General features: G+C 71.8%; 55 protein-coding genes (2 of these 55 cut by a window edge). 26 read left to right on the top strand and 29 right to left on the bottom strand.

The genetic code is table 11. The features are described from left to right. Both IE239_RS21115 and IE239_RS21110 read right to left on the bottom strand, forming a co-directional pair. On the bottom strand, window positions 1–691 hold the 5' portion of the coding sequence (locus IE239_RS21115; RefSeq protein ID WP_190150902.1) for an isoprenyl transferase. 83 nt of this gene lie to the left of the window's left edge; only the first 691 of its 774 coding nucleotides appear in the window; the start codon lies at window positions 689–691; its stop codon lies beyond the left edge, outside the window. A gap of 565 nt (window positions 692–1,256) precedes the next feature. Next, window positions 1,257–2,087: a methyltransferase domain-containing protein gene (locus IE239_RS21110; protein ID WP_229878218.1), complete on the bottom strand. Its 831-nt coding sequence runs from the start codon at window positions 2,085–2,087 to the stop codon at window positions 1,257–1,259. 144 nt (window positions 2,088–2,231) lie between these two features. On the opposite strand from IE239_RS21110, the gene IE239_RS21105 reads away from it, so the two are divergent. Continuing rightward, window positions 2,232–2,579 carry a DUF192 domain-containing protein gene (locus IE239_RS21105; RefSeq protein WP_190150901.1) on the top strand — a complete coding sequence of 116 codons (348 nt, stop codon included), beginning with the start codon at window positions 2,232–2,234 and terminating at the stop codon, window positions 2,577–2,579. Window positions 2,580–2,582: 3 nt separating this feature from the next. Here IE239_RS21105 and IE239_RS21100 read toward each other — a convergent pair whose 3' ends face one another. The 14 genes from IE239_RS21100 to IE239_RS21035 all read right to left on the bottom strand — a co-directional run bounded on the left by IE239_RS21100 (window position 2,583) and on the right by IE239_RS21035 (window position 13,906). Then, window positions 2,583–3,197, bottom strand: coding sequence for an OmpA family protein (locus IE239_RS21100; RefSeq protein ID WP_190150900.1), 615 nt, complete (start codon window positions 3,195–3,197; stop codon window positions 2,583–2,585). A gap of 8 nt (window positions 3,198–3,205) precedes the next feature. Next, entirely contained in the window at window positions 3,206–3,790 is a 585-nt protein-coding gene (locus IE239_RS21095) for a hypothetical protein (RefSeq protein ID WP_190150899.1), read from the bottom strand. Window positions 3,791–3,821: 31 nt separating this feature from the next. Continuing rightward, window positions 3,822–4,424, bottom strand: a complete 603-nt coding sequence (locus IE239_RS21090) for a pilus assembly protein TadG-related protein (protein ID WP_190150948.1) — start codon at window positions 4,422–4,424, stop codon at window positions 3,822–3,824. Next, window positions 4,421–4,624, bottom strand: coding sequence for a Flp family type IVb pilin (locus IE239_RS21085; RefSeq protein ID WP_190150898.1), 204 nt, complete (start codon window positions 4,622–4,624; stop codon window positions 4,421–4,423). The genes IE239_RS21090 and IE239_RS21085 overlap by 4 nt, the downstream gene beginning before the upstream one ends. Window positions 4,625–4,765: 141 nt before the next feature. Continuing rightward, entirely contained in the window at window positions 4,766–5,572 is an 807-nt protein-coding gene (locus tag IE239_RS21080; protein WP_190150897.1) for a response regulator, read from the bottom strand. A 32-nt stretch (window positions 5,573–5,604) separates the two neighbouring features. After that, window positions 5,605–6,885, bottom strand: a complete 1,281-nt coding sequence (locus IE239_RS21075; protein ID WP_373308126.1) for a sensor histidine kinase — start codon at window positions 6,883–6,885, stop codon at window positions 5,605–5,607. A gap of 8 nt (window positions 6,886–6,893) precedes the next feature. After that, complete coding sequence (locus tag IE239_RS21070; RefSeq protein WP_190150896.1) at window positions 6,894–7,781, bottom strand: DUF5936 domain-containing protein; 888 nt, start codon at window positions 7,779–7,781, stop codon at window positions 6,894–6,896. Window positions 7,782–7,805: 24 nt separating this feature from the next. After that, complete coding sequence (locus IE239_RS21065; protein ID WP_190150946.1) at window positions 7,806–8,750, bottom strand: type II secretion system F family protein; 945 nt, start codon at window positions 8,748–8,750, stop codon at window positions 7,806–7,808. Window positions 8,751–8,755: 5 nt separating this feature from the next. After that, window positions 8,756–10,090, bottom strand: a complete 1,335-nt coding sequence (locus IE239_RS21060) for a TadA family conjugal transfer-associated ATPase (RefSeq protein WP_190150895.1) — start codon at window positions 10,088–10,090, stop codon at window positions 8,756–8,758. Window positions 10,091–10,106: 16 nt separating this feature from the next. After that, complete coding sequence (locus IE239_RS21055) at window positions 10,107–10,535, bottom strand: TadE/TadG family type IV pilus assembly protein (RefSeq protein WP_190150894.1); 429 nt, start codon at window positions 10,533–10,535, stop codon at window positions 10,107–10,109. Between the two features lies 1 nt (window position 10,536). Beyond that, complete coding sequence (locus tag IE239_RS21050; protein ID WP_229878222.1) at window positions 10,537–10,866, bottom strand: pilus assembly protein; 330 nt, start codon at window positions 10,864–10,866, stop codon at window positions 10,537–10,539. A gap of 118 nt (window positions 10,867–10,984) precedes the next feature. Then, entirely contained in the window at window positions 10,985–12,241 is a 1,257-nt protein-coding gene (locus tag IE239_RS21045) for a CpaE/TadZ family protein (RefSeq protein ID WP_190150892.1), read from the bottom strand. Between the two features lie 13 nt (window positions 12,242–12,254). Continuing rightward, window positions 12,255–12,962 (bottom strand): Flp pilus assembly protein CpaB, encoded by a 708-nt coding sequence (gene cpaB, locus IE239_RS21040; protein ID WP_190150891.1) that lies wholly within the window; start codon window positions 12,960–12,962, stop codon window positions 12,255–12,257. A gap of 65 nt (window positions 12,963–13,027) precedes the next feature. After that, the gene (locus IE239_RS21035) at window positions 13,028–13,906 is read right to left on the bottom strand and encodes a hypothetical protein (RefSeq protein WP_373308125.1); all 879 of its coding nucleotides are present in this window, start codon (window positions 13,904–13,906) and stop codon (window positions 13,028–13,030) included. A gap of 251 nt (window positions 13,907–14,157) precedes the next feature. On the opposite strand from IE239_RS21035, the gene IE239_RS21030 reads away from it, so the two are divergent. Continuing rightward, window positions 14,158–15,855: a chitinase gene (locus IE239_RS21030; RefSeq protein WP_190150890.1), complete on the top strand. Its 1,698-nt coding sequence runs from the start codon at window positions 14,158–14,160 to the stop codon at window positions 15,853–15,855. Window positions 15,856–15,951: 96 nt separating this feature from the next. On the opposite strand, the gene IE239_RS21025 is transcribed toward IE239_RS21030, so the two are convergent. After that, the gene (locus IE239_RS21025; protein ID WP_190150889.1) at window positions 15,952–16,470 is read right to left on the bottom strand and encodes an ATP-binding protein; all 519 of its coding nucleotides are present in this window, start codon (window positions 16,468–16,470) and stop codon (window positions 15,952–15,954) included. A 266-nt stretch (window positions 16,471–16,736) separates the two neighbouring features. Between IE239_RS21025 and IE239_RS21020 the strand changes: the two genes are divergently transcribed. The 4 genes from IE239_RS21020 (at window position 16,737) to IE239_RS21005 (ending at window position 19,757) form a co-directional block, all read left to right on the top strand. Further along, entirely contained in the window at window positions 16,737–17,588 is an 852-nt protein-coding gene (locus tag IE239_RS21020) for a helix-turn-helix domain-containing protein (protein WP_190150888.1), read from the top strand. Between the two features lie 11 nt (window positions 17,589–17,599). Continuing rightward, window positions 17,600–17,791, top strand: coding sequence for a hypothetical protein (locus IE239_RS21015; protein ID WP_190150887.1), 192 nt, complete (start codon window positions 17,600–17,602; stop codon window positions 17,789–17,791). 131 nt (window positions 17,792–17,922) lie between these two features. Continuing rightward, complete coding sequence (locus IE239_RS21010) at window positions 17,923–18,435, top strand: SigE family RNA polymerase sigma factor (protein ID WP_190150886.1); 513 nt, start codon at window positions 17,923–17,925, stop codon at window positions 18,433–18,435. 71 nt (window positions 18,436–18,506) lie between these two features. After that, window positions 18,507–19,757: a hypothetical protein gene (locus IE239_RS21005; RefSeq protein ID WP_190150885.1), complete on the top strand. Its 1,251-nt coding sequence runs from the start codon at window positions 18,507–18,509 to the stop codon at window positions 19,755–19,757. A gap of 92 nt (window positions 19,758–19,849) precedes the next feature. On the opposite strand, the gene IE239_RS21000 is transcribed toward IE239_RS21005, so the two are convergent. Then, the gene (locus tag IE239_RS21000) at window positions 19,850–21,190 is read right to left on the bottom strand and encodes an Nramp family divalent metal transporter (protein WP_190150884.1); all 1,341 of its coding nucleotides are present in this window, start codon (window positions 21,188–21,190) and stop codon (window positions 19,850–19,852) included. Between the two features lie 277 nt (window positions 21,191–21,467). On the opposite strand from IE239_RS21000, the gene IE239_RS20995 reads away from it, so the two are divergent. Then, the gene (locus IE239_RS20995; RefSeq protein ID WP_190150883.1) at window positions 21,468–22,841 is read left to right on the top strand and encodes a M14 family metallopeptidase; all 1,374 of its coding nucleotides are present in this window, start codon (window positions 21,468–21,470) and stop codon (window positions 22,839–22,841) included. On the opposite strand, the gene IE239_RS20990 is transcribed toward IE239_RS20995, so the two are convergent. Continuing rightward, window positions 22,842–23,459 carry a hypothetical protein gene (locus IE239_RS20990; protein WP_190150882.1) on the bottom strand — a complete coding sequence of 206 codons (618 nt, stop codon included), beginning with the start codon at window positions 23,457–23,459 and terminating at the stop codon, window positions 22,842–22,844. Between the two features lie 334 nt (window positions 23,460–23,793). Between IE239_RS20990 and IE239_RS20985 the strand changes: the two genes are divergently transcribed. Continuing rightward, window positions 23,794–25,068, top strand: a complete 1,275-nt coding sequence (locus tag IE239_RS20985) for an amino acid deaminase (protein WP_190150944.1) — start codon at window positions 23,794–23,796, stop codon at window positions 25,066–25,068. Between the two features lie 23 nt (window positions 25,069–25,091). Further along, window positions 25,092–26,717 (top strand): N-acyl-D-amino-acid deacylase family protein, encoded by a 1,626-nt coding sequence (locus IE239_RS20980; RefSeq protein WP_190150881.1) that lies wholly within the window; start codon window positions 25,092–25,094, stop codon window positions 26,715–26,717. Window positions 26,718–26,739: 22 nt separating this feature from the next. Here IE239_RS20980 and IE239_RS20975 read toward each other — a convergent pair whose 3' ends face one another. Beyond that, window positions 26,740–27,642, bottom strand: a complete 903-nt coding sequence (locus tag IE239_RS20975) for a S1 family peptidase (protein WP_190150880.1) — start codon at window positions 27,640–27,642, stop codon at window positions 26,740–26,742. Between the two features lie 173 nt (window positions 27,643–27,815). Continuing rightward, window positions 27,816–28,388: a hypothetical protein gene (locus IE239_RS20970; protein WP_190150879.1), complete on the bottom strand. Its 573-nt coding sequence runs from the start codon at window positions 28,386–28,388 to the stop codon at window positions 27,816–27,818. A 182-nt stretch (window positions 28,389–28,570) separates the two neighbouring features. Between IE239_RS20970 and IE239_RS20965 the strand changes: the two genes are divergently transcribed. The 7 genes from IE239_RS20965 to IE239_RS20935 all read left to right on the top strand — a co-directional run bounded on the left by IE239_RS20965 (window position 28,571) and on the right by IE239_RS20935 (window position 35,499). Beyond that, the gene (locus tag IE239_RS20965) at window positions 28,571–29,782 is read left to right on the top strand and encodes a pyridoxal phosphate-dependent aminotransferase (RefSeq protein WP_190150878.1); all 1,212 of its coding nucleotides are present in this window, start codon (window positions 28,571–28,573) and stop codon (window positions 29,780–29,782) included. A 90-nt stretch (window positions 29,783–29,872) separates the two neighbouring features. Next, window positions 29,873–30,316 (top strand): SCO4983 family protein, encoded by a 444-nt coding sequence (locus IE239_RS20960; RefSeq protein ID WP_190150877.1) that lies wholly within the window; start codon window positions 29,873–29,875, stop codon window positions 30,314–30,316. Between the two features lie 97 nt (window positions 30,317–30,413). Next, window positions 30,414–30,998 carry a Uma2 family endonuclease gene (locus IE239_RS20955; protein ID WP_190150943.1) on the top strand — a complete coding sequence of 195 codons (585 nt, stop codon included), beginning with the start codon at window positions 30,414–30,416 and terminating at the stop codon, window positions 30,996–30,998. 117 nt (window positions 30,999–31,115) lie between these two features. Continuing rightward, window positions 31,116–32,204, top strand: coding sequence for an SAM-dependent methyltransferase (locus tag IE239_RS20950; RefSeq protein WP_190150876.1), 1,089 nt, complete (start codon window positions 31,116–31,118; stop codon window positions 32,202–32,204). Next, window positions 32,194–33,369, top strand: a complete 1,176-nt coding sequence (locus tag IE239_RS20945; protein WP_190150875.1) for a toxic anion resistance protein — start codon at window positions 32,194–32,196, stop codon at window positions 33,367–33,369. The genes IE239_RS20950 and IE239_RS20945 overlap by 11 nt, the downstream gene beginning before the upstream one ends. Continuing rightward, on the top strand, window positions 33,366–34,910 hold the full coding sequence (locus tag IE239_RS20940; protein WP_190150874.1) for a vWA domain-containing protein: 1,545 nt from the start codon (window positions 33,366–33,368) through the stop codon (window positions 34,908–34,910). The genes IE239_RS20945 and IE239_RS20940 overlap by 4 nt, the downstream gene beginning before the upstream one ends. After that, complete coding sequence (locus IE239_RS20935; protein WP_190150873.1) at window positions 34,897–35,499, top strand: hypothetical protein; 603 nt, start codon at window positions 34,897–34,899, stop codon at window positions 35,497–35,499. Before IE239_RS20940 ends, IE239_RS20935 begins: the two co-directional genes overlap by 14 nt. 251 nt (window positions 35,500–35,750) lie before the next feature. On the opposite strand, the gene IE239_RS20930 is transcribed toward IE239_RS20935, so the two are convergent. After that, complete coding sequence (locus tag IE239_RS20930) at window positions 35,751–37,574, bottom strand: phosphoenolpyruvate carboxykinase (GTP) (RefSeq protein ID WP_190150872.1); 1,824 nt, start codon at window positions 37,572–37,574, stop codon at window positions 35,751–35,753. Window positions 37,575–37,891: 317 nt separating this feature from the next. Between IE239_RS20930 and trhA the strand changes: the two genes are divergently transcribed. The 4 genes from trhA (at window position 37,892) to IE239_RS20910 (ending at window position 41,700) form a co-directional block, all read left to right on the top strand. Then, window positions 37,892–38,605 (top strand): PAQR family membrane homeostasis protein TrhA, encoded by a 714-nt coding sequence (gene trhA / locus IE239_RS20925; RefSeq protein ID WP_190150871.1) that lies wholly within the window; start codon window positions 37,892–37,894, stop codon window positions 38,603–38,605. A 117-nt stretch (window positions 38,606–38,722) separates the two neighbouring features. Continuing rightward, a complete protein-coding gene (locus tag IE239_RS20920; RefSeq protein WP_190150870.1) occupies window positions 38,723–40,300 on the top strand; it encodes an MFS transporter in 1,578 nt (525 codons plus the stop codon). 5 nt (window positions 40,301–40,305) lie between these two features. Further along, entirely contained in the window at window positions 40,306–40,935 is a 630-nt protein-coding gene (locus IE239_RS20915; protein WP_444545009.1) for a TetR/AcrR family transcriptional regulator, read from the top strand. A 33-nt stretch (window positions 40,936–40,968) separates the two neighbouring features. Beyond that, window positions 40,969–41,700, top strand: coding sequence for a Mut7-C RNAse domain-containing protein (locus IE239_RS20910; RefSeq protein ID WP_190150868.1), 732 nt, complete (start codon window positions 40,969–40,971; stop codon window positions 41,698–41,700). Between the two features lie 10 nt (window positions 41,701–41,710). Here the strand turns inward: IE239_RS20910 and IE239_RS20905 are convergent, their stop codons facing one another. Next, a complete protein-coding gene (locus IE239_RS20905; protein ID WP_190150867.1) occupies window positions 41,711–43,744 on the bottom strand; it encodes a thioredoxin domain-containing protein in 2,034 nt (677 codons plus the stop codon). 249 nt (window positions 43,745–43,993) lie between these two features. Between IE239_RS20905 and IE239_RS20900 the strand changes: the two genes are divergently transcribed. After that, a complete protein-coding gene (locus IE239_RS20900; RefSeq protein ID WP_229878221.1) occupies window positions 43,994–47,260 on the top strand; it encodes a tetratricopeptide repeat protein in 3,267 nt (1,088 codons plus the stop codon). 488 nt (window positions 47,261–47,748) lie between these two features. Here the strand turns inward: IE239_RS20900 and IE239_RS20895 are convergent, their stop codons facing one another. Both IE239_RS20895 and mca read right to left on the bottom strand, forming a co-directional pair. Beyond that, complete coding sequence (locus tag IE239_RS20895; protein ID WP_190150866.1) at window positions 47,749–48,057, bottom strand: hypothetical protein; 309 nt, start codon at window positions 48,055–48,057, stop codon at window positions 47,749–47,751. After that, window positions 48,050–48,910: a mycothiol conjugate amidase Mca gene (gene mca, locus IE239_RS20890; RefSeq protein ID WP_190150942.1), complete on the bottom strand. Its 861-nt coding sequence runs from the start codon at window positions 48,908–48,910 to the stop codon at window positions 48,050–48,052. Before mca ends, IE239_RS20895 begins: the two co-directional genes overlap by 8 nt. A 125-nt stretch (window positions 48,911–49,035) precedes the next feature. Between mca and IE239_RS20885 the strand changes: the two genes are divergently transcribed. Then, window positions 49,036–49,437, top strand: coding sequence for a DUF4307 domain-containing protein (locus IE239_RS20885; protein WP_190150865.1), 402 nt, complete (start codon window positions 49,036–49,038; stop codon window positions 49,435–49,437). Window positions 49,438–49,626: 189 nt separating this feature from the next. Further along, a complete protein-coding gene (gene greA / locus IE239_RS20880; RefSeq protein WP_190150864.1) occupies window positions 49,627–50,127 on the top strand; it encodes a transcription elongation factor GreA in 501 nt (166 codons plus the stop codon). A gap of 197 nt (window positions 50,128–50,324) precedes the next feature. On the opposite strand, the gene IE239_RS20875 is transcribed toward greA, so the two are convergent. From IE239_RS20875 to ilvA, 3 genes are all read right to left on the bottom strand, one after another. Continuing rightward, entirely contained in the window at window positions 50,325–51,179 is an 855-nt protein-coding gene (locus tag IE239_RS20875) for an ABC transporter permease (RefSeq protein WP_190150863.1), read from the bottom strand. Continuing rightward, window positions 51,176–52,207 (bottom strand): ATP-binding cassette domain-containing protein, encoded by a 1,032-nt coding sequence (locus IE239_RS20870; protein ID WP_190150862.1) that lies wholly within the window; start codon window positions 52,205–52,207, stop codon window positions 51,176–51,178. Before IE239_RS20870 ends, IE239_RS20875 begins: the two co-directional genes overlap by 4 nt. A gap of 237 nt (window positions 52,208–52,444) precedes the next feature. Continuing rightward, window positions 52,445–53,674 carry a threonine ammonia-lyase gene (gene ilvA, locus IE239_RS20865; RefSeq protein WP_190150861.1) on the bottom strand — a complete coding sequence of 410 codons (1,230 nt, stop codon included), beginning with the start codon at window positions 53,672–53,674 and terminating at the stop codon, window positions 52,445–52,447. 163 nt (window positions 53,675–53,837) lie between these two features. On the opposite strand from ilvA, the gene IE239_RS20860 reads away from it, so the two are divergent. The 3 genes from IE239_RS20860 to IE239_RS20850 all read left to right on the top strand — a co-directional run bounded on the left by IE239_RS20860 (window position 53,838) and on the right by IE239_RS20850 (window position 55,293). After that, on the top strand, window positions 53,838–54,347 hold the full coding sequence (locus tag IE239_RS20860) for a MarR family winged helix-turn-helix transcriptional regulator (RefSeq protein WP_190150941.1): 510 nt from the start codon (window positions 53,838–53,840) through the stop codon (window positions 54,345–54,347). 134 nt (window positions 54,348–54,481) lie between these two features. Continuing rightward, window positions 54,482–55,048 (top strand): sigma factor-like helix-turn-helix DNA-binding protein, encoded by a 567-nt coding sequence (locus tag IE239_RS20855; RefSeq protein ID WP_190150860.1) that lies wholly within the window; start codon window positions 54,482–54,484, stop codon window positions 55,046–55,048. After that, window positions 55,045–55,293, top strand: coding sequence for a hypothetical protein (locus tag IE239_RS20850; protein WP_190150859.1), 249 nt, complete (start codon window positions 55,045–55,047; stop codon window positions 55,291–55,293). Before IE239_RS20855 ends, IE239_RS20850 begins: the two co-directional genes overlap by 4 nt. A gap of 133 nt (window positions 55,294–55,426) precedes the next feature. Here the strand turns inward: IE239_RS20850 and IE239_RS20845 are convergent, their stop codons facing one another. Beyond that, window positions 55,427–55,999 carry the 3' end of a cystathionine gamma-synthase gene (locus tag IE239_RS20845; protein ID WP_190150858.1) on the bottom strand. It continues 582 nt past the right edge of the window, so only the last 573 of its 1,155 coding nucleotides appear in the window; its start codon lies off the right edge, out of view — the gene reads right to left on this strand; its stop codon occupies window positions 55,427–55,429.

Genomic DNA, 55,999 nt, shown 5'->3' with positions numbered 1-55,999 from the left:
CCTCACAGAAGTAGTACTCCGCGTGGGCCGTCTGCCACAGCATGAATCCGGACAGCCGCTGCTCGCCGCTGGTGCGGATCACCAGGTCGGGGTCGGGCTGGGCGCCGGTGTAGAGGTGACGGCCGATGAGGTCGACGCTGACGGAGTCGGCGAGGTCCTCCATCGAGGTCCCCTTCTCCGCCGCGTCCACGATCATCGAGCGCACCGCGTCGGCGATCTCCTGGCGACCGCCGTATCCGATGGCGACGTTGACCAGTATTCCGTCGACGTGGGCGGTGGAGTCCTCGGCCTCCTTCAGCGCGGTCTGCACATGGGAGGGGAGGATGTCGGGGGTGCCGACGTGGTGGACGCGCCAGCGGCCGTCGGCGGCGAGGGTGCGCACGACGTCCTCGATGATGCCGAGGAGGGGGACGAGTTCTTCCTGGGGGCGGTCGAGGTTGTCCGTCGACAGGAGCCAGAGGGTGACCACCTCGACATCCGTCTCGGTGCACCAGCCGAGGAACTCCTCGATCTTGTCCGCGCCGGCCCGGTGACCGTGCTCGGTGGTGGAACCCGCGGCCTTCGCCCAGCGCCGGTTGCCGTCCATGATGACGCCGATGTGCTTGGGCACCTGAGCGTGGTCCAGGTGACCTTCCACCCGGCGTGCGTACAGCCTGACCAGAAGGCCGCGCAGCTTGTCGCGCAGGTTCACGTGATTGTCAGCCCCTCCGTACGGTGCGGTCCCCGCGGGGCGCAGCCTACCCCTGTGCGGACTTGGGCAAAAAAACGGGCCGGTCCGTGGGGGGGAGACGGACCGGCCCGAGGGGGGGTTTCCACCATAACCCTTCGTAAGTGATGCTGCGCGCATCGGCGCGCGACAACTACTCTCCGGAGTCGCACGGCGACGCGCCGCTTGCTCGCTCAGGCATGGTTCCTGTGTGCTTCATGGGCGGAACGCAGCCGATTCACAGGGAGGCGAGCCCTGACGCCGAGGAAAGTTCAGGTTTCGCGTCGGCCCGGGCCTGTCGGCCGTGCACCCGCCCGTCCCCCTGACGGGCTAACCCGGCCGCGAACGCCGGCTTGACGCGGGCGTCACCGCGCAGCCCCCTCCACTGCGCGGTGACGTCCACGCAGCTTTGCTCACGCGAATTGCCTCGGCCCGAACGTACGTGAGGCGGGACACGGACGCGAACCACTTGCGATAACGATGTGGAAACTCCGTGAGGACGGAGGTCTGCGGCCCCACACGGCCTGGCACACGGCCTGGGCACACGGCCTCACCTGCGGCGGGCCTCGACGAGATGGCGGGCGCTGTGGGCGACGAAGGCGCCGTCGGCCTCGATCCGCTCGTGCAGGGCGCGCAGCCGGGGCCGGTAGGCCTCCACCGTGAAGCCGGGGACCATCCACACCACCTTGCGCAGGAAGTGGACGACGGCGGCGATGTCGTGGAACTCGACGCGCAGCCGTTCCGCCCGCAGGTCGACGATCTCCAGCCCCGCCGCCTCCGCTTCGGCGCGCTCGTGGTCGGGGTGGCGACCGCCGCTCACCGTCTCCGGCTGCGGTCCGAGGAAGTACTCCACGAGCTCGAACACACTGCGGGGCCCGACGTGTTGGGCGAAGTAGGTCCCGCCGGGCCGCAGGACGCGGGCGATCTCGTGCCAGAGGGGCCGCACGGGGTGCCGGCTGCTCACCAGGTCGAAGGTGGCGTCCGCGAAGGGCAGCGGGGCGTCCTGCGGAGTCGCGACGACCGCGATGCCGCGCGGCCGCAGCAGCGCGGTCGCCTTGGCGACGTTCGCCGGCCAGCCCTCGGTCGCGACGGTGAGGACGGGGGCCTTGGGGGCGGCCCGGCCGAGAGCGAAGTCGAGGACCTCTCCTCCCCCGGTCTGCACGTCGAGCGCGGCGCTCGCGCCCGCCAGTCGCGCCGCCAGCGACATCGCGTACCCCCAGGAGGGCCGCGCCTCGGTGGCGCGCCCTTCGAACCAGGAGAAGTCCCACCCTTCGGTGGGCACGGCGGCCCCTTCGGCGAGCAGGTCCTCGAACGAGCCCTGCACTCCGCCGCCCGTGCCGTCCCCTGCGCGGTCCTTGTCGTCCCCGTCCGTGTCGTCCATACGACGATCGTGGCAGAGAGGGCCGCGGGGCCGCCGTCAAATTATGGGGACGCTGTACGGGACGATCTTCCGCATGTGACGGCCCTTCCGCGTGCCCGGCTCGTACCGTGCAGAGGGTGACGAGGCTGCCGAGGGGAGACTGGTATGGCGCGCTGGCGGGACGGGCGGGGGGAACTCCTGGTGGCGGAGGTCCGGGTGCCGTTGGAGATCGCCGCCTCGTACCGGGCCCGGACCAGAGGGCTGCTCGGACGGGACGCCGTGGACGGGGCGATGCTGCTGACGCCGGCCGGCGGGGTGCACACCTTCGGGATGCGCATGCCGATCGACGTGGCGTATCTCGACCGCAGGCTCACCGTCATCGCGGTGCGCACGATGCCGCCGGGGCGGCTGGGGCTGCCCCGGCTGCGGTCCCGGCACGTCCTGGAGGCGGCGGCCGGCGCGATGGCCGGGTGGGGGCTGACGGCCGGCGTGCGGGTGCGGGTGTGTGCGTGACGCTCAGCTCGCCGTGCGCGGGAACGTGACCTCCACCCGGCGGTTCTTCCTGCGGCCGGCCTCGGTCGAGTTGTCGGCGATGGGGTACTGCTCGCCGTAGCCGCGCACTTCGAAGGTGATGTCCGGTTCGTTCAACTGGCCCGCGAGCTGCGCCTGGACGGCGTCCGCCCGCTGCTTCGACAGAACGTCGCCGTGGGCGGCGGAGCCCAGGTCGTCCGTGAAGCCGAAGACGCGGACGACGGTGGTGTGCTGCTTCCTGATCTCCTCGGCGATCGTGGCGATGCGGGACTTCGCCTGCGCGCCGAGCCTGGCGCTGTCCTTGGCGAAGAGGACCTCGGCCTGAAGGGCGAACGTCACGTCCGCGTTGGTGTCCTCGCGGCGCTCGTCCCCCGACTCGTCCTCGACGACCTGCTTGATGTCGAGCACCTTGGGCTCGGCGAGGGTGCCGCCCTCGGGAAGCTTGAGGTCGGGATCGTTGGGGTCCACCTGCACGGGCGCGGTGGCGGTGGGCTCGGTGCCGGGGGGCACGCTGGGCGAGGTGTCGGCCCGCACGACGGGAGAGGGGGCGGCGAGCACGAAGGCGAGAGTGAGGAGGGCCAGGGTGGGGCGTGGGCTCATGACCGGCCTCACCCGGAGATCGCGATGTCGGCGGGCGCGAACATCGGCATCTGGAACGACACCTGGGACGTGCCGGCGGGCGGTGCCGGGAACTGCATGAACACCGGCACGGAATCACCGGACTTGATGCTGGAGACGCCCGTGGTGGTGAGGGGCCTGCCGTCCGTGTCGCGGAGGACGTAGTAGCGCTTCTTGCCCTTGGAGTCCACCAGGGTCGCTCCGCCGAACGAGCGGCCGTTCCTGATGATCTCGGTCTCGTTGCCGCTCAGCTGGGCGGGAATCGTCAGGAGCTTCGCGCTGTCGTTCTTCAGGTCCGCGGTCACGGTGACGAAGCCGCCGGAGTCACGCAGAGCGGAAGTGATCTGCAACAGCAGTCCGCTGGGCCCCTTCAGCTCGGCCAGAGGCTCGTCCGACTGACCCTCCTGGGCCGTGGGCGCGGAGCCGTCTCCCTTCGACGCCGAGGACGCCGGCGAGGTCCGGGGCTTGTCGTCGTCGCCGTTTCCGCCGCAACCGGCCACGCCGAAGGCCAGCCCGACCACAGCAGTCAGTGCGGCCGTCCTCCTGACGGCCGTAGCGGTGAACCGCATGCTCATCACGCTGTTTCCTTCGCTCGTCGTTCGCATCTCAGTCGGCCAGGTGGACGTCGAAGAGGTCTTCGGGGCCCGGCAGTTCGGTCGGGTGCTCGGGGTCGGGACGCCATTCGACGCCGTCGCAGGTGAGGGCCGGCAACGGTGCGTCGGCGGGGCCCCGGCCAGGCAGCACGAACGTGCAGGCCGGTTCGATCACCGCGGTGGCGGTCGCCTTCGCGTGCAGGTTCTCGGTGCCGGGGACGATGGAATCGCCGACCGCCTTGGCGGTCTGGACGCGCACCGTGTATCCGGGAAGCAGCCCGGCCGCCCGCCCGCACTCCAGGCGGGAGGCATCGTTCTGCGCGGCCAGCTGGTCAGCGCGCCCGCAGCCGTCGAACACCGCGTCTGCGCCATGGAATATGGCCTGCCACTCGGCCGGGTCGCGCACGCTCAGCACCCACTCGTCGGCAAGCTGGTCCCTGGTGTCCAGGGCGGCCGCGAGCGCCGCGGCGTCCGCCGCCGTCTGGGCTCCGTTGCGGTTCGCCCCGGCCTGGCCCACGGCCAGGTAGGCCAACGCCAGAAAGAGCAGACCCGCCACCACCATGATGTAGATGGGGAAGGCCTGCCCTGCGTCGGCGGAGCGCGAGGACCTCGTCAGCCCGAGATGACCTCGTTGATCTTGTCGGTGATCGCGTTGTAGATCGTCTGTCCGATGTCCGTTCCCGTGATCGCCAGGACGATGGCCACGACCACCGCGATGATGCCCAGGTACTCCACCGCCGTCTGGCCCTTGTCGCTGCGGGCGGCCCGGGTCTGGAGGCGTGCGACGGTGGTGTGGATCCAGTTCCAGTTGGTCATGCTGTTCCCCTCCGGGTGTCGCGTGACCGGCTCGCTCGGCGCCGGTGCCGCTGTCGGCATCCTGAGCGTAGGCCTCGACGCCCGTTCCGGCTAAGGGCCTCCGGGCCCAATCCCGGGCCCAATCCCGACTCGGCATCGCCCTCACCCCACCCCTCGGCGGGACGCCCCCGCCGCCGTCCCCAGCCACTTGGCCGCGGCCTCGGAGCGGCTGCTGCTGTGCAGCTTGGCGAAGATGCGGTTGATGTGGTTCTTGACCGTCTTCTCACTGATGAAGCAAGTGGCGGCGATCTGCCGGTTGTTCATGCCCGACGCGATCAGATCCATGATCTCCGCCTCCCTCCCGCTGAGCGCGTACCTCGCTCCACCCTCCGCCCCCGATACTCTCACGGGCGATTGCAACTGCGAAAGCGATTCCCGTGAAGTCACGGAAAACAGGGGAACAGGATCCGCTTCGTCGTGTGCAGTCGCACTTTTCTGGAGATGCTCCAGGACCGCCGTCGCCGCCGTCGGGGTGAAGTGCGCCCGGCCCAGCGTGACGTCCCGCACCGTCGACACCAGTTCCTCCGCGGTGAACTCCCCGTGCACCAGATAGCCCCCCGCCCCGCCGAGCAGGGCTTCCCGGACGACGGCGGCCTCGTGGCTGTACGTCAGCATCACCACATGGGCGATCCGCACCAGGTGGGGCAGGGCGGAGAGGCCGTCGACGCCGGGCATGCGGACGTCCAGCAGGACGACGTCGGGCCGGTGCCGGACGGCGGCCTCGCAGGCCTCGCGGCCGTCCGCCGCCTCCGCGACGACGGCGATGTCGTCGCGGTCGCGGAGCAGTGCCGTCAGGCCCGCGCGGACGACCGGGTTGTCGTCGGCCACCATCACCCGCACGGGGGCGGGCCGGGGCTGCGGGGGGAACAGGGGGTGTACGGCGCCCGGGTGCGGCGGTCGGTCCGGCATGACGTGGCTTCCGTTCGGGTGGGGGGTGTCGTTCACGGGCGGGACCCGGTGAGGGGGAGCTCCAGGCGGACCTCGGTGCCCCCGGGGTGCGCGCCGCGGCCGATGTGGATGCGGGCGCCGATGGCGGCGGCCCGTTCCACCATGCCGACCAGGCCGAAGTGGCCGTCGCGGCGCAGCTGTTCGAGCGTGGTGCCGGCGGGCAGGCCGCGCCCGTCGTCGTACACGCTGATGCACAGGTGGTCGTCGTGGACGCCCGCGCGGACGTCGACGCGCGTGGGATCCGCGTGGCGTTGGACGTTGTCCATGGCCTCCGAGGTGATGGTCAGCAGATGGCGGGCCACCGCGGGCGGGACCGGCAGCGTCGCGCGGTCGCCCGTGGCGTGGTAGCTCGCCGCCAGCCCCGTGCGGTCGGCGAACGCCCGTGTGCGGGAAGCCAGTTCGGGCAGGACGTCGACGTCCTGGGCGGGGTCCGGTTCGTCCCGGCGCAGTTCGGTGAGGAGCTCGCGGGACTCGGCGGCGGCACGGCGCGCGGCGCGGGCCACCAGGTCGGCGTGGAGCCGCACCCGGTCCGGGTCCATGTCCGGCGAGCCCGCCGACCGGGCCAGGGCGTCCGCCGCGAGGGCCACCCCTTGCAGCGTCTTGGCCACGGAGTCGTGCATCTCACGGGCCAGCCGGGCACGTTCCGCGGCCACCGCCTCGGTGACGGCGAGGCGCGCCCGGACGGTGGTCAGCGCCTGGGTCGCGGAGCCGAAGCGGAGCATGAGCCGGCGCAGGGTGGAGCCCATCGCGCCGGTGATGACGCAGAGTCCGGGCAGCAGCAGCCGCTCCGCGACACCGGTGTCCTGGCCCGCCCGCAGGGCCGCGCAGACCAGCAGCAGGATCAGCGACTGCAGGGAGGCGAAGCAGGCGGCGCCCCGCCAGCCGTACACGATGCCGGCGAGCAGCGGGGTGCAGACGCTGACGTAGGCGAGGGTCGTGTCCGGGCCCGCCGAGATCAGCAGCAGCGCGCCGAACAGGGTGTCGACGGCGAGGAGCGAGGGGTGGCGCAGGAGCAGGGGGCCGAAGCGCTCCCAGTCGCGGAAGAGGACGTACGAGCCCATGAAGGTGACGACGACGGCCGCGCCCACCAGCCGGACGCCCATGCCGGGCGCGGCGTTGAGGAGTGCCGGGGGCGCGGCGACGGCGATCATCGCCAGCCGGAACCCGAAGACCTGCCGGCACATCGCCTGGAGGGCGTTGACCTGGAGGGAGACGTCCTCCAGCGCCTTCGTCCCGGAATCCCCCGGCCGTGTGATCGCCACCATCGCCGCCACCCGCCCGCCTAGTCGCCCGTGAGGGGGCTGAAGTCGGTGCCGGAGCCGAGCAGGAGGCCCGCGCCGAGCAGGAGCATGGTGGCCGGGACCATGAAGGTGGTGATCATCAGGGTGGCCCGGGGCACCGCGCGGGCGGCCTTGCGACGGGCGTTCTGGGCGTCCGTGCGGCGCATGTCCTTGGCGATCGAGACCAGGGTGTCCACGATCGGCGCGCCGAGCTCCTCGCCCTGCTGAAGCGCCGTGACGAACATGGCGACCTGTTCGGAGTCGTTGCGGCGGCGCAGTTCGGCGAAGGCCTCGCGGCGGCTCACGCCGAGGTCCATCTGGTGCAGGGTGATGCGGATCTCGTCCGCCCAGGGCCCCTCGTACTTCGACGCGACCCGGCCGAGCGCCTGCCGGAAGCCGAGCCCCGCGCTCACCACGACGGCGAGGACGTCGAGGAAGTCGGGCAGCGTCCGTTCGATGACGTCCTTGCGGATCCGGATCGCCGCCCAGATGCCGACCTCGGTCCAGAACGCGGCGAACGCGAACAGCACGAGAGCCAGGACGATCCTGCCCTGGAGCAGGAAGACCAGTCCGCCGAATCCGCCCAGGGCGCCGTACACCGCGCGCCGGGCCGCGTACCGGTCGATGGTCAGGCCGCCGGGGTTGCCCGCCAGGTCGATCTTCCGGCGGTACCTGGCCACCTGCTTGGGGCCCATGAGGCGCAGCACGGCGGGGGCGTACCGCATGCCCGCCCGGTCGACGAGGGAGTCGACCGCGCCGGTGCGGGTGGAGCCTACCTCGAGGGCCAGCGCGAGGTCCGGGGGGAGCTTGGCGTCCGCCCGGTACATGCGCACGCCGGCGAAGACGCCCCACACGCTCAGGCCCATGACGGTCGCGAGCAGCAGTTCCATGGTTCGTGCTCCCTTCCCTGCGGTTCAGACGTCGATCCGGGACATGCGGCGGATGAGGACGAAGCCGACCGCGTACAGCGCGAAGGCGATGATGACGGCGCCCTGGCCGACCGGCGAGCCGGTCATGCGTTCCAGGGCGCCGTCCTTGACCCCGTTCATCAGGAAGAGGGAGCCCACGCCGAGCACCGGCACGGCGTAGGCGGTCGTGTTGACCTGCGACAGCTGTGTGCGCACCTCGCGCCGGGTCTCCTTGCGTTCCTCCAGCGTCTCCGTCAGGTTGCGCAGGGCGCCCACGACCTGGCCGCCCGCGCGGTTGGAGAGGACCAGGGTGGTGACGAGGACGACGAGTTCACGGGAGGGGAGGCGGTCGGCGAGTTCGCCCAGGGCGTCGTCCATGGAGTGGCCGACCGCCAACTGGTCGGCGACCTTGGCCAGTTCCTCGCCGGCCGGTGCCTCCAGCTCCTCCGCCGCCATGCCGACGGCGGTGCGCAGCGCGAGTCCGGCGTGGGTGGCGTTGGCCAGGATGCGGGCGAGTTCGGGGAGCTGGTTGATGAACTTCTCGATGCGTTTCTGGCGCTGCCAGCTGAGGAACTGCCAGGCGGCCCAGACGCCGAGGAGGCCGGCCAGCGGTCCGAAGAAGGGGGCCAGGGTGGCCTGTCCGATCAGCCACAGGCCGGCCACCGTCGCCAGCATGCAGGCGGTGAACTCGCCCGGTGTCACGTCGAGGCCCGTCGCCGCGAGCCTCAGTTCCAGCTTGCGGCCCGCCTTGGTGCGGCGCAGCCGCCGGTCCAGGCCGCGGAACCGGCGCCGCCGGCCGGCGCCGGAGACCTGGCCCGTGGCGGAGAGACGTTCGACCAGTTCGGCCCGCTGCGCGCGGCCGCGGCCGTAGACGTGCAGGCCGGCGACGGCCAGGACGCAGGTCAGGAGGGCCACGCCGGTGGTGACGGCGGTCAGGGTGTCGAGGTCCATCGGCGTCACCGGGCTTCCCTTGTCGTCAGTTCGTGTGCCGCGCGGGCCACTCCGAACGCCTGCGGGATGGGCTGACTCGCCATGTACAGGCGGTCCGCGGCACGGCGCGGGAGCGGGAAGTAGGCGAAGGCTCCGTGGACGCGGCCGTCGGCGGCCATCGGCCGGGCGTCGAAGCGCGCGACCGTGGCCAGCCGGTACGGTTCCCCGCCGTGGCTGTCGAGCAGGGCGATCTCGGTGACACGGCGCGCGCCGTCGGCGAACCGGGTGAGCTGGACGACGACGTCCACGGCGCTGTTGATCTGGTCGTGGAGGGCGACGAAGGGGATCTCGACCTCCGACATCGAGGCGAGGGTCTGCAGCCGCATCAGGGCGTCCTCCGCGCTGTTGGCGTGGACGGTGGCCAGGGAGCCGTCGTGGCCCGTCGACATCGCCTGGAGCATGTCGAGCGACTCGCCGCCGCGGACCTCGCCGACCACGATCCGGTCCGGGCGCATCCGCAGGGAGTTGCGGACCAGGTCGCGGATGGTGATGCGGCCGTTGCCCTCCACGTTCGGCGGGCGCGACTCCAGGCGGACCACGTGGGACTGCTGGAGCTGGAGCTCCGCCGAGTCCTCGATGGTGATGATGCGTTCGCCGTCCGGGATCAGGCCGGAGAGCGCGTTGAGCAGGGTCGTCTTGCCGGTGCCCGTCGCGCCCGAGACGATCACGTTGAACTTCGCCTGCACCAGCCCGGCGAGCAGGTACAGCATCTGCTCGTCCAGCGAGCCGAAGCCGACCAGCTCGTGCAGGGTGAAGGAGCGGGGGAAGCGGCGGATGGTGAGGGTGGGGCCGGTGAGCGACAGCGGCGGGATGATCACGTTGACGCGCTCGCCGGAGGGGAGGCGGGCGTCCACCATCGGGTTCGTCTCGTCCACCCGCCGGTTGACCGTCGAGACGATGCGTTCGATCGTCTGCATCAGCTGGTCGTTCGACGCGAAGCGCAGCGGGAGCTGTTCCACCCGGCCGCCGCGCTCGACGAAGATCGCGTCGGGTCCGTTCACCATGATCTCGGTGATCGACGCGTCCTCCAGCAGCGGTTCCAGGATGCCGAGGCCGAGCGCCTCGTCGACGACCCGGCGGATCAGCTGGGCCCGTTCCGCCGTCGACAGCACCGGGCCCTCGCGGCTGATGATGTGCCCCAGCACCCGTTCCAGGCGCGCCCGGCGCTCGGCCGCCGCCAGCGAACTCATCTCGGCGAGGTCGATCTCCTCCAGGAGCTTGGTCCGGTAGGAGGCGACCAGATGACCGTCCTCGCCCCGCCCCTTCTCCTCGGGGGAGGTGATGCGCGCCCGCAGGCTCATGTCGGATGCCCTTCCCTCAGTGGTCGACCGGCATCGTGGCCGTCTTGTGGGCCTCGAAGTCCCCGACTCCGGGGATGACGGACGGGACGGTGACGGTGGAGGTGACCCGGACCTCGTCGCCGGAGTACGCGGGCGCGCAACTGGCGTGCAGCCAGCTGCTGACCGCCCGCGCGCAGTCCCCCGCGTAGTCCTGGTCCAGCGAGGCGCTGCGCGCGCCCGTGCGCGCCGCCGTCCCGGCCTGCTGGGCCGCGTAGGCGACCAGGCCGAGCTGCACGGCGGCCAGCGCGACGGCCAGGAGCACGGGCAGGAACCCCAGGTACTCGATGGCCGCCTGCCCCCGGTCGCGCCCGGCGCCTCTCCCCTGCCCGTGCCGGGCCGCCTGCCCCCGGTCGCGCCCGCGTCGGAGCCCGGGCCCTCGACCGCTCCTGCGCCTTCGGTCCGCCATCTCAGTGGCCGTCCTCTTCCTCGACCGCGCCCGCGTGACCGTGCACGGTGAAGGGCAGGTCGAAGGCTCCGGGGAAGAGGACGGGGACGTGCAGGGTGACGTCGGCCGTCACGAAGCCGCTGCCGCCGCAGGTCACGTCCGCGTCCGCCTGCCACGCGTCGGACAGCTTGTCGGTGCCCGCCTGTTCGCACACTGCGTCCCGCTCCCCCGGCTCGGCCGCCGTCCCCGCCCGCACCGCCTCGTCGGCAGCATTCCCCGCGAGCGTGTACGTGTATCCCAGGAGGACGAACTGCCACACCACCACCAAGGTCACGATGATCAGCGGGGTCATGCCGAGGAACTCGACGGTGACCTGGCCCCGGTCCCGCGTGCGGGAAACGTTCGGGCAAGCCTTCGGACAAGCTCTCGTGAGGGCCCTCGTGAGCGTCCTCGCGCGACGTGCGGTCATGTCACTCCTTCCGCCGCCGGAACCCCGCCGGGCCCCGGTCCGGGCCGCGTCCCCGGCCGCCGCCCCTGCGCACGAGAGCGGTCTCCGGCGCCCTGACCAGCTCCAGTTCGCCTGCGAGCGCCCACAGCGCCTGGCGGACGGCGCCCTTGCCGTCGAGGGCGTGGACGCGGCCGGCGTCGACCGCGGCCTGGAGCTCCTTGAAGTTGGCGGGGACCACGGTCGCGGCGACGGCCGTGCCGGTGATCTTCTGGATGAGCGAGGGCTGGATCTCGGTGCCGCGGCTGTGTCGGTTGACGACCACGGTCGTCTCCTCGGCCTTGCGGATCTGCAGCCGGTCCCACATGCGGACGGTGCGTTTGGCGCCGCGGACGGCGACCACGTCGGGGGTGGTCACCAGCACGGCGCGGTCGGCGAGTTCGACGGCGACCGCGCCCGCGCCGCTGAGCTGGGCGCCGCAGTCGACGATCACCACCTCGTAGCGCGAGCGCAGGGCGGCGAGGATCTGGCGGGTCGCGCGGTCGGTGACCTCCTCGCCGCGCTCGCCCTCGCCGGGGGCCAGCAGCAGGGCGACGCCGGTGTCGTGGCGGAAGACGGCCTCGGCGAGGATGCGGGGCGAGATGTCGGCGATGGCGGCGAGGTCGACGACCGAGCGGCGGAACTGGACGTCCAGGTAGGAGGCGATGTCACCGGTCTGCAGGTCGAGGTCGACCAGGGCGGTGGGGCGGCCGGAGGCCTGTGCGGCGAGGGCGAGCTGGACGGCCGTGAGGGTCGCGCCGACGCCCCCCTTGGCGCCGCTGACGGTGACGACGGTGCCGCCCGCGCCGGTGAACACGTCGCCGCCGTGGCCGAGGTGGCGTCGTACGCCGACCGACCACTGGGCGACGGCCTGGACGCGGCCGGCGAGGTCCTCGTAGTTCAGCGGCAGGGCGACCAGGCCGCGGGCGCCGGAGTCCATGGCGGCGGCGAACAGGCCCGGGCCCGCGTCGCTGGTGACGAGGATGACGCCGACCGCCGGGAAGCGCAGCGCCACCTCGCGGACCAGTTCCAGCGCCGGTACCGGGCCGATGCGTTCGTGGACGACGACGACCTCGGGCAGTTCGTCGACGGACTCGGCGGCGAGGCGGGCGAGGGTGTCCACGAGCTGGGTGGAGTCGCCGACCGGGGTGACCGGTTCGGCGTCCGGGAGCTGGCTGAGCAGGGTCGTGAGGGAACGGACCGCGTCCGCGTCGCCGACGGCCGGGAGGATCCTCGTGGGCATGAGCGGCGGCCTCTCACTTGTCCGTGGCGAGTTCGTACGTACGGTCCTTGTCGGGGACCGTGGCGCTGCCGCCGGGTGCGACGAGGGCGAGGCGGACGCGCTTGGCGAACGACTCCGCGTACGTGATGCGCTGGGCGTCGAGGGTGGACAGCGCGAAGGTGATGGGGACCGCGTCGGTGGCCGACCTGTTCCGGTCGTTCTGGTCCGGCTCCAGGGCCTTGATCTCCCCGATCTCGAGGACCCGGGCTCCGGTGACGATGATCTTCGACTGGTCGGGGGCGCCCTCCTTGGCGCCCTCGAAGGTGGCGTAGACGTTGACCGACGACCCCGGGGTGATCTTGCCGGCCACGCCGGTGGCCGCGTCGACCATGATGGCGACCTCCTGCTGCCCCGGCCGCAGGACGGGCTGGTCGACGATCATGTCGCTCTGCAGCAGCGAGCCCTTCCGGAGCGTCGTCACGGCGATCTTGCCGCGGAGGGCGGCGAGGTCGGTGACGGCGTTCTCGGACAGCCAGCGCCTGGGCATCTCTATCTTCTTGAACTGGTCTTCGCTCAGAGTGGTGTACGGGGCCACGTCGGCGCGCAGCTCGTACGCGGTGACCTCGGGGCCGACCTTGGACTTCACGTCGTCCATGACGGAGAGGACGCCGGCGAACGCGCCGAGGGCGCACACCACCGACAGGATCAGGAGAATCACGCCGCGGCGCTGACGGGAGTTCATAGGCCGTACAACCTCGTCGGGGGTCGGGTCGGGCGGGCGGGAACAGGCGGGCGGGTCATGCCGGATCAGTCGCCCGTGGTGAGCGCGCGGGCGGTGTGCGCGGTGCGGGCGGTGAGTTCGGCGGCGGGCGGCGGGGTCGCGGAGCAGAAGACGCAGCGGTCGCCGATGACGTCGATGCCGCACCAGTGACAGACGCCCTGCCGGACCGAGGCGACCAGTTGGTAGAGGACCGACAGGTCGGGCAGGTACGCGCAGAACTCGATCGCCTTGCCGGTGCCCCACCAGTCGGCGGACTCGGCGGGCAGCGTCGTCTCCCGCAGTCCCTGGGCCTTCCAGGCGGGGGCGAGGGCGTCGGTGACCCAGTCGGACTGGAGCTGGCCGCGCGCGACCAGCAGCCAGGTGCCGAACTCGGGTCCGGGGAGCACGGTTTCGGGGGTCGCCCGCACCAACTGCGGCTGCGGGTGGGCGAGCACGCCGAACTGGCTGCCCGGGACCCAGGAGCGGGCGTGCGACTTGACGCTCACGCCGGGGACCCGGTCGAGGCGGGCGACGGAGCCGAGGAGCGCACCGGCGTGCAGGTAGTGGGTGAGCAGGCGGCCGGCGGAGGCGACGACGCCGGGGCCGAGGTCGCAGGAGGCGAGCTGGCGTAACTGGCGGGCCAGGACGGCCACCGCGAGCGGCGGGAGGTCGGGGCGGAAGAGCGCGATGCGGTCGCTCTCCAGCAGGGAGCGGACGGTGTGCAGTCGCTGCTCCACGGCGGCCGGCACGGCCGACGAGTACAGGACGATCACGTGCCCGTGCTGTTCCACGAGCGTCTGCACGGCGGTGAGGGCCTGTTCCAGCGGCTGGCGGTCCAGGTCGGCGAGGACGACGGCGGGCAGGGTGCGTTCGTCCTGGGGCGGCAGCGCCAGGTCAGCTCCGGTCACGGCAATGGCTGTTGGCACGCGCAGCTCCCCGATTCCCGCGGTCCGGTCCACCGACGCTGCTCCGGTGCACCGGGGTGACTTCATTGCGTGACTACCTCAGCACTGTATCGAGCCCTCTGCGGGCCGGAGAACAGCTTTCCGCAGCTGCCTGGCACGTCTTCTTTGCGCAACCCGCAGCAAACCGGGGCAGGTTACGCGGCACGACCTCCACCGGCCCTCCACGGCGGACCTCTTGACATCAGAATTGGTCTGGACCAACTCTTATTGTCATGTCCCCACTTAAACGAACGACACGGCTCCGGCCGGGAGCCGCGGGCGTCGTCGTCGCCGCTCTCGCCCTGTCCCTGACGGGCGCGGCTCAGGCGCCCGCCGCGGACCTGAACAACGCGAAGAACGCCGGCTTCGAGTCCGGCCTGACCGACTGGACCTGTTCGGCGGGCAGCGGTACGACCGTCCCGTCACCGGCGCACGGCGGCGCGGCCGCGCTGAAGGCGGCGCCGGCCGGACAGGACAACGCCCGCTGCACCCAGACGGTGGCCGTGCAGCCCGGCTCGACGTACACGCTGAGCGCGTGGGTCCAGGGCGGCTACACCTACCTGGGCGTCACCGGCACCGGCACCACGGACGTCTCGACCTGGACCCCGGACTCGTCGGCCTGGAAGCAGCTGTCGACGACGTTCACCACCGGAGCCGCCACGACCTCGGTGAACGTGTACACGCACGGCTGGTACGGCCAGGCCGCCTACTACGCCGACGACGTGTCGGTGTACGGCCCCGACGGCGGCGGAGGCGGCGACCCGGCCCCCACCGTGCCGGCCGCGCCGGGCGGACTCGCCGTCTCCGGCACGACGTCGTCGTCCGTGTCCCTCTCCTGGAACGCGGTGTCCGGCGCGACGGGTTACTCCGTCTACCGCGGCGGCGCCAAGGTCACGGCGGTGACCGGGACGTCGGCGACGGTGACCGGCCTGGCCCCCTCGACGTCGTACGGCTTCCAGGTCACCGCGACCAACGCGGCGGGCGAGTCGGCGAAGTCGACGGCGGTCACCGCGACGACGAACACCGGCGGCACCGGGGGCGGGGCCGTGCCCCGGCACGCGGTGACCGGCTACTGGCAGAACTTCGACAACGGCGCGACCGTCCAGCGGATCTCCGACGTCTCCGCCCAGTACGACATCATCGCCGTGGCCTTCGCCGACGCGACGACGACCCCGGGCGCGGTGACCTTCAACCTGGACTCGGCGGGACTGGGCGGCTACACGGTCGACCAGTTCAAGGCGGACATCAGGGCGAAGCAGGCGGCCGGCAAGAAGGTCGTCGTCTCGGTGGGCGGCCAGAACGGCACGGTCTCGGTCAACGACCCGACCTCCGCGGCGAACTTCGCGAACTCGGTGTACGCCCTGATGCAGAGCTATGGCTTCGACGGCGTCGACATCGACCTCGAGAACGGCCTGGACGCGACGTACATGTCGCAGGCGCTGCGGTCGCTGTCGTCGAAGGCGGGGCCGGGTCTGGTCCTGACCATGGCTCCGCAGACGATCGACATGCAGTCGACGTCGAACGGCTACTTCCGGACGGCGCTGAACGTGAAGGACATCCTCACGGTCGTCAACATGCAGTACTACAACAGCGGTTCGATGCTGGGCTGCGACGGCAAGGTCTACAGCCAGGGCTCGGTGGACTTCCTGACGGCGCTGGCCTGCATCCAGCTGGAGGGCGGCCTGGACCCGTCCCAGGTGGGCCTGGGCCTGCCGGCCTCGACGAGGGGCGCGGGCAGCGGGTACGTGTCGCCGACGGTGGTCGGCAACGCCCTGGACTGCCTCACCAGGGGCACCGGCTGCGGCTCCTTCAAGCCGTCGAAGACCTATCCCGGCCTGCGCGGCGCGATGACCTGGTCGACGAACTGGGACGCGACGGCGGGCAACGCGTGGTCGTCGGCGGTGGGCCCGCACGTGCACGGGCTGCCGTAAGGACCGCGGGGGCGGGCGGCGACGCGACGTCACGTCGCCGCCCGCCCCCGTCGTTCCCGGCGCGAGCCGGAAGCCGGGAGCCGCCCCGGCCCGGCGTCAGGCAGTGGCGGCCGCGGGGGCGTGCGGACCGCCCGTGCCGTACCTCGCCGCGCCCTCCCTCGGCAGCCGCGCCCACATCCGCGTCCCGCCGCCGGGTTCGTGGGCCTCGCCGAAGCCCCAGGTGCCGCCACAGGCGCGGCAGAGACAGTCCAGAACGCGCAGGGCCGCACGGCGGCGGGCGTCGCAGGCCGTGGCGAGGCGGGGCTGGGCGTGGCGGGGGTGGCTGTCGTAGACGATCACCCGGAGGGTGTCGGCGCGGTAGCGCAGGGAGAGGTAGAAGTTCGGGGACTCGGTGTACTGGGCCGCCACGGCCGTCAGTTCACCCACCGCCTGGACGGCCGGGTCCAGCATGTCCGGCAGACCGTGGGCCCGCAGAAACTCACGCGTGGTCGCCCGCGCGAGCGCGGGACTCGCCAGGGCCGCGGGCAGCGTGAGGCTGTAGGCGAGGGTTTCGGGCACGGGGGCGGTGAAGTCCGCGGGGAAGGCGGGGGCGAGGGGGCAGCGGGAGAGGGGCATGGGGGCTCCGTGTCCTGGTCTTCGGTCATGTGCGGTCGCGGTCGCAGCCGGTGGCTCGTCTCCCTGGCGCGGACCCGCCCCTCCCAGGGAAGGAGTGTGCGGGCAGGCTCGCGCGGTGCACTGCTGACTGCGTTGTGTAGCTTGTGCGCTACTGAATGTAGGGCGACTGATGGTTCAATTGCCACTCCGATGGCGAAACTGACCCGATCGTGGTCCATCGGCCCCGATTGACGGCAGACTGCTGGAACCGCGCGGGAAGGAACGGCATGCCTCCGAGGACGACGACCACCGAGCGTCAGCGGCGTCTTGGCAGTGAGCTGCGCAAGATGCGGACGGCGGCGGGGATGACGGTCGACCAGGCCGCCGGGCTGCTCGGCCTCGACCGGGCGAAAATCTCCAACATCGAGACGGGTATCCGCACCATCAGCCCGGAACGGCTGCGTACTCTCGCGTGCAACTGTGCCTGCCCCGACCCGATGTACGTCGAAGCTCTCGTCAGCATGGCGCGGCCGGGCGGGCGCGGCTGGTGGGAGCGCTACCGGGGTTCCCTGTCCGCCGGACTGCTGGACATCGCCGAGTTCGAGGCGTACGCGACACGGATGCGGACCGTCCACATCGCTCACATCCCAGGGCTGTTGCAGACCAGTGACCACGCCCTCGAACTCTTCCGAGCCGTACTGCCGCCGCTTCCGGAACATGAGATCGCCCTGCGGCTGGCGTACCGCGTGGAGCGGCAACAGGTGCTGGACGGGGAGAACCCGCCCGAGTATGTCGCCGTCGTACACGAGGCCGCGGTGCGCATGCAGTTCGGCGGGCGCAAGGTGGCTCGCGCTCAGCTGGAGAAACTGCTGAGCATGTCCGAGCGTCCAGCCGTAAGACTGCTGATCGTTCCGTTCGCCGCCGGTACGTTTCCGGGCTCGGGCCAGACGTTCAACTTCCTGGAGGGCCCGGTACCCCCATTGGACTCCGTTCAGGTCGACAGCACCCATGGTCCGGAATTCCTGGGAGAGGAGGCGCAGTTGGCCAAATACCGTACGCACCTGGACTGGACGGAGCGCATCGCCCTCTCTCCCGAGGCATCGCGCGACTTCGTCCGGGACATCGCCAACAGTCTTTGAGGAGAATCCAGATGGACGACATCACCTGGGAAGAGCCCTTCTGCGGGGAGGGAGCCAGCTGCTTCCGGCTGGGCACCGACCCCGACGGCAACGGCTACATCGCCATAGCCGGCGCCGAGGACGCCTACCTCACCGACTCCCGCGAAGCGCTCCGCACGATGATCCTCGACATCAAGGGGGGCAAGGCCGACCACCTGTTGTGAGCCGACGCCGGCCGTCACCCGTACCCCCGCGGTCCTGTGCCGCCGCTTTCGGTCGCCCCTGAAACATTTCCCGTGCCCCACCGCATTAGTGAGGTGAGGACAGCACGGCAGGCGACGCAGGGGGATCACTCATGAGACAGGCCGCCCGCGCGGACGAGTACGCCGAGTTCGCGGCGGCGCGCACCGGGCATCTGTACCGCTCGGCGTGTCTGCTCACGGCCGGGGACACGCACCTCGCCGAGGATCTGGTGCAGGAGACCCTCGGCAGGCTGTACCTGCGCTGGGGTCGCGTGTCCCGGGTCGACAACCCCGCCGGATACGCGCAGACCGTCCTCACCCGCACCTTCCTCGCCCACCAGCGGCGGCGCAGCAGCCGCGAGCGGGCCGTGGAGACGTTCCCGGACGTGGCGGACGGCGGCGGTACCGACACCCCGCTCCGGCTCACCCTGATACAGGCCCTCGGGCGGCTGCCCGCCAAGGACCGGGCCGTGGTCGTCCTGCGGTACTGGGAGGACCGCTCGATCGAGGAGACGGCGGGCGCGATGAACAGCAGCTCGGCGGCCGTACGGACGCGCTGCTCGCGGGCGCTGGGCCGGCTGCGGGAGCTGCTGGGCGAGGACATCGGCACGTACGCGCGCCCCTGAGCCCGGCCCCGACGCCCCGTCCCCTCAATCCGACTTCACTCCGACCTCGCTCGTAGAAACGGTGGTTCACCATGCCCGCAGACCAGCACGGCGATCCCTTCGAGAACCGTCTCTCCGCCGCCCTGCGCCAGGCGGGCGGGACCTTCGACTCCCCCCGCACCGGGCTCTCCACCGCCGGTGCGGCACGTGGCAGGCGCATGCAGTTGCAGCGCCGCGCCACGATCGCGGGAAGCACGGCGGCCCTCGCTCTCGCGGGGGTGGGCGGGGCGCTGATCGTGCCGTGGGACGGTTCGCCCGCCCCGCGGCCCTCCGCCGTCGCCGCGACCGGCGGCAGCGCGAAGCCCGCCTACTCCGCCGACGACATGGTCCGCACGCTCCAAAAGCTGCTGCCCGAGGGGAAGTTCAGCAGGACGGCGGCGCGCGGCACGGGTGAGGAACTGCCGCCGCTGGTGGCGGGCGTGTTCGACGACGGCAAGGGCGAGGGGTCCGTCTCGGTGGGGCTGGGCCGCATCCCGGCGGACGGGGGCGGGATCAATCCGTCCGCCGCCGTGATGCCGTGTCCGGACGGTGATCAGACGGGCCTGGACAGCTGCCGCACCGAGCTGCTGTCCGACGGGTCCGCGATCACCGTCTACCAGGGCTACGAGTATCCCGACCGCCGCGAGGACACCAAGGCGTGGGGCGCGGACCTGGTCACTCCGGCCGGGCACCATGTGAGCGTCCTGGAGTGGAACGCCGCCGCGGAGAAGGGGAAGCCGGTCAGCCGTCCGGAACCACCGCTGACCACCGCGCAGTTGAAGAAACTGGCCACGGCCGCCCAGTGGCGGCGGATCATCGACGCCGTCCCAGAGAAGAAGCGGACGCCGGCTCCGGCGACTCCCCAGGGCGAAGCGGACGTCCAGTTCCAGCGGATGCTCTCCGTCCTGCGGATCACGCTCCCCAAGAAGCTGAAGATCGTCTCGAGCGGCGGCCAGGGAGGCTTCGTCCACGTCGTCGTGGACGACGGCAAGGGCAGGAGCTACCTCCAGGTCAACCTCCAGCTGAACATGTCCGACGCCGCCGGGCAGCTCTACGGCTCCGACGCCGAGACCCTCCCCGACGGCACCCGCGTCGCCACGAGCCAGGGGCCCGGCGAGAAGGGCGGCGAGGGGGTCGTGATGTGGACCGCCGACACGATGCGCGGCGACGGCAGGCGCGTGGTGATCAGCGCGTTCAACGCCGACAGCCAGTCGACGGCCGCCACCCGTCCGGAGCCCCCGCTCACCATCGCCCAGTTGCGGGAGATCGCCCTCAGCCCGCACTGGGACGTCCTCGGCGGCTGAGGGCGGGGGAACACGGATGGACTGGCCCTCGGGGTCGGGCTCGCCCGCCCGGCCTCCTCCCCGGGAGCAGCGCCCCGTGCGAGGTCTCCGGGTCAGAAGAAGTCCCCCCACGGCTGGTCCAGGATCTGCTTCACGCACAGCACCAGGAACAGCAGCCCCGCCAGCGCCAGCATCCCGTTGCTCAGCAGCCCGTTGCGCCACGGCCGGGGCGTGCGGGAGGTGTTCAGCAGCCACAGCAGCGTTCCCGCCAGGAAGGGCAGGAAGGCCGCCCCCAGCACGCCGTACAGAATGATCAGGCGGAACGGCTGTCCCTGGAAGAGCAGCACGATCGGCGGGAAGGTCAGCCACAGCAGGTAGGCCCGGAAGGGCCAGGACCGCTCCCGTTCACCGGAGGCGACCTCCGTGCCGGTGGTGTCGCCCCGGCCGCGGTAGCGGGCCACGAAGTCGGCGAACATCAGGCTCACGCCGTGCCAGACGCCGATGAGCGAGGTGAAGGAGGTGGCGAAGAAGCCGATGAGGAAGAACGTGGCCGTCGCCGTGCCGTACTCCGCCTCCAGGATGTCGCTCAGCTGGACGAGCCCCTTGTCGCCGCTCGCGATCGCCACGTTCGCGGAGTGCAGCAGCTCCGCGCCGACGAACAGCATGGCGACGACGAACACGCCGGTGGTGAGGTAGGCGACCCGGTTGTCGAGCCGCATGACCTTCATCCACCCCGCGTCGGTCCAGCCCTTGGCGTTGACCCAGTACCCGTAGGCGGCGAGGGTGATGGTGCCGCCGACGCCGCCGATCAGGCCGAGGGTGTTGAGGACGGAGTCCTTCTCGTCCGGCAGGACCGGCAGCAGGCCCGCGAAGGCCTCGCCGAGGTGCGGGGTGACACGGACCGCCAGATACACCGTCACCACGAACATGACGCCCACCAGGACCGTCATGACCTTCTCGAAGACGGCGTACTTGTTGAACCAGACGAACACCAGGCCCACCAGCCCGCAGGCGACGGCCCACCACTGAAGGTCCATCACGTGCGGGAACAGCGCCTGGAGCGGCAGCGCGCTCGACGACATCGCCGCCGCGCCGTAGACGAAGCCCCAGACGACCACGTAGGCGACGAAGAACCACGTCGTCCAGCGGCCCAGGCTCGCCCAGCCGTCGAAGAGGGTGCGGCCGGTGGCGAGATGCCACCGGCCGGCCGCCTCGGCGAGGGAGATCTTGACCAGGCAGCCGACGACCGCCGCCCAGAGCAGGGTGTAGCCGAAGTTGCTGCCGGCGATGAGCGTGGCCACCAGGTCGCCGGCGCCGACCCCGGTCGCCGCGACCACGACGCCGGGGCCGATGTACTTCCAACTGGACTTGCGGAGTGGGGGGTTGTCGTCCCTTCCGGACGGAGTCCCGGTGGTCGTGGAGTTTCCCGTGGGGGGTCCCGTGGTGTCCGCCATGAAGGTCAAGAAAGCCCAAAGAAGCCGAAGCGGCAAGAGGGCATGCACGAACTCCACCCGATGGGATCACCTGTCCCGCGCGCGTGCTCGTTCTCGGTGGATGTGGGCGCGATTACACTGCGCGACCTGCCGTGCGCCGTTTTCCGCATGATTCCGGCCATAGGCGCCTTGTCATCCCTTGACCTGTTCATGCCATGGAATGACGATGGGCGGCACCGCACCGCCGCACACGGCAAGCGCACAGCCCCCACGATCCGACTCCCCACGAGGAGAGTTCATGCGACTTCGCATTCGCGGTTCAGGCACCGGCGTCGCAAGCGTCCGCGGCGGCAGGCGGACCGCCGCTCTCGCCGCGCTGCTGGCCCTCGCCCTCGCGGCGCCCCTCTCGGCGACGGTCACCGACGCGGTGGCGGGCGGCGCCCCGAGAACGGCGCCGTCCGCCGACGACGACGTCCGGCAGTACGAGATCCACGTGCGGCACAGCACCGCCCGGACGCGCACCGCGATCGCCGCGTCCGGCGTGAGCGTCGACGAAGCCGACGAGGAGAGCGTGGTCGTCTCCGGCCGGGAGGAGCAGATCCGCAGGCTGCGCTCGCAGGGGTACGAGGTCTCCGCGCTGGGCTCGGCGCCGGACCGGTCCGGCGAGGGCGGACGGCGGCTGTTCGACTTCCCGTCCGCCGACTCGAAATACCACAACTACGCCGAGACGACGGCGGAGATCGACCAGCGCATCGCCGCCCACCCGAGCATCATGAGCAAGCGCGTCATCGGCAGATCGTACGAGGGCCGGGACATCGTCGCCGTCAAGATCAGCGACAATGTGGGCGTCGACGAGGCCGAGCCGGAGGTGCTGTTCACCCACCACCAGCACGCCCGTGAGCACCTCACCGTGGAGATGGCGCTGTACCTGATCCGTGAACTGGGCTCCGGCTACGGCTCCGACCCTCGCATCACGAACATGGTCGACGGGCGCGAGATCTGGATCGTCCCCGACCTCAACCCGGACGGCGGCGAGTACGACGTCGCCACCGGCTCCTACCGCTCCTGGCGCAAGAACCGCCAGCCCAACTCCGGTTCCTCGTACGTCGGCACCGACCTCAACCGGAACTGGGACTTCAAGTGGGGCTGCTGCGGCGGCTCTTCGGGGTCCAGGTCGTCCGAGACCTACCGCGGCGCGGCCGCCGAGTCCGCGCCCGAGGTGAAGGTCGTCGCCGACTTCGTGCGCAGCCGGGTGGTGGGCGGGAAACAGCAGATCACCGCCGGGATCGACTTCCACACCTACAGCGAGCTGGTGCTGTGGCCGTTCGGGTACACCTACTCGGACACGGCGACGGGGATGACCGCGGACGACAACGCCGCGTTCAAGGCCGTCGGGCAGAAGATGGCCGCGAGCAACGGGTACACGGCCGAGCAGTCGAGCGACCTTTACATCACGGACGGGTCGATCGACGACTATCTCTGGGGCACGCAGAAGATCTTCTCGTACACCTTCGAGATGTATCCGACGTCCGGTGCGGGAGGCGGGTTCTACCCGCCCGACGAGGTCATCGAGCGGGAGACCTCCCGCAACCGGGACGCCGTGCTGCAGCTTCTCGAGAACGCGGACTGTATGTACCGGTCCATCGGGAAGCAGAGCCAGTACTGCGGCTGACTAGTCGGCGTCCTTGACGTCGGCGTCCTTGACGTCGGCGTCCTTCGCGTCCGCGTCGTTGGCGTCCGGGGTCTCGGCTTCGCCCTCTTCGAAGTAAGCGTCGAGGACCGCGTCCAGTTGGTCCTCCCACTCCTGGAAGCGCGCCCTGGCCGTCGCCTCGATCTCGATCGGGTACCAGCGGCGGTCAGGGGTGTGCACCGTGATGGTGAACCGCTTGCCGAACCGCGGCGACTCCGTCTCGATCGCGCCGATCTCGTCCCAGCGGAACTCGCATGCCTCCTCGTCGAGACGGAGGCGGACGCCCCGCGCGTCGGCGGTGAACCGGGCACGGCGGTCGGCGGCCTCGAAGACGGGCCCGTCGGCGGGCTCCTCCTCGGCGGCGGACTCCGCGGCCTCCGGCTCACCGGCGGCGGGCTCCGCGCCCTTCGCGCCACCGTCCTTCGCGTCCTCGGGATTCGCGTCCCCGGCCTTCACCTCCCCGCTCTCGACGGCCTCGTCCTCCGCCGGCGACCCGTCCGCCGGTTTCGCGGTCGCGGGCGACGTGAGCCCGGGGATGAATGCCGGGTCGAATCCGGCGCCCTCCAGGGGCTGGCTGCTCGAACCTATGCGCTGCTCCACAGCGGGCAGTATGGTCGAAGATCCTGTGCCGGACACAGTCAGCCCCTACTTCGTTACGGGAGTTGCGCACCCGGATCCCGCCGAGACCCAGACGAAGAGGCTCAATACGGCCGCCGTGGCGAACCCGGCCGTCGTCGCCCCGGACCGGCGCGGCGACGCAGTCGACGGACTCCTCCTGTACACGGCCCGCTCGACGCCCGACGCCACCACGTTCCTGCGGGAGCTGGAGAAGGTGCGCGAACAGGGCTGGGCCACCGACCTCGGCGGCCACGAGACAAGCGACATACGCAATAGGCGTTGCCTATACTGCAACGCTCCTGATCGGGGAGGTTCCATGAGTACCGAGGCACTGGCGGCGCTCGCCCGGCTGGCCGAGGAACGCGTCGACCACCGCTTCAAGGGCCTCCCGCCGGACGCCGACGGCCTCACCGTCGGCGAGCTGGCCGCCCAGCGCCGCAACCTGTTCACCGGCGGTTTCACCACCCCCGTCCTGGCCCTGTCCGCGGAGCGGCTGGAGCACAACCTCGCGCTCATGGAGACGTACGCGACCCGGCACGGCCTCGCCTTCGCCCCACACGGCAAGACGTCCATGGCCCCGCAGCTCTTCCGGCGCCAGACCGACCGCGGCGCCTGGGGCATCACCCTGGCGGTCCCGCACCAGGTGTGGGTGGCCCGGGCCTACGGCGTCCAGCGGGTCTTCCTCGCCAACGAGCTGGTGGACCCGGCCGCCCTGCGCCGGATCTCCGCCGGACTCGACGCCGACGACGACTTCCGCCTCGTCTGCTACGTCGACTCGGTGCGCGGCGTCGAGCTGATGGACGCGGCCCTGCGCGGCGCGCGCCGCCCCCTCGACGTCGTGGTCGAACTGGCCGCCGGCGACGGCGCCCGCACGGGCGTGCGCACGGAGCGCGAGGGCGCGGCGGTCGCCGACGCGGTGGCCGCCGTGCCGACCCTGCGGCTGGTCGGGGTCGCGGGGTACGAGGGCGAGGTCCCGGGGGCCGACCCGGAGCGGGTGCACGCCTGGCTGCGCCGGCTGACCGGCCTCGCCGCCGCGTTCGACCGCGCGGGCCGGTTCGCGGGCGCCGAGGAGATCGTCGTCAGCGCCGGCGGGAGCGCCTGGTTCGACGCGGTCGCCGACGTCTTCGCCGGGATCCCCGAACTCTCCCTTCCCGTGCTGAAGTTGCTGCGCTCGGGCGCGTACGTCTCGCACGACGACGGCCACTACGGCAGGCTGACGCCGTTCAACCGGGTGCCGGAGGAGGGCGCGCTGGAGCCCGCGTTCCGGCTGTGGACGCAGGTCGTCTCCCGCCCCTCCCCCGACCAGGCGTTCGTCAACGCGGGCAAGCGCGACGCGGCCTACGACCTCGACCTGCCCCTCGCCCAGGTGATCCGCCGCGACGGCACGGAACGCCCCGCCACCGGCGTCTCGGTGACCGCGCTCTCCGACCAGCACGCCTGGCTGCGCACCGACGCCGGAGCGGACGTCGAGGTCGGCGACTGGATCGGCCTGGGACTGTCGCACCCCTGCACGTCCTTCGACAAGTGGCCGCTGATCCCGCTCGCCGAGGCCGACGGCACGGTCGTCGACTACATCCGCACGTTCTTCTGACCCGCCCGAGCCGGAGGCCGATCATGGAAGACCTCGTCATCCGGGACGCCGACGTCGTCGACGGCAGCGGCGCGGACTCCTACCGTGCGGACGTGGTGGTCGACGACGGCAGGATCGTCGCGATCGTCAAGGAGGCCGCGGCCGCGGGCTGCCAGCGCCCGAGGGCCGTGCGGGAGCTGGACGCGGAGGGGCTCGTCCTGTCCCCCGGCTTCATCGACATGCACGCCCACAGCGACCTCGCCCTGCTGCGCGACCCCGACCACAGCGCCAAGGCCGCCCAGGGCGTGACCCTCGAGGTCCTCGGCCAGGACGGGCTGTCGTACGCGCCGGTGGACGACTCCACCCTCGCCGGCGTGCGCCGGGCCGTCGCCGGGTGGAACGGCCCCGGCGACGACGTCGACTTCGACTGGCGGTCGGTGGGCGAGTACCTGGACCGGCTGGACCACGGTTTCGACGGCCGCGGCATCGCCGTCAACGCGGCCTACCTCGTCCCCCAGGGCACGGTCCGCGCCCTCGTCGTCGGCTGGGAGGGCCGCCCCGCGACGCCGGCGGAGCTGGACCGGATGCGGCGGCTGGTGGCGGAGGGCCTGGAGCAGGGCGCGGTCGGCCTGTCGTCCGGGCTGACCTACCCGCCCGGCATGTACGCCGGGAACGCCGAACTGGGCGAACTGTGCCGGGTGGTGGCGCGGTACGGCGGCTACTACTGCCCCCACCACCGCAGTTACGGCGCCGGCGCGCTGGAGGCGTACGCGGAGATGGTGGAGCTGACCGCGAACGCGGGGTGCGCCCTCCATCTGGCCCACGCCACCGTGAACTTCGGCGTGAACGAGGGCCTGGCCCCGGAACTGCTGGCCCTGCTGGACGAGGCGCTCGACTCGGGCGCGGACATCAGCTTCGACACCTACCCCTACACCGCCGGCTGCACCACGCTGGCGGCCCTGCTGCCCGGCTGGGCGAGCGAGGGCGGTCCGGCGGAGGTCCTGCGCCGCCTGGCGGACGACGCGACGGCCGAACGCATCCGCCACGACCTGGAGGTGACCGGCTCCGACGGCTGCCACGGAGTGCCGGTGGACTGGGAGACGATCGAGATCTCGGGCGTGACCGACCCGGCGCTGGGCGACTTCGTCGGCCGCACGGTCCACGCGTCGGCCGCCCTGCTGGGCGAGACGCCGTGGGCGACGGCGCGCCGCCTGCTGACCGACGACGGGCTCGGCCCGACGATCCTGCAGCACGTCGGCCACGAGGAGAACGTGCGCGCGATCATGCGCCACCGCGCCCACACGGGCGGCTCCGACGGCATCCTGACGGGTGCGAAGCCGCACCCGCGCGCGTACGGCGCCTTCCCGCGCTACCTCGGCCACTACGTGCGGGAGTCGGGGCTGATGTCGCTGGAGGAGTGCGTGGCGCACCTGACCGGCCGCCCGGCGGCCCGGCTGCGGCTGCCGGACCGGGGCCTGGTCCGCGAGGGGTACCGGGCCGACCTGGTGCTGTTCGACCCGGGGACGGTGGCGGCGGGCTCGACGTACGAGTCCCCGCGCACCCTGCCCACGGGCATCCCGCACGTCCTGGTCGACGGCCGCTTCGTGATCGAGGACGGCCGCCGTACGGACGTGCTGGCCGGACGGGCGGTCCGTCGCAGTCCCGTGTGACGGAACGCCCGGCCGCCTCGCCCTACGGCTTGGGCAGGGTGCACCCGGCCTTGTTCAGGCTGAGCTGGTTGCCGGTGGTGAAGCAGGCCGGGATCAGGTAGGTCTCCTGGGCGTAGTTGATGCCCTGGCGAACGGTGACGTTGCCGTTCGCGTCGACCTCGCACGGGTTGTTCTCCGTGCAGCGCTGGCCGTCCTCGTTGCCGGTGTTGTTGACGGCGACGACCTTGCCGGTGGACTGGTCGATCACCGGCGAGCCGGAGGTGCCGCCGATGGTCTGGCAGGCGGAGGTGTAACGGACCGAGTCCTTCCAGGTCCAGTCGCCCTCCTTGAGGCGGTAGACGAACCCGTCGACGTTGCAGCTGTAGAGCCGCTTCCAGTAGCCGGACGCCACCGTGATCGCGGTCCCGGCAACCGGGTGGGTGTCCTGCACGGTCAGCGCGGAGATCCCGTACGCGCTCTTGATCGACGCGTAGGTGCTGGTCAGCTGGTAGATCGAGACGTCCGTGTCGGTCATCGTCCCGTAGGCCAGCTTGCTCGCGCGCAGGGTGGCGACCTTGGTGCCGGCGGAGTTGAGCAGGCCGAACGTGCGGCTGGAGGCCTGGTTGACGAGCACCTCGCCCGGCCCGGGGAAGCCGGTCGACAGGCAGTGCCCGTTGGAGAGCACCAGCGCCGGGTCGGTGTCGAGGGAGCTCGGGAAGCGGATGACCGACCCGGAGCAGTTGCTGAGCGCGACGGTGCCGGCGAGGTTGACGGCCCGCAGCGCGGGGGCGGCCGCCCGGGTCGCGGCCGTCGTGGCCGTGAGGGCGGACGCCGGGGCCGCGGCCGGGGTCGCGGGCGTCGCGCCGGCCGGCGCGGCGACGGCGGGCGCCGCGCCCGCTCCGGCGATGGCCAGGGCGAAGAGCGCGGCGACGAGAGGCTTTCTCATGTGGGGGTCCCCTCTTATGACAGGACGACCGGAGATCTTCCGGCCGTCCGTTGCTTTTGTCATGCGCATTGTTGGTGCGCCGAGAGGGGAGAACAAGGGTGGGTTTCCAGCCACCGGACGGGAGCATTCCGCTTACTGTCCGCGCGCACGCCCCCACGGGCGCCGCCACCCGCCTACCTGCCCCCCTTGCCCCGCCCCCGGCCCCCCTTGCCCTTCCCGACGGAGGACCCGGGACCGGCGGGCGCGGCGCTCGCGGACGTGGACGCCGCAGGGCCGGAGGACGTGACGGCCGGGGGCGCCTCGGCCGTGGCGACCGCCGGGGACGACAGCCCCCGGGCGGAGGGGGACGCGGACGCCCCCGCGGACCCGGCCGTCCCGTCGGAAGCGGTCGGCGAGGGGGACGGCGCGCCGGATCCGCCCACGACGCCGTCCGGCGCGGACCGCGTGCCGCCCCGCTCGCCCGGCCCACCCCCGTCGGACGATCCGGACCAGCTCGGCGCCACGATCAGCACGGCCAGCGAGACCACCCCGGCCGCCCCCGCGGCGACCCCCGCCCGGCGCGCGCGCCGCCCGGCCGGCGGGCGCGCGGCGCGCCGGCGGTCCGCGCGTCCGCCCACCGCCGCGGGCGGCGGGACCGGGGGAAGCCGCTGGGTCTCGTCGTAGGCGTTCTCCCACCCGTGGGCCGCCGCCGGGTCGACGTACCGCTCGTACGGGGCCGGGTCGGTCACGGCGTACGGGTGATACACGTTAGGCCCCACCTGGGACGCGTCATCTTCACCTGGCCTGGACATGACCCGGAATTGTAGGGACAGACGTGACAGCTGGGACAACCGCCCGCGACACCGTCGGCGATAACCCACCAAATCACCCGTCTCGCGTGGCGGAAAACACGCCCCGTGGAGCGTTACCGGGCCGTAAGCTCCCAGACATGCAGGTGATCCAGTCGACCAAGCTCGCCAACGTCTGTTACGAGATCCGGGGCCCGGTTCTCGAGGAGGCGATGCGCCTGGAAGCGGCCGGCCACCGCATCCTCAAGCTGAACACCGGCAACCCGGCCGCCTTCGGGTTCGACTGCCCGGCGGAGATCCTGGAGGACATCCTCCGCAACGTCTCGACGGCGCACGGCTACGGCGACGCCAAGGGGCTGCTGGCCGCGCGCAGGGCCGTCGTGATGCACAACCAGACGCTCGGCATCGAGACGGACGTCGAGCACGTCTTCATCGGCAACGGAGTCTCCGAGCTGATCGTCATGGCGATGCAGGGTCTGCTGGACGACGGCGACGAAGTCCTGGTCCCGGCCCCGGACTACCCGCTGTGGACCGCGGCCGTGTCGCTCTCCGGCGGCACCGCCGTGCACTACCGGTGCGACGAGCAGTCGGACTGGATGCCGGACCTCGCGGACGTCGAGCGCAAGGTCACCGACCGCACCAAGGCGATCGTCATCATCAACCCGAACAACCCGACGGGAGCGGTTTACGACGAGGCGATGGTGCGGGGCCTGACCGACATCGCCCGCCGCCACAACCTGCTGGTCTGCTCGGACGAGATCTACGACAAGATCCTCTACGACGGCGCCACCCACACCCCGACCGCCAAGGTCGCCCCGGATCTGCTCACCCTCACCTTCAACGGCATGTCGAAGGCGTACCGGGTGGCCGGCTACCGGGTCGGCTGGATGGCGATCTCCGGCCCGCGCGCGCACGCCGACTCCTACATCGAGGGTCTGACGATCCTGGCGAACATGCGCCTGTGCGCGAACATGCCGGGCCAGCACGGGGTGGTGGCCGCGCTCAGCGGACGCCAGACGATCGACGACCTGGTGCTGCCGGGCGGACGGCTCAAGGAGCAGCTGGACACGGCGTACGAGCTGCTGACGCAGATCCCGGGCGTGACGTGCGTCCGGCCGAAGGGGGCGCTGTACCTCTTCCCGCGCCTGGACCCGGCCGTCTACAAGATCAAGGACGACCGCCGGATGGTCCTCGACCTGCTGCGCCGGGAGAAGATCATGGTCGTCCAGGGCACCGGCTTCAACTGGCCGGAGCCCGACCACTTCCGGGTCGTCACCCTCCCCTCGGCGACGGACCTGCGGGACGCGGTCGGCCGGATCGCCCGCTTCCTGGACGGCTACAGCCAGCCTTAAACCTCGTTCCGCCAGCGAGTTTACGAACGACGCAACTTTAGACGAATTCCAAGCTAGGATGGTTTCCTGACAGCACAGGAGGCCATCCTCATGTACGAACCGGTCCGCACCCCTTCCTCCCGTGGGTCCGTCGACACCACGATGGCCGACACGCCCCCGGACTTCCCCCACCGTTCCCGCGGGGAGGAGCTGGACATCCAGCTGGCAGGTCATCTCGCGGCACTGCTCGCCGTCACCGACGAACTGCGTGCAGTGGCGCCCTCCGCCGACCTGGACACCGCGGCCGCACGGCTCGCGCAGCAGGTCACCCGGCTGCGGGGCGGCCGGACACCGGCCCGCGCACCCCTGCCCGCCGGCCCGGATCCGAGGCCTCGCCCGACGGCCGCGCACGAGCGGGCCCACGCCCTGGCCGGCCGGGCCCTGCTGGTCGCCGCCTCCCGCGCGGACACCTCGGCGGCGATCCTGGCGGCCCAGCGCATGGACGCGCACGCCGCCGCGCTGGTCGGCGCCGGCGAACTGAGCGCCACCGGCTGATCCCCTCCCCGGGGTCACTGAACGGCCCCGGTCCGCGTGCACCCGCAGCGACGCGCGGACCGGGCGCCATTTTCCTCCGTACCATGTCGATATGGGCATGGACTACGCGAAGATGCGCGCGATCGCCGAACAACTCGGGGCCTACGCCGAGGGACTTGAGGGGGCCTGGAGCGTCGAGATCGGTCCCGCCGGGCCGATACTGGCGATGATGTGCCCCTCGAAGCGGCATGAGGGCACGATCCGCCGTATCCGCAACCAGTTGAACGCCCAGATTCCTCTCACTCACCCGGGCTACGTCTGCGAGAACGGTCCCGAGATCGAGCATCCCGCGATCGCCCGCATGCGTCTTCCCGATGCCGTGGTCATCCCCGAGGACACGCTGGACGAGCCCGGTCTGGCCGTGGACGTCACCCAGGTGCTCGCCGTCGTCGAGATCGTCTCGCCGTCGAACCCGAACAACGACCTGATCGAGAAGCTCGCCGACTACCCCGCCATGGGCATCCCCCACTACATGATCGTCGACCCGCGCAAGGGCACGGTCGAGGTGCACTGCGAGCCGTGCGCGGGGCGTTACACCCGCCTGGAGTCGTACATCTACGGAGACAAGGTCCCCTTCGGCCCCTGGACCGTGGAGACCGCCGACTTCCGGCGCTACGGGAAGGCCGGCGACCGCGTGGAGTGACGCGCCGCCGGGGCGCAAGGGGAACCTTCCGCTCCCGTTGAGTTCCGGGGCACCCCCTTCACCCCCCGTTCACCCGGTCCACCCGGGAACGTGGGGTTCCGGGAGCACGCTCCTCCCGTGAGACGAATCGCAGGAATCGTCCTCGCGGTGCTGCTGATGACGGGCGTGGTGGTCGCCGTCGTCGCGAGCCGCAGCGAAGGGGACAAGAGCACGGCAACGAAGACCGTGCGGATGGTGATCGGGTCGGAGAAGGCGGAGTTCTTCGCCGACCCGGACGTGGTGAAGGCCCTCGCCGCCAAGGGCTACACCGTCAAGGCCGAGACCTCCGGATCCTGGGCCATGGAGGGGCTGGACCTGAGGGGCTACGACCTCGCCCTCCCCTCCAGTCAGGCCCCCGCCGCCGAACTGGCCGCGAAGTACAAGGTGCGCGGGGCCCTTCCCCGCCCCTTCTACTCGCCGCTCGTGGTCGTGGCGCACCGGAACGCCGCCGGGGTGCTCGCGGCAGGCGGTCTGGCCACGCTGGACGCCGCGCACCGCGGCACGCTGAAGATGGCCGCCTACCTCGACGCGGCCCGTGACGACCGGACCTGGCAGCAGCTCGAGGGCGCGTCGAAGTACGGGGAGCTGACCGGCACCCTCTACCTCTCCAGCACCGACCCCGGGACGTCCAGCTCGGGCGCGCTGTACCTCGCCGCCGCGTCCTGCGTCGCCAACGGCGGCAAGGTGGTCGCGAGTGACGCCGAGGTCGAGCGGACGGCGCCGCTGCTGCACAAGCTGGTCAGTGTCCAGGGGGCCCAGCAGTCCAGCACGGACGCCGCCTTCCGGGACTTCGTCAGCGGCGCCGGCAATCCGCTCGTCCTGGTCTACGAGTCGCAGGTCGCCTCGCTGCTGGCCGACGGGCGGCAACCTGACGACCTGGTGGTGCTCTACCCGGACACCACCGTCAACAGCGACCACACGGCCGTGCCGCTCACCGAGAACGGCAGCGCCGTCGCCCGGCTCCTTTCGGCCGACCCGGCGTTGCGCAAGCTGGAGATCCGGCACGGGTTCCGCCCGCAGGGCGTCGCCGCCGGGTTCGCCTCGGCCACCACCTACCTGAAGCAGCAACTGACCGGCGTCCGCCAGGCGCCCGTGCCCACCTCCGCGGTGCTGCACGAGCTGGCGCGACGGGCGCGCGGACAGAGGGGAACAGCACATGTCCGATGACACCTCCACGTTCACTCTCACCCCGCCCGAGGCCGTCGCGGCCGTGCCGCGCGAGAAGGCCGGCGGACTCGTCCCGGTCGAGGAGTCCGTCCGTGCGGACATGACGGCCAGGGCCGCCGCGTACGTCGAAGGGCTCGCCGCGCTCGACGCCCGCTCACCCGAGTTCGCGGGCAAGGTCGGCGAGATCACCGCGCTGGGCGCCGGCGAGATGCGCACGGCCGCCGCGCAGTCCAACCGCATGCTGGAGCGGACCGTCAGAAGCCTGCCGGACAAGGGCGGGGACGCCCAATCGAAGGTCGCGGGCTCGCTCGTGGCACTGCGGCGGGTGGTCGAGGACCTGGACCCGCGTGATCTTCCGGCCGCCAGGGGGCGCAGGTTCCTGTCCCGGCTGCCCGGCGGCAACAGGCTGCGCGACCACGTCGCCAAGTACGCGTCCGCGCAGGGCACGCTGAACCGGATCGTGGGCTCGCTGCGCGGCGGGCAGGACGAACTGCGGCGCGACAACGCCGCGCTGCAGACCGAACGCGTGCGGCTCTGGGAGACCATGGGCAAGCTCCAGGAGTACGTGGTGCTGACCGACGCCCTGGACGCGGCCGTCGAGCGGCAGATCGCCGTGGCCGAGGCCGCCGACCCGGAGCGGGCCGACGGTCTGCGGGCCGACGTCCTCTTCCCGGTCCGGCAGAAGCACCAGGACCTGCTCACCCAGCTCGCGGTGTGCGCTCAGGGCTACCTCGCGATGGACGTCGTACGCCGCAACAACGAGGAGCTGGTCAAGGGCGTCGAGCGGGCCGCCACGACCACGGTCTCGGCGCTGCGCGTCTCGGTCATGCTGGCCTCCGCGCTCGACCACCAGAAGAAGGTGATCGAGCAGGTCGACGCCCTGCGCGGGACCACCGAGGACCTCGTCCGGGGAAACGCGGAGATGCTCGCGACGCAGAGCGGGGAGATCCAGCGCATCGCCGCCGACCCGGCCGTCGGCGCGGAGGCCCTGCGGTCCGCCTTCCAGCAGATCTACCGCACCCTCGACGCCATCGACACCTACAAGGCGCAGGCGACCGAGGCGATGGCGGTCACCGTGGAGAACCTCACGGCCGAACTCCGGCAGGCCGGCTCCTACCTGGACCGCAGCCGCTCACGGAGCACGCTGGAAGGGGGCCCCGCATGAGCCGCCCCCGCCGGAGTCTTCTCGCGCTGACGGCCCTCGCTCTCCTGCTGACCGCCTGCTCTGCGCAGGAAGACCGGGCCGAGGACCCCGCCGCCCCTGAACCCGGCACGCTCCGGGTCCTCGCCTCCAGTGAGCTCAGCGACATGACGCCCGTGCTGGAGCAGGTCCGCAAGGAGACCGGCGTCAGGGTCCGGCCCACCTACACGGGCACCCTGGACGCCGTGAACCTGCTGGCGAAGGGCGGCGCCGACGGGAAGTACGACGCCGTGTGGCTGTCCTCCGGCGCCTATCTGCGGCTGCGCCCCGACGCGGCCGGGAAGGTCGTCTCGGAGACGCCGGTCATGTCGAGCCCGGTGGCCCTGGGCGTGAAGACCTCCGAACTCGGCGCCCTCGGCTGGACGGCCGGCCAGGTCACCTGGTCGCAGATCGAGCAGGCGGTCCGGGACGGGAGGCTCACCTACGGCATGACCGACCCGGCCCGCTCGAACTCCGGCTTCGCCACGCTGATCTCGGTCGCCTCGGCGCTCTCGGGAGCCCAGTCGGCGCTCACCGACGCCGACGTCGCGAAGGCGGCCCCGAGGCTGCGGGAGTTCTTCGAGGGGCAGCGGCTGACGTCGGGTTCGTCAGGCTGGCTGGCGAGCGCGTACGCCCGGCACGCGGACGTCGACGCGCTGCTCAACTACGAGTCGGTGCTGAAGGGAATCCCGGGGCTGACGGTGATCCGCCCGACGGACGGCGTCGTCACCGCCGACTACCCGCTGTCGTCCCTCGCCTCGACCGACGCGACGACCCGCACGAACGTCAAGCGGGTGACCGACGCCCTGCGCACGGAGGCCGTCCAGCGGCTGATCACCGCCCGGACGCACCGCCGTCCCGTCGTCCCCTCCGTGCCTCCGGCGGCGGGCCTGGACACCGCGCGCCGCCGTGAACTGCCCTTCCCCGGCAGCCGTTCCGTCGCCGACGGGCTGCTCGACGCCTACGAGAACGAGCTGCGCCGGCCTTCGCGGACCGTGTACGTCCTCGACACCTCCGGCTCGATGGAGGGCGAGCGGCTGAACCGCCTGAAGGACGCCCTCGCCGACCTCACCGGCGACTTCCGCGACCGCGAGGAGGTGACGCTGATGCCGTTCGGCTCGGACGTGAAGAGCGTCGCCACGCATGTCGTCAGCCCCGCCGCCCCGGAGGCCGGGCTCGCCGCGATCCGGGCGGACGCCGCGAAGCTCAGGGCCGAGGGCGAGACCGCGATCTACACCTCGCTGGAGAAGGCCTACGACCATCTGGGCACGGACCGGGACGTCTTCACCTCGATCGTGCTGATGACGGACGGCGAGAACACCAGAGGCGACGACGCCGACGACTTCGACGCCTTCTACCAGGGGCTCGCCGGGGCGCGGCGGGACATCCCCGTCTTCACCGTCCTCTTCGGCGACTCCGACCGCGCGGAGCTTCAGCACATCGCCGAGCTGACCGGCGGCCGGCTGTTCGACGCCCGGCAGGGCTCGCTGGACGGCGCCTTCGAGGAGATCCGTGGCTACCAGTAGGTTCGTCGGATACCTGGAGTCCCGGAAGAACATCGCCGGCAGCGCCTGCGGGCTGGTGGGCCTGGCGCTGACGTTCGCGGGGGTGGCAGGGCCCTTGTGGCCGGTGGTCGTCGCCGGTCTGTACGGCGCGGGTGCGCTGATCGCCCCGCCGGAGCGGCCGCCGCTGCCCGGCTTCCCTGATCCGTCGGCCCGACTGGACGAGGTGCGCGGCGACTTCGAACGGCTCGGCGGCTATCTCGCCGAGGTCGACCTGCCCCCGGCCGCCGCCGGACGCCTCACCGAGCTCACCGGCCTGCTGGCCGCGCTGCTGGAGCCCGGCTGGGTCGGCGAACTCCTCGCCCAGGACCCGGACGGCGTCCACGCCCTGTCCCGGACCGTCCGCCAGGATCTTCCCGAGGCCGTCGACAGCTTCGTACGGGCGCGCTGGTGGACGCGGATGACACCCGGGCAGGAGCCTCCGGAGCGCCATCTGGAACGGCAGTTGACGCTCCTCCAGGAGGAGGCCGAGCGGCTGACGGCCGGCTTGCGGGATATCGAGGCACGGCGGCAGGAGACGCACACCCGCTACCTGGAGGACAGGAACCGGTAGAGACGGGAACCGGTGGAGACGACAGGCAGCGACAACCGGCGGAGACGGACCGCCGCAGGCCGGCGGGGACAGGCCGGCGAGGACAGGCGAGGGCCCGTCGTCGTCTTCCCGTCGGGGCTGACGGGAAGACGGCGACGGGCCCATGACCGCGTACGCCGTTGTACGCGGCTCGCCGGTTCGCACCGCGGCCGGCCGTGACGATCACTGGTCAGGGCAATCCCGTGCCGGCCGCGGAGTCTTCGGGGCGGGACTCAGCCCAGGCGCTCCACCAGCGCGCGGTACTCGTCCCACAGTTCCTTCGGGGTGTGGTCGCCGAAGGTGTCGAGGTGCCCGGGGACCAGGGCGGCCTCCTCGCGCCAGATCTCCTTGTCGACGGTGAGGAGGAAGTCGAGGTCCTCGTCGGCGAGGTCGAGGCCCTTGGTGTCGAGGGCCTCCTTGGTCGGCAGGACGCCGATCGGGGTCTCGACGCCCTCGGCGCGGCCGTCCAGGCGCTCCACGATCCACTTCAGGACGCGGCTGTTCTCGCCGAAGCCGGGCCAGACGAACTTGCCCTCGTCGTTCTTGCGGAACCAGTTGACGTAGTAGATCTTCGGCAGTTTCGCCTGGTCCCTGCCCTTGGCGACGTCGACCCAGTGGCCCATGTAGTCGCCCATGTTGTAGCCGCAGAACGGCAGCATGGCGAAGGGGTCGCGGCGCAGCTCGCCGACCTTGCCCTCGGCCGCGGCGGTCTTCTCGCTGGCCACGTTGGCGCCGAGGAAGACGCCGTGGTTCCAGTCGAAGGACTCGGTCACCAGCGGGACCGCACTCGCGCGCCGGCCGCCGAAGAGGATCGCGGAGATCGGCACGCCCCGGGGGCTCTCCCACTCGGGCGCGATGATCGGGCACTGGGCGGCGGGGGTGGTGAAGCGGGCGTTGGGGTGCGCGGCCGGGACGCCGGACTGCGGCGTCCAGTCGTTGCCCTTCCAGTCGGTGAGGTGGGCGGGGGTCTCCTCCGTCATGCCCTCCCACCAGACGTCGTTGTCGTCGGTGAGAGCGACGTTGGTGAACACCGAGTTGCCCCACAGCGTCTTCATCGCGTTGGCGTTGGTGTGCTCACCGGTGCCGGGCGCGACGCCGAAGAAGCCGGCCTCGGGGTTGATGGCGTACAGCCGGCCGTCCTCGCCGAAGCGCATCCAGGCGATGTCGTCGCCGATGGTCTCCACGGTCCAGCCGGAGACCGTCGGCTCCAGCATGGCGAGGTTGGTCTTGCCGCAGGCGCTCGGGAAGGCCGCGGCCACGTACTTGGACTCACCGGTGGGCGGGGTGAGCTTGAGGATCAGCATGTGCTCGGCGAGCCAGCCCTCGTCGCGGGCCATGACCGAGGCGATGCGCAGGGCGTAGCACTTCTTGCCGAGCAGGGCGTTGCCGCCGTAGCCCGAGCCGTAGGACCAGATCTCGCGGCTCTCGGGGAAGTGCGAGATGTACTTGGTGGAGTTGCACGGCCACGGAACGTCCGCCTCACCCTCGGCCAGCGGCGCTCCGAGCGTGTGCACGGCACGCACGAAGAAACCGTCGGAGCCGAGTTCGTCCAGCACCGGCTGTCCCATGCGGGTCATGGTGCGCATGGACACGGCGACGTAGGCGGAGTCGGTGATCTCGACGCCGATCGCGGAGAGGTCCGAGCCGAGCGGGCCCATGCAGAAGGGGACGACGTACATCGTGCGGCCGCGCATCGAGCCGCGGAACAGGCCCTTTTCGCCGGCGAAGATCTCCCGCATCTCGGCGGGGGCCTTCCAGTGGTTGGTCGGGCCCGCGTCCTCCTCCTTCTCGGAGCAGATGAAGGTCCGGTCCTCGACGCGCGCGACGTCGGTGGGATCGGAGGCGGCGTAGTAGGAGTTGGGGCGCTTGACCGGGTCGAGGCGCTTGAAGGTGCCCTTCTCGACGAGCTCCCCGCACAGGCGCTCGTACTCGGCCTCGGATCCGTCACACCAGACGACGTCGTCCGGCTGCGTCAGTTCGGCAATCTCGTTCACCCAGGAGACGAGTTCCTGGTGGTCGGTGGGGATGACGGGGGGAGCCGCTATGTCGCGCGCCACGTTTGCTCCTATAAAGAGGGATTTTTTGTTGGAGGCCCCGTGGGGGCTGCGACCCGGATGCGTCTCGGTGTTGACCTTGGGCGCTCATCCGGTGTCGACCGCACTCATTTGATCATCCGATGATACCGCCCATATGTCCAGAGGGCCTCACAGGTGAGCGGAGTGAGGATGGCCACGTGTAGAGCCGTCACTTTGCGTCCACTTGACGTTCGGCCGGTCGCCCGTTGACCGAACTCCCCTGAGACGTCGGCCACTCCCGGCGCACGGTCCGACCGCGGAGAGCCGCGACCTACGGGCACGTAGGTACGATTGCGCGCATGACTGCGTCCGCTCCCGACGCGCCCACGGACACGCCGGCCGACGGCCACGGCCCCGTGGCGCTCTCCCTGCCGCACCCGGTCAAGCCCAGGCTCCGCGGCTGGCTGCATCTCGGAATGTTTCCGGCCGCCCTCGTCGCAGGCCTCGTGCTCACCGCACTCGCCGACTCCCCCCGCGGGCGCATCGCCTGCGGCGTCTACGCCCTCACCGCCTGCCTCCTGTTCGGCGTCAGCGCCCTGTACCACCGGGGGGACTGGAGTCCGCGCATGGACCGCGTCCTGCGCAGGCTGGACCACGCGAACATCTTCCTGATCATCGCGGGCACCTACACCCCGCTCGCCCTGCTGCTCCTGCCGGGCTCCAAGGGGCGCTGGCTGCTGTGGGGCATCTGGGCGGCGGCGCTCGCCGGGATCGCCTTCCGCGTCTTCTGGGTCGGCGCCCCGCGCTGGCTCTACACCCCCTGCTACATCGCGATGGGCTGGGCGGCCGTCTTCTTCCTGCCGGACTTCCTGCACGCCGGCGGCGTCGCGGTGCTGATCCTGGTGATCGTCGGCGGACTCCTGTACAGCGCGGGCGGCGTGATCTACGGCATCAAGCGCCCCAACCCCTCCCCGCGCTGGTTCGGCTTCCACGAGGTGTTCCACTCGCTCACGCTCGCCGCGTTCGTCGTGCACTACGTCGGCATCTCCCTGGTGGCGTACCGGCACGGATGACGGCGCCGGCGGCGCGTCTCCGTCACCTCGGCCACGGCTCTCGAGCCGTGGCCGATTTTCGTGCGCCGGAAGCCGAAAGATTGACAGCCACCATCTTTTGGAAGCTACTCTCAATTCATGGTTACTGTCACCAATTCGAGCCCGGTGGGGTCCGACCCCCGCCGCTGGTGGGCCCTCGGCGCGCTGGTCGCCAGCATGCTCACGCTCGGCTTCGACACGACGATCCTCAATGTGGCCCTGCCGACCATGGCCGAGCGGCTCGGGGCCACCACCGAAGAACAACAGTGGATGGCGGACGCGTACATCGTCGTCTTCGCGGCGCTGATGCTCCCCGCAGGCCTCCTCGGCGACCGGTTCGGGAGGCGCCGGATGCTGATCACCGGGCTCGGGATCTTCCTCGTCGGCTCGCTGGTCGGCGCCCTGGCCGGGGACGTCGACGCCGTGATCGCCGCCCGCGCCGTGATGGGCGTGGGAGCCGCCCTGGTCACCCCGCTCGCGCTGTCCGTGCTGCCCTCGCTGTTCGCGCCCGGGGAGCGGACCAAGGCCGTCGGCATCGTCTCGGCGGGCTCGACACTCGGCCTGCCGCTCGGACCGATCATCGGCGGCTGGCTGCTCGACCACTTCTGGTGGGGCTCGGTCTTCCTGATCAACCTGCCCATGGCCGCGCTCGGCATCGCCGCCTGCGTGTTCCTGCTGCCCGAGACCCGCGACCCCGCCTCTCCTCGGGTGGACGTCGCCTCCGCCGCGCTCACCGCGGCCGGGCTCGGCGCCCTCGTCTACGCGATCATCGAGGCCCCCACCCGAGGCTGGGGCGACCCGCTGGTACTGACCGCGTTCGCCGCCGCGGCGGTCCTGATCACCGCGCTGGTACTGCGCGAGCGTCGGGTGGAACGGCCCATGCTGGACATGACGCTGCTCGCCCACCGCGGCTTCCTGTTCAACACGCTCGCCGCGACCCTGGTGATGTTCGTCCTGTCCGGACTGCTCTTCGTGCTGCCCCCCTACCTCCAGGTCGTCCTCGGCCACGACGCCCTCGGCACCGGCGTCCGGCTGCTGCCGATGATGGGCGGGCTGATCATCGCCGCCCGGGCCGCCCAGCCCGTGGTGGCCCGGTTCGGGGCGCGGGCCGTGGTGAGCGCGGGGCTGGTGGTGCTGGCCTTCGCCGCGCTGCTCGGCAGCCGCACGAGCGTCGACGCCGGATACGGCTTCACCGTGCTGTGGCTGTCGGTCGTCGGCTTCGGCTTCGGTTTCTCGGTCGTGCCCGCGATGTCGGGCGCCCTGGGGGCGCTGCCGGCCGACCGCGCGGGCAGCGGCTCCGGCCTGCTGATGACGCTGCGCCAGGTCGGCGGCGCGATCGGCGTCGCCCTGCTCGGCAGCCTGCTCGCGGGCGCCTTCCGCGACCGGCTCGACGTCACCGGCCTGCCCGCCGGCGTCGCCGACACCGCCGGCGACTCGGTGGTCGCCGCCCACGTGATCGCCGACCGGGCCCACGCGGACTCGCTCGCCGCCTCCGCGAACGCCGCCTACGTCCACGGCATGGGCCTCGTCCTGCTGGTGTGCGGGATCGCCGCCCTGGTCTCCGCGCTGCTGGCGGCCGCCTTCCTGCCCGGAACCCGGCCCGGCCGGCCCGCCGACGCCGACGCCGAGGAAGCCGGTCCCGCGGTGGTGGCCGCGAGGGCCGATGCCCGACAATGAGTTCCATGACGGCCGCACGCATCAGTCCTCCCGCCGACCGCCCCCGACCTGGTCTCCGCGAGCGCAAGAAGATCAAGACCCGCGAGGCGATCCGCGCCGCGACCTACGCCTTGGTCGAGGAACAGGGCTACGACGCCACGACGATCGACCAGATCGCCGAACGCGCCGAGGTGTCGCCGTCGACCGTCTTCCGCTACTTCCCGACCAAGGAGGACATCGTCCTCACGGACGAGTACGACCTGGTCCTCGCGGAGGAACTGCGGGCCCGCCCGAAGGACGAGGCCTGGACGGATTCCATCCGCCACATCATGCTGGCGGCCGCCCGCACCGGGATCAAGGACGACTTCGAGGTGGCCAAGCTGCGCACCCGGCTGCTCGTCGACGTCCCGGCCGTGCGCTCGCGGATGATGGAGAGCATGTCGGTCACCGGCCGGCTGCTCTGCGGCGCGATCGCCGAACGCACCGGCCGCGACCCCGACAGCCTGGAGGTCCGCGTCCACGCGATGTCCCTCGCCGGAGGCCTGATGGAGACCTCGCTGTACTGGGCGGAGAACGGCCACCAGGGCGACTTCCCCGCCCTCCTCGACCGCGCCCTGGACGTCCTGCAACACGGCCTGGGCGAGGAGGACAGCTGAACCCCGGCCGCTCCCCCGTGCCATCCTGACCAGGTGAACGCACACCGGATCCGCGTCGAAGTCACGCCCGAGCTGGCCCTGTTCGTCCCGCACGCCCGGCGCGCCGGCCCCACCGACCTCGCCGTCGACGGCGTCTCGACCCTCGGCCATGTCGTCGAGTCGCTCGGGGTGCCCCTCACCGAGGTCGGCGCCCTGCTCGTCGACGGCCGGGAGACGCCCGTCTCGCACATCCCCGCCGACGGTGAGTCGGTGAGCGTGCGCCCGGTCGCCCGGCCCCAGCGGGTGCCGGGCGCCCCGCTGCGCTTCCTCCTCGACGTCCACCTCGGCACCCTCGCCCGCCGGCTGCGCCTGCTCGGCGTCGACGCGGCCTACGAGTCGACCGACATCGGAGACCCGGCCCTCGCCGCCCGGTCGGCAGCCGAACAACGGGTCATGCTCAGCCGCGACCGGGGCCTGCTGCGCCGCCGCGAACTGTGGGCCGGCGCCTACGTCTACAGCACCGCCCCCGAGGAACAACTCCGCGACGTCCTGGACCGGTTCGCGCCCGAACTGCTCCCCTGGACCAGGTGCACCGCCTGCAACGGCCTGCTGCGGCAGGTCAGCAAGGACGAGGTCGCCGGCCGGCTGCGACAGGGCACCCAGCAGTCCTACGACGTCTTCGCCCAGTGCCGGTCCTGCGGCCGCGCCTACTGGAAGGGCGCGCACCACGAGCAGCTGGTCGCCATCGTGGAACGCGCCCTGGCGGAGTTCGCGGGCCGGCCGTAGCCGGGGCCCGTCAGCCGCTCAGCGCGTCACGCAGTCGCTGCGGGTCGGTGGTCGGCGCGTCGCAGGTGAAGCCGCGGCAGACGTAGGCGGTCGGCTCACCGCCGACCAGCGGCCGGCCGACGAGCAGCGGAAACTCGTCACCGCCCGCGGCGCCGAACGCGACGACGGCTCCGGGGGCGGTGGCCAGCAGCGCCGTGCGGTGCAGCTCCCTGGCGGCCGGATCGTCCAGCCCCTCGCCGACCACCGCGACCTCGCGCGGGCCGTCGAGCAGCGCCTCGGCCGCGGCCAGTCCCCAGCCGATGAACCGGGGGACGCGCGGCCCGAGCGCCTTCACCACGCCCAACGCCCGCTCTGCCGCGGTGCGATGGGGTTCCGAGCCGGTGTGGGCCGCATAGCCGAGCAGCGCCGCGGCGGCGGCCGTCCACCCGGAGGGCGCGGCGTTGTCGGTCGGGTCCTGCGGACGCCGGATGAGCTGCTCGGCGTCCACGGCCGTGTCGTACAGCGCGCCGGTCTCGGCGTCCACGAACCGGGTCAGCACATGGTCGAGCAGGAACCCGGCGAACTCCAGCCAGACGCCCTCCCCGGTGACGGAGGCGAGCGCGAGGAACCCCTCGGCGACGTCGGCGTAGTCCTCCAGGACGCCCGCGTTGGCCCCGGCCTGCCCGTCCTTGCTGGTGCGGGCGATGCGGGCCTGGTCGTCGAGGTGCAGCCGGACGAGGAGATCGGCGGCGGCGAGGGCCGCGTCGACGAGATCCGGGCGTTCGAAGTACGCGCCCGTCTCGGCGAGCGCGGCGATCGCCAGCCCGTTCCAGGCGGCGACGACCTTGTCGTCCCGGCCGGGAGCGGGGCGTCCGGTCCGGGCCCGGAGCAGCCGGCTCCTGATCGACTCGATCTTCGCGGCGTCGAACAGGCCCTCCTGTTCCGGCAGTTGCAGCACCGAGGAGCCGTGCTCGAAGGTGCCCTCCTCGGTCACCCCGAAGTGACGGGCGGCGAGCTCGGCGTCCTCCTCGCCCAGCACGTCCTTCAGCTGCGCGGGCGTCCAGGCGTAGTACGCGCCCTCGACGTGCCGGCCGGTGCCGTCGTCGCTGTCGGCGTCGAGCGCGGAGGCGAACCCGCCCTGCTCGGTGCGCAGTTCCCGCACCATGAAGTCCGCGGTCTCCAGGGCGACCCGCCGGGCGAGTTCCGAGCCGGTCGCGCGCCAGAGGTGCGCGTAGACCCGGCACAGCAGCGCGTTGTCGTAGAGCATCTTCTCGAAGTGCGGCACGGTCCAGTCACGGTCCACGGAGTACCGGGCGAACCCGCCGCCGAGCTGGTCGTAGATCCCGCCGCGGGCCATCCGCTCACATGTGTCCCGGGCCATCTGCAGGGCGCCCTCGGCCCCGGTCCGGGCGTGATGGCGCAGCAGGAACTCGAGCACCATGGACGGCGGGAACTTCGGCGCCCCGCCGAACCCGCCGCGTTGCGGGTCGTACTCGCGGGTCAGCCCGAGCAGCGCCTGTGACAGCTCCTGCTCGCCGGGGGCCAGGCTGTCGCCGTAGGAGATCTCCCGCCCCGCCAGATCCCGGACGATCTTCCCGGCGACCTCGGCGACCTCGTCCCGCCGGTCCGTCCAGGCCTGCCTGACCCCTTCCAGCACCTGCTTGAAGGAGGGCATGCCGTGGCGCGGCTCGGGCGGGAAGTACGTGCCGAAGTAGAAGGGCTCGGCGTCGGGCGTCAGGAACACGGTCATGGGCCAGCCGCCCTGCCCGGTGGCCGCCTGCACGGCTTCCATGTAGACGGCGTCGACGTCGGGGCGCTCCTCCCGGTCGACCTTCACGCTGACGAAGTGCTCGTTGAGGTGGTCGGCGGTCGCCTGGTCCTCGAAGGACTCGTGCGCCATCACATGGCACCAGTGGCAGCTCGCGTAGCCGACGCTGAGCAGCACCGGCACGCCCCGCCTGCGTGCCTCCTCGAAGGCCTCCGCCGACCAGGGCCACCAGTCGACCGGATTGCCGGCGTGCTGGAGGAGGTACGGGGACGTCTCATGGGCCAGTCGGTTCGGCATGGAGTCCATCCTGCCGCAGTACCCGGCCCGAGAGGCGGCAGGCATGTCCCGCCGGTGACGTCACCCCGGCGACCGGGCGACCGCACACCGGGGCGGAGAGGAGGAGCGCGGGGAAGGGTGCGGGGAGTACGGGCTCGGGAAGTACGGGTCCGCGGGGCGGCCGGCAGGGGCCCACGCCCCCTCGCGCTGCGCAGCCGACCGCAGCACACTTGACCAAGGAAAGCGGTGACCGCCGGAGGGGGACGGGACATGCGGGACGGTCATAGGGCGGACGCCGAGCGGCTGTTGGCGCGGGCCGTGGAGGAGGAGGTGCGCCGGTCGGGCGGGCGGGCCGACCGGCAGGCGCTGCTGACGCGGGCGCGCGGCGCGCTGGACGTCATGGCGCAGACGGCCGCCGAGGAGTACGAGGCCTACGCGCGAGCCCTGGACGAGGCGGAGGCCCGGCACATCGGTTTCGGGCAGCGCTACGCGCGCGAAGGAGGCCGGACTCCCCTGCTGGTGGCGGGTGTCGCCGCCGTGACGGCGGCGGTCGCGGACCTCGCGCTGGGCACCGGGCCGGGCACGGCTCTGGGCGCCGGGGTGACCGTCGGAGTGGTCGGAGCCGCCGCGACCGTCGCCAAGGTGGCCGGGTCGCATCTGCCGGCCGCGCACCACCGGGCCGGCGAGGCGGGTCAGCCCGGCGGCGCCGAACAACTGAGGCTCCAGTGGCTGACGGCGCTGGAGGTGCGCGGTATCCGGCCCTTCCTGGACCAGCAGCGGGTACTGAGGGCGACGACCGGGTCGAAGAAGCTCCCCGGACCGCGACTGCGCGGCACCGACAAGAGCGCGGCGGCCCGCGGACGGAGCGTTCTGCAGCAGTCGTTCGCCCAACTGCCCGAGCCTGCGGGCCCGTTCACCGGACGTCGGACGGAGCTGGCGCAGATCCGGCAGTGGGTGCAGGCCTCACGCGCCGGCACCGAGACCCGGCCCACCGTGGTGGTCCTGCACGGCGACCCCGGCAGCGGCCGCACCACGCTCGCGGTGCGGGCCGCCCACGATCTGCGCGACCACTTCCGCGGCGCGTGCGTGGTGGACCTGCGCGGCGACAGCGCGCAGGAGACGCCGCTGTCCACCCGGGACGCCCTGCTGCATCTGCTGAACCGCCTCGGCGCACCCCGCGAGCAGCTCCTCTTCCGTGAACGCTCCTCGGCTGAGCAGCAGGTCAGGCGGCTCGGCGAGCTGTACCACCAGCATCTGACCGGGCTGCCGGTCACGGTGATCCTGGACGACGCCTCGGACCCCGAGCAGGTCCGCACACTCGTCCCGGAACGCTCCGAGAGCCTGGTCCTGGTCACCGCCCGCACCCCTCTCGCGCTGCCCGCCGAACTGTCGCCCCGGGTGCACGAACTCGCGGTGCGGCCCCTGGAGGCGGCGGGCGCGGAGGAACTGCTGGGCGCGGCGGCCCAGGACGTGTCCGGCCCCTACGACGCCGAGTCCGCCGACCGGATCACGCGGTTGTGCGGCGGACTGCCGCTGGCGCTGCGCGTGGCGGGCTCCTCGCTGGGCCCGCGTTCACCGCGTGCGCTGGCGGCGGACCTCGGCGCGTACGGGCCGGTGCAGCCGGTCGAGCGCGCGCTGTGGCTGCGCTACACCGACCAGCCGGACGCGACCCGCAGGCTCCTGCGCCGGCTGGCGCTGGCCGGGCGGGCCTCCCTCGGCGCGGCGGCGGCCGCCGCGCTGCTCGCCACCGACCGCGCGGAGGCGGCCCGCCACCTCACGGTCCTCGCCGACGCCGGGCTCGTCGACCACGTCCGCGGCGACCGCTACCGCCTGCACGACCTGGTCCGCGCCTTCGCCCAGGCCCGTCTGCTGGACGAGGAGCCGCAGAGCGAGCGCGCGGCGGCCCAGGAGCGTCTGATCGTCAGCTACGCCGAGCTCGCCGACTCGGTGCTGCGGCTGGTCGACGGGAACATGTCGACCCGCTCGGACCGGTTCACCCCGCACGGCTTCACCTCCCTCGACGAGGCGCTGCGCTGGCTGGACGACGAGTCGAGCTTCATCACGTCGACGCTGCGGCACGCCGAGGGCGTCGACCAGAACGCGGTGATGAGCCTGCTGGGCGCGCTGTGCGACTACTGCCTGCTGCGCGGCGACCTCTACCGGCTCGGCGAGATCAGCGAACTGGCCCAGTCGGTCGGGCAGGACCTGCTCGTGCGGTCCGTGCAGTGGCGCACCGGCATCGCGGCACGTCAACTGGGCGAGCTGGACAAGGCCCGCACCACACTCAGCTCGGTCGTCGACCTCTATCTGCAGGCCCACCACGACGCCGGCGCGGCGCGCGCCCTGTGTTCGCTGGGCATCACCCTGCACCATCAGGGGCAGCTGAAGGAGGCGGCGGCGAAGCTGCGGGAGGCGATGGCCCTGCAATCCGCGCCGGAGCTGGCCACGGACCGCGCCTGGACGATGCACGCGCTGGCGGCGGTGGAGCGCGACCGGGCGCAGCTGGCCGAGGCGCTGGACCTGCTCACGCGTTCCCTGGTCCTGCACCGTGAGGGCGGCTCCGTGCACGGCGAGGCCTGGGCGCATTTCCAGCTGGGCCAGCTGCACCTGCGTCGTGGCGACGTCGAGCGGGCGCGGACGGACCTGCGACGGGCCCTCGACCTGTACGGCCGCACCCGCGACTCCCGGGGCGAGGCCTGGGCCCTCACCCAGCTGGCCCGGGCCCGGCTGATCGCCGGGGAGCCCGGTCCGGCGGCGGAGGACCTGCGCCGGGCGGCGGCCCGGCACCGGGACAACGAGGACGCGCGCGGCGAGGCGTGGACGGTGTACTACCTCGGCCTGGCCCTGGAGGAGACGGGCGACCTGGACCACGCGGTCCGCGAGCTGGAACGTTCCCGCTCCCTGTTCTCCCGGATGCGGGACGTCTACGGTCTGGCCTGCGCCCGCCATCACTCGGCGCGGGTCACCCGCGACCAGCGCGCCGCCCAGACCGGGTCGCTGCGCAACTCCGGGTTCGCCCGTCAGCTCCTGGTCGACGCGCGCGCCGACTTCCAGCGCATCGGCGTCGCCCACGGCGAGGCCTGGACCTGTCTGGAGCTCGCGATCGTCGACGCGGGCAACACGCGTGCGCAGGCCGCGCTGGCCCTGTGCGAGGAGGCGGCGGCGCTGTTCGCGTCCTACGGCGACCGGCGCGGCGAGGACTGGGCGCGCTTCCTGCGCTGCACCCTGCTGCCGTACGCGGCGCCGGGCGGCGTCGAGGTCGGCACGGCGGTGGCCCAGGAGGAGCTGGCCCAGCTGGTCCGGGCGGACCACCCGCTGCGCGACACCGGGCTGACCGAGTGTCTGGAGGCCTACGGCCTGCTGCTGGAACGAGGCGTACACCTGGAGTCGGGCTGGCAGGCCTGGCGTCTCGGCCTGGTCCCCGGCAGACCCGCCCGCGAGGTGATGGGCGTGGAGGTGATGGGCGTGGAGGTGATGGGCGTGGAGGTGAACGCCGCCCCGCACCCCACAGCCCCACCCGAGGCCGACCCCAGATGAACGCAGGCCCAGGAGCGGTGCTCGCCGGGTGAACGTCGGCCGAGGAGCGTGCTCGCTGGGTGAACGTCGGCGGAGGGGGCGCTCGCCGGAGGCGCGTAGGCGGAGGGGGCGCTCGCCAGTTTCGCGCCGGCCGCCCGGACAAGGCCGACCGGGACGAGAACAACCCGGGGAGACCAGGGGAGACCGAACCGGGAGACCCAGGAGACCGAATCGGGGAGACCGATCCGGAGCGGGATGAGCGCCACGTGAAACCGGCCTGTCGGGGAGCGCCGGCCCGTCGGGGAGCACCGGCCGCGAGTCCGTGAGCCCTCGGGCGGCCGGGCGCGCCGCAGCGGCACCGCAGGCCGCAGCCGGGCGTGAGCAAGGGCGGGGCGGCGAACGTGAGCAGGGGCGGGGGGCCGGTTGCCCGTGCCCCCGGCGCCCCTGCCCAAGCGCTCCTCGTCAGCTCGTCGCGCGCACCGGCCGTCGACGTCACCGCCGGCGGGGCCTCAGCTCGCCGACGAAGGCTTTCCCGTCGTCCTGCCGCCGGCCTTCGGGCCCGGAGCCGTGGTCGTGGAGGCGTTCGCCGTGGCGCCGTGCGAGACGTTCTCCGGGTCAGCCGGGTCGGCCGGGTCCTTGAAGTCGACCTTGCCCATGTGCTTGCTCATGGACCTCATCAAGCCCCACACCGCCACCGCCATCGCCGCGAAGACGATGAAGCCGAGGACGCCGGGGGTGACCTTGTTCTCGTCGACCTCCTTGGCGAGGGGGACGAGATGCGTCATTGCCAGGCTCACGCTTGCGCTCATGTCAGGCATTGTCGCGGATGCCCGCAAACAGGTCGTCCTCGGGGAGGGAGGTACCGACGTGGGCCTTCGCGAGCTCGTACTCCTCCGTCGGCCAGACCTCCCGCTGGACGTCCATCGGAACGCGGAACCAGCCGCCGTCCGGGTCGATCTGCGTGGCGTGGGCGATCAACGCCTTGTCGCGGATCTCGAAGAACTCGGCGCACGGAATGTGCGTGGTGAGCGTGCGCTCGCGCTGCCCGAACTCCTCCCAGCGCTTGAGCCACTCGCCGTAGGGCGACTCCATGCCGCGCTCGAGCAGCGCGTTGTGCAGCGCCTCGGTGCGCGGACGGTTGAAGCCCTGGTTGTAGTACAGCTTCAGCGGCCGGTACGCGGGCCCGAACTCGCCCTCGGGGTACTTCTCGGTGTCGTCCGCGCCCTCGAAGGCCACCATCGAGATCTTGTGGGTCATGATGTGGTCGGGGTGCGGGTAGCCGCCGTTCTCGTCGTAGGTGGTGATCACCTGCGGACGGAAGGCGCGGATCTGCTTCACCAGCTCGCCGGCCGCCACGTCGACGTCCTCCAGGGCGAAGCAGCCCTCGGGCAGCGGCGGCAGCGGGTCGCCCTCGGGCAGCCCGGAGTCCACGAAGCCCAGCCATTCCTGCTTGACGCCGAGGATCTCCCTGGCCTCGTCCATCTCCTTCTTGCGTACCTCGTGGATGTGCTCCTCGATGTACTTGTCGCCTTGCAGCTTGGGATTGAGGATGGAGCCGCGCTCCCCGCCCGTGCAGGTCACGACCAGCACGTCCACCCCCTCGGACACGTACTTCGCCATGGTGGCCGCGCCCTTGCTCGACTCGTCGTCGGGGTGGGCGTGGACGGCCATCAGTCGCAGCTGGTCAGTCAAGACTCAATCCTCGGTAAGTCGGCGCCCGGCGTGACCCGGCGCGATCGCAGGCTTCTATAGTGACCGAATCGGGGGACGAAAAATTCCGCGCCGAGAGGACGATCATGAGCACGGCGAGCACGCGACTGCCCGAGGGCCGCTACGGCCGTTCCTCGGACGAGCGCGCCGACCACAAGCTCAAGATCGCCGGTGTCGTCCTGGGCGGTCTGCTCCTGGCGTTGATGGGCTACTTCGCCTATCACTACGTCGGCCAGAACAAGATCAGCGCCGAGGTGATCGCCTTCAAGGCGACCTCGGACGACGCCGTCGAGGTGCATCTGGAGGTCCGCAAGGACTCCGGCACGAGCGGTTACTGCACGGTGCGCTCACAGTCCGCCGAGGGCGCCGAGGTGGGCCGCGCGGACTTCCGCTTCTCCGGTGCGGACTCGCGCATCGACAAGGTGGTCACCCTGCGCACGACGGCGAAGGGCACGACGGCGGAGCTGCTCGGCTGCCACGCCGACTGACCCGAGGCCGTCACCTGACCGGCGTCACCCGCAATACCTGCACACTGACCTGCGCCGACGTAATTCTGGTGGCTTATGTCCTCCCCCTTCGGCCGCTGAATTGTTAGGCTCGTGGTTTCGCCCATCACCAGAGGAACATGCTTCTGACAGGGCGATGCTTTGTATTCCCAGTACCGACGAGGAGCACCTGTGACCCAGACCAGCGAGTCCGTCACCTGGCTGACCCAGGAGGCGTACAACAAGCTCAAGGTCGAGCTTGAGTACCTTACTGGTCCTGCGCGCACGGAGATCGCCGCCAAGATCGCCGCCGCGCGCGAGGAGGGGGACCTCCGCGAGAACGGTGGGTACCACGCGGCCAAGGAGGAGCAGGGCAAGCAGGAGCTCCGTGTGCGCCAGCTGACCCAGCTTCTCGAGAACGCCAAGGTCGGCGAGGCTCCGGTCTCCGCGGACGGCGCGGTGGCGCCGGGCATGGTGGTGAAGATCGCCTTCGACGGCGACGAGGACGACACCATGACCTTCCTGCTCGCCTCGCGTGAGTACGCGAGCTCCGACATCGAGACCTACTCGCCGCAGTCCCCGCTGGGCACCGGCGTGATCGGTCACAAGGTCGGCGAGGACGCGGAGTACGAGCTGCCGAACGGCAAGAAGGCCTCCGTGCGCATCCTCGAGGCCAAGCCCTACGACGGCTGACCCACCACTTCCACCTGGACCTTTCTCTCTCCGGGCCTTCCGACGAGCCCCCGGCGCCCTCGTGCCGCCGGGGGTTTCGTCATGTCCGGCGGGGCCGCCCGGCGGGGTCGTGCCGGGCTACGCCGCACCGGGCCGCGGCGCGCGGGGCTCCGCCGTACGGATCTCCGCCGTAAGGGGCTCCGCCGTACGGGACCTCCTCATGCCGTCGCCGAGCGGTACTTGCGCACCGCCAGCGTCCGGAAGAGCAGAATGATCAGCACGGAGTAGATCAGCGAGGCCCAGACCGGGTGCTGCATCGGCCAGGCGCCGGACTGCGACTGGCCGGGGTTGGCGAACAGCACTCTGCATGCCTGGACGGTGGCGCTGAAGGGGTTCCACTCGGCGATGTGGCGCAGCCAGGGCGTCATATTGGCGGTGTCCACGAACGCGTTGGAGATGAAGGTCACCGGGAAGAGCCAGATCAGCCCGCCGGAGGTGGCCGCCTCGGGCGTGCGGACGCTCAGGCCGATCAGGGCGCCGATCCATGTGAACGCGTAGCCGAGCAGGAGCAGCAGCCCGAAGGCTCCCATGACCCGCAAGGCGTTGGTCTCGCCGTCGGAGCCGACCCGCCAGCCGACCAGGAGCGCGACGATCGCCAGCACCAGCAGGGTGAGCGCCGTCTGGACGAGGTCGGCGAGGGTACGGCCGGTGAGCACCGCGCCGCGCGCCATGGGCAGGGAGCGGAAGCGGTCGATGAGGCCCTTGTGCATGTCGTCGGCTATACCGGCACTGGAGCCCGCCGTGGCGAAGGTGACGGTCTGCGCGAAGATGCCCGCCATGAGGAAGTTCTTGTAGGCGGTGGCACTGGTGCTGCCGCCGATCCGCATGGAACCGCCGAAGACGTAAGTGAAGAGCACTACGAACATGATGGGCTGAATGAGACCGAAAATGACCACTTCCGGAATGCGCACCATGCGAATCAAGTTGCGTTTTGCAACGACCAGGGAATCGCGGACCGGCTGCGCGAACGGACGGGCGGGCTGCGGCGCCGCGGCGTCGGTGACGGCACTCATCTGACGGTCTCCTTCTCGCTCTGCCCCTCGGCCTGCCCCTGCCCCTCGGCCTGCCCCTGCCCCTCGGCTTCGCTCTCCTCCGCCTTCGCCTCGGCCACGTGTCCCGTCAGGGACAGGAAGACGTCGTCGAGGGTGGGGCGGCGCAGGCCTATGTCGTCGATCTCGATGCCACGGGAGTCGAGCTCGCGGATGACCTCGGCGAGGAGCTTCGCGCCGCCGGTCACCGGCACGGTCAGCTTGCGGGTGTGCTGTTCCACGGTGGTCTCGCCCTTGCCGAAGCCGGACAGCACCTCCCGGGCCACCGTGATGTGTTCGCGCTCGTGCACCACGACCTCCACGCGCTCGCCGCCGGTGCGGGCCTTGAGCTCGTCGGAGGTGCCGCGGGCGATGACCCTGCCGTGGTCGACGACCGCGATGTCATGCGCCAGATGGTCGGCCTCTTCGAGGTACTGGGTGGTCAGCAGCAGTGTCGTGCCGCCGGAGACCAGACGCTTGATCACCTCCCACAGCAGTTGGCGGTTACGCGGGTCGAGGCCGGTCGTCGGCTCGTCCATGAACATCACGGGCGGCGAGACCACCAGCGCCGCGGCCAGGTCGAGACGGCGGCGCATGCCTCCGGAGTAGGTCTTGGCGGTGCGGTCGGCGGCGTCCGCGAGGTCGAACCGGTCGAGCAGCTCGGCGGCCCGGGCCTTCGCCGCGCCGGCTCTCATCTGGTAGAGCCGGCCGACCATCTGGAGGTTCTCGCGACCGGTGAGGTACTCGTCGACCGCGGCGAACTGGCCGGACAGGCCGATCGAGCGGCGCACCTCGTTGGGATGCTCGAGCACGTCGAAGCCGGCGACCACGGCCCGGCCCCGGTCGGGACGCAGCAGGGTGGTCAGACAGCGGACGGCGGTGGTCTTGCCCGCGCCGTTCGGCCCGAGCAGGCCCAGGACCGTGCCCTGCGGCACGTCCAGGTCGACGCCGTCCAGAGCCTTTACGTCGCCGAAGGTCTTCACCAGGCCTTCGGCGTAGATGGCGCCTGGCATATGGGTCTCCACGTCGTCGGGGATTCTCCGGAAAGCTTAGGTTTGCACTTTTCGCTCCGCCTCGCGGGGAAGTCGACCGCGCAATCCCGAGAACACACCGTAACGCGATGTATCGCGTCTCACAATGGATTTACCCGAACGAGTGATCGAAAGGACCTGAAGCGGGACCGGGCCCGAGGCCAGGCGAGCGGGCCGGGCCGGGCCGCCGGGCGAGCGGGCCGGGCCGGAGCGGCGGCCTCAGTCGATGACGGTGTATCCGGCGTCGCCCAGCGCCCGGCCGACCTCGGCGCAGTGCGCGGGCCCCTTGGTCTCCAGGTGCAGTTCGACCTCCGCCTCCGTCAGCCCGAGCCGGGGATCGGTCCGCAGGTGGCTGACGTCCAGGACGTTGGCGTCGACCCCTGACAGCGTCCCGAGGAGCGAGGCGAGCGCCCCCGGCCGGTCCGTCAGCCGCAGTCGTACGGCGAGGTAGCGGCCCTGTGCGGCCATGCCGTGCCGCAGGACGCGCTCCATCAGCACCGGGTCGACGTTGCCCCCGGACAGCACCGCGACGACCGGCCCCTCGAAGGCGTCGGGCGCGCTGAGCAGCGCGGCCACCGGGCTCGCCCCGGCCGGCTCGACGACCATCTTGGCCCGCTCCAGGCACAGCAGCAGCGCCGCGGCCAGCTCGTCCTCCGTGACCGTGCGGACCTCGTCCACCAGATCGCCGACGATGGCGAACGGCACTTCGCCCGGGCGGCCCACCCTGATGCCGTCGGCCATCGTCGCCGGGTTGTCGAGCACCACCGGCCGGCCGGCCGCCAGCGAGGGCGGGTACGCCGCGGCCCCCGCCGCCTGCACGCCGACGATCCGCACGTCCGGCCGCAGCGCCTTCACCGCGACCGCGATGCCCGCCGCCAGACCGCCGCCGCCGATCCCGACGACGATCGTGCGCACCTGCGGGCACTGATCGAGGATCTCCAGGCCGACCGTGCCCTGACCCGCGATGACGTCGGGGTGGTCGAAGGGGTGGATGAACACCGCGCCGGTCCCGGCCGCGTACTCCTGCGCCGCGGCCAGCGTCTCGTCGACCACCTGGCCGTGCAGGCGCACCTCGGCGCCGTACTCGCGGGTGGCGCTGATCTTCGGCAGCGGTGCGCCCTTCGGCATGAACACCGTGGACCGCACGCCCAGCAGCGACGACGCCAACGCCACGCCCTGCGCGTGGTTGCCCGCGCTCGCCGCGACCACTCCGGCCGCCCGCTCCTCCGGCAGCAGCCCTGCGATGCGGACATACGCACCGCGCAGCTTGAACGACCCCGTCCGCTGGAGGTTCTCGCACTTGAAGTGCACCGGCGCCCCGACCAGCCGGCTCAGGTGCCTGCTGCCCTCCATCGCGGTCGCCCGCGCCACGCCCGACAGCATCTTCTGGGCGCCGCGCACGTCGTCGAGGGTGACGGGGCGAAAGGAGTCAGCCGTGCCGTAGCTCATGACTCCAGCATCGCAGTTCACAGGCGGGAACAGCCGCTGTGACCAACCTCCGAGATCGGTTTGCGCAGCGCCGGTACGACCCGCCTTCCGGCCGCGTACTCTGTCCCCCATTCCAGCAGCCCCTTCATGAAGTGAGCCCCCGGCCATGCCCACAACACCTGAAATGTCGATGGACATGACGACAGTCGGTGACACCGGTCTTCTCGACACCTTGCAGCACGAGGTCGCGGTGTTCGCCCGCCGAGCCGAACAGACCCGGCTCGGCGGCGTCGGGCAGGTGCGCAACTCCATGGACCGCGCCGCATACCTGCTGCTCAACCGCCTCGACAACGAGGGCCCCATGGGCGTCAAGGCGCTCGCGGCGAGCATGGGCATCGACTCGTCCACGGTCACCCGGCAGGTGGCGCCGCTCGTCGACACCGGCCTGGTCAAGCGGACCTCGCACCCCGAGGACGGCCGGGCCGTGGTCCTCCAGCTGTCCCCGCGCGGGCAGGCGCGACTGGAGGAAGTCCGTTCCTCGCGGCGGCAGTTGATGGCCGAACTGACGGACGACTGGACGCCGCAGGAGCGTGAGGACTTCTGCTCGCTCCTCACCCGCTTCAACACCGCCCTGTCCGCGCGGATGTCGGCTCATGTCCTCCCGGGAGCGGAGTCCCCGCAGACCGCCTCCTGAACCCCGGGCACGCGCACAGGGGGGCGACTTTCCGACGGGTGTGCGCGACTCTTGACCGAAAGCCCGCCCCGGGCCTCATATGAGACCGGGGCAGATGGCCGCCCAGGGGGACGCCGTCAGGCGGGAGGCTCGGTGTGCGAGACAGTCGTGCGGCCCAGGAGACCCGCCGGGCCAGGGAGTTCGAGGCGTTCGTCGCCGGCGCGGGCGGACGGCTGCTGCACGCCGCCACGCTGCTCACGGCCGAGTCCCCGGCGGACAACCCGCGCGCGCGTCACCTGCTGACGCTCGCCCTCGCACGCACGTACGCCTGCTGGGACCGGCTGCGCGGCGAGGACCCGTACGACCGCGCCCGCGAGCAGCTGGCCACCCGCTTCGCCCACGGCGCCTGGCACGAGTACGTGCGGCGCCTGTACGACGCCCTGCCCCTGGGCCGCGTCCTGTCCTTGGGCCGCGGCCTGTCTCCGGACCGTCCCCGGCAGCGCCCGGCGGCCGTCGGCCCGCTGGCGCGTCTCACCCCGCAGGAGCGTCTCGTGCTGGTCCTCAGGCTGTACGAGGGCGTCGCCGAGGAGCAGGCGGCGGCGCTGCTCGGCCTGCCGGCTGACCGTGTCCGCACCCTCTGCGACCGGGCCACGACGAACCTGCTGCGCCCGCCCCGCGCGCAGCCGACGGCGGTACCGCGCGCGAGGGCGGCCGCCTCGTGAACCGCGCCGAGCGGGAGGCCGCCGTCCGCCGGATCATGGAGCGGACGCCGCCGCCGGTGCCGGCGGAGCTTCATCCGGAGGTCGTACGCCGGGGCGGCCGCCTGGTGCGACGCCGCAGGACCGCCCGGCGGCTGGGCTGGCTGCTGCTGTCCGCGGCGATCGTGGCGTTCGTGATCTGGGCGACGGTGGTCCAGCCCTGGGTGGAGCCGCCGTCGCAGACGACTCCACCGCTCACGAACTGGTGAGCCCCGGCGTTCGCTCCGGCACTCGGCGGGACCGGCCGCCCGGTGGCCCGCCCGGTCCCGCCGAGTGCCGGGCAAGCCGTCCCCGGCCGTCTGTCGCCGGTCGCCTGTCTCCGGCGGCCTCGGGCCGTGCTGCCTAGCCGAGGGCCTGCTGCAGGTCCTCGATGAGGTCCTCGACGTTCTCGATGCCCACGGAGAGACGGACGAGGTCGGCGGGCACCTCCAGGGCGGAGCCGGCCACGGACGCGTGCGTCATGCGCCCCGGGTGCTCGATGAGGGACTCGACGCCGCCCAGGGACTCGCCGAGGGTGAACACCTTGGCCCGGTTGCACACCTCGACGGCCGCTTCCTCGCCGCCGGTGACCCGGAAGGAGACCATGCCGCCGAAGGCCCGCATCTGCTTGGCCGCGACCTCGTGCCCGGGGTGCTCCGGCAGGCCGGGGTAGAGCACGTGCGTCACGCGCGCGTGCCGGGTCAGCATGTCGGCGACCTTGCCGGCGTTCTCGCTGTGCCGGTCCATGCGCACCGACAGCGTCTTGGCGCCGCGCAGCACGAGCCAGGAGTCGAAGGGCCCGGCGACCGCGCCCATCGCGTTCTGGTGGTACGCCAGCTCCTCGCCCAGCTGGGCGTCGCCGGTGATCAGCGCGCCGCCGACGACGTCCGAGTGGCCGCCCATGTACTTGGTCAGGGAGTGCACGACGACGTCCGC

This window comes from Streptomyces humidus, from assembly GCF_014649655.1.
GTDB classification, from domain to species: Bacteria; Actinomycetota; Actinomycetes; order Streptomycetales; family Streptomycetaceae; genus Streptomyces; species Streptomyces humidus.
The sequence above is the reverse complement of the archived record's forward strand: the minus strand, read 5'-3'. Positions and strand labels throughout refer to the sequence as shown.

Coding starts and splice junctions, on each gene's coding strand:
- IE239_RS21085 (WP_190150898.1), bottom strand. CDS start 4,624: ATGACCAACTGGAACTGGATCCACACCACCGTCGCACGCCTCCAGACC.
- IE239_RS21045 (WP_190150892.1), bottom strand. CDS start 12,241: ATGCCCACGAGGATCCTCCCGGCCGTCGGCGACGCGGACGCGGTCCGT.
- trhA (WP_190150871.1), top strand. CDS start 37,892: ATGACTGCGTCCGCTCCCGACGCGCCCACGGACACGCCGGCCGACGGC.
- IE239_RS21070 (WP_190150896.1), bottom strand. CDS start 7,781: ATGGAACTGCTGCTCGCGACCGTCATGGGCCTGAGCGTGTGGGGCGTC.
- IE239_RS20895 (WP_190150866.1), bottom strand. CDS start 48,057: ATGCCTGACATGAGCGCAAGCGTGAGCCTGGCAATGACGCATCTCGTC.
- IE239_RS20965 (WP_190150878.1), top strand. CDS start 28,571: ATGCAGGTGATCCAGTCGACCAAGCTCGCCAACGTCTGTTACGAGATC.
- IE239_RS21025 (WP_190150889.1), bottom strand. CDS start 16,470: ATGCCCCTCTCCCGCTGCCCCCTCGCCCCCGCCTTCCCCGCGGACTTC.
- IE239_RS20940 (WP_190150874.1), top strand. CDS start 33,366: ATGAGCCGCCCCCGCCGGAGTCTTCTCGCGCTGACGGCCCTCGCTCTC.
- IE239_RS21080 (WP_190150897.1), bottom strand. CDS start 5,572: ATGCCGGACCGACCGCCGCACCCGGGCGCCGTACACCCCCTGTTCCCC.
- IE239_RS20985 (WP_190150944.1), top strand. CDS start 23,794: ATGAGTACCGAGGCACTGGCGGCGCTCGCCCGGCTGGCCGAGGAACGC.
- IE239_RS21015 (WP_190150887.1), top strand. CDS start 17,600: ATGGACGACATCACCTGGGAAGAGCCCTTCTGCGGGGAGGGAGCCAGC.
- IE239_RS20900 (WP_229878221.1), top strand. CDS start 43,994: ATGCGGGACGGTCATAGGGCGGACGCCGAGCGGCTGTTGGCGCGGGCC.
- IE239_RS20885 (WP_190150865.1), top strand. CDS start 49,036: ATGAGCACGGCGAGCACGCGACTGCCCGAGGGCCGCTACGGCCGTTCC.
- IE239_RS21010 (WP_190150886.1), top strand. CDS start 17,923: ATGAGACAGGCCGCCCGCGCGGACGAGTACGCCGAGTTCGCGGCGGCG.
- IE239_RS20870 (WP_190150862.1), bottom strand. CDS start 52,207: ATGCCAGGCGCCATCTACGCCGAAGGCCTGGTGAAGACCTTCGGCGAC.
- IE239_RS21100 (WP_190150900.1), bottom strand. CDS start 3,197: ATGAGCCCACGCCCCACCCTGGCCCTCCTCACTCTCGCCTTCGTGCTC.
- IE239_RS20955 (WP_190150943.1), top strand. CDS start 30,414: ATGGACTACGCGAAGATGCGCGCGATCGCCGAACAACTCGGGGCCTAC.
- IE239_RS21065 (WP_190150946.1), bottom strand. CDS start 8,750: ATGGACCTCGACACCCTGACCGCCGTCACCACCGGCGTGGCCCTCCTG.
- IE239_RS21110 (WP_229878218.1), bottom strand. CDS start 2,087: ATGGACGACACGGACGGGGACGACAAGGACCGCGCAGGGGACGGCACG.
- IE239_RS21000 (WP_190150884.1), bottom strand. CDS start 21,190: ATGGCGGACACCACGGGACCCCCCACGGGAAACTCCACGACCACCGGG.
- IE239_RS21105 (WP_190150901.1), top strand. CDS start 2,232: ATGGCGCGCTGGCGGGACGGGCGGGGGGAACTCCTGGTGGCGGAGGTC.
- IE239_RS20915 (WP_444545009.1), top strand. CDS start 40,306: ATGACGGCCGCACGCATCAGTCCTCCCGCCGACCGCCCCCGACCTGGT.
- IE239_RS21095 (WP_190150899.1), bottom strand. CDS start 3,790: ATGAGCATGCGGTTCACCGCTACGGCCGTCAGGAGGACGGCCGCACTG.
- IE239_RS21055 (WP_190150894.1), bottom strand. CDS start 10,535: ATGGCGGACCGAAGGCGCAGGAGCGGTCGAGGGCCCGGGCTCCGACGC.
- IE239_RS21005 (WP_190150885.1), top strand. CDS start 18,507: ATGCCCGCAGACCAGCACGGCGATCCCTTCGAGAACCGTCTCTCCGCC.
- cpaB (WP_190150891.1), bottom strand. CDS start 12,962: ATGAACTCCCGTCAGCGCCGCGGCGTGATTCTCCTGATCCTGTCGGTG.
- IE239_RS20975 (WP_190150880.1), bottom strand. CDS start 27,642: ATGAGAAAGCCTCTCGTCGCCGCGCTCTTCGCCCTGGCCATCGCCGGA.
- IE239_RS20920 (WP_190150870.1), top strand. CDS start 38,723: ATGGTTACTGTCACCAATTCGAGCCCGGTGGGGTCCGACCCCCGCCGC.
- IE239_RS20995 (WP_190150883.1), top strand. CDS start 21,468: ATGCGACTTCGCATTCGCGGTTCAGGCACCGGCGTCGCAAGCGTCCGC.
- IE239_RS21060 (WP_190150895.1), bottom strand. CDS start 10,090: ATGAGCCTGCGGGCGCGCATCACCTCCCCCGAGGAGAAGGGGCGGGGC.
- mca (WP_190150942.1), bottom strand. CDS start 48,910: ATGGCCGTCCACGCCCACCCCGACGACGAGTCGAGCAAGGGCGCGGCC.
- IE239_RS20860 (WP_190150941.1), top strand. CDS start 53,838: ATGTCGATGGACATGACGACAGTCGGTGACACCGGTCTTCTCGACACC.
- IE239_RS20960 (WP_190150877.1), top strand. CDS start 29,873: ATGTACGAACCGGTCCGCACCCCTTCCTCCCGTGGGTCCGTCGACACC.
- IE239_RS21050 (WP_229878222.1), bottom strand. CDS start 10,866: ATGACCCCGCTGATCATCGTGACCTTGGTGGTGGTGTGGCAGTTCGTC.
- IE239_RS21030 (WP_190150890.1), top strand. CDS start 14,158: ATGTCCCCACTTAAACGAACGACACGGCTCCGGCCGGGAGCCGCGGGC.
- IE239_RS20980 (WP_190150881.1), top strand. CDS start 25,092: ATGGAAGACCTCGTCATCCGGGACGCCGACGTCGTCGACGGCAGCGGC.
- IE239_RS20945 (WP_190150875.1), top strand. CDS start 32,194: ATGTCCGATGACACCTCCACGTTCACTCTCACCCCGCCCGAGGCCGTC.
- IE239_RS20875 (WP_190150863.1), bottom strand. CDS start 51,179: ATGAGTGCCGTCACCGACGCCGCGGCGCCGCAGCCCGCCCGTCCGTTC.
- ilvA (WP_190150861.1), bottom strand. CDS start 53,674: ATGAGCTACGGCACGGCTGACTCCTTTCGCCCCGTCACCCTCGACGAC.
- IE239_RS21020 (WP_190150888.1), top strand. CDS start 16,737: ATGCCTCCGAGGACGACGACCACCGAGCGTCAGCGGCGTCTTGGCAGT.
- IE239_RS20905 (WP_190150867.1), bottom strand. CDS start 43,744: ATGCCGAACCGACTGGCCCATGAGACGTCCCCGTACCTCCTCCAGCAC.